48 protein-coding genes (1 of these 48 running past the window's edge) are annotated in these 57,671 nt (G+C 63.9%); 20 read left to right on the top strand and 28 right to left on the bottom strand.

What is annotated here, in order from left to right; genetic code table 11:
* Both coaA and DOM54_RS18555 read left to right on the top strand, forming a co-directional pair.
* Positions 1-756, top strand: partial view of a type I pantothenate kinase gene (gene coaA / locus DOM54_RS18560; protein ID WP_162619928.1) — the 3' portion only. The gene continues 201 nt to the left of window position 1, outside the view; 756 of the gene's 957 nt are visible here — the last part of the coding sequence; its start codon lies beyond the left edge, outside the window; its stop codon occupies positions 754-756.
* A gap of 163 nt (positions 757-919) precedes the next feature.
* Positions 920-1,945, top strand: coding sequence for an acyltransferase family protein (locus DOM54_RS18555; protein ID WP_110717750.1), 1,026 nt, complete (start codon positions 920-922; stop codon positions 1,943-1,945).
* A 65-nt stretch (positions 1,946-2,010) separates the two neighbouring features.
* Here the strand turns inward: DOM54_RS18555 and pnp are convergent, their stop codons facing one another.
* From pnp to DOM54_RS18530, 5 genes are all read right to left on the bottom strand, one after another.
* Positions 2,011-4,140, bottom strand: coding sequence for a polyribonucleotide nucleotidyltransferase (gene pnp, locus DOM54_RS18550; protein ID WP_162619927.1), 2,130 nt, complete (start codon positions 4,138-4,140; stop codon positions 2,011-2,013).
* Positions 4,141-4,357: 217 nt separating this feature from the next.
* Positions 4,358-5,935, bottom strand: coding sequence for an aldehyde dehydrogenase (NADP(+)) (locus DOM54_RS18545; RefSeq protein WP_110717748.1), 1,578 nt, complete (start codon positions 5,933-5,935; stop codon positions 4,358-4,360).
* A gap of 238 nt (positions 5,936-6,173) precedes the next feature.
* Positions 6,174-7,529 (bottom strand): enolase C-terminal domain-like protein, encoded by a 1,356-nt coding sequence (locus DOM54_RS18540; protein WP_110717747.1) that lies wholly within the window; start codon positions 7,527-7,529, stop codon positions 6,174-6,176.
* Positions 7,530-7,634: 105 nt separating this feature from the next.
* Complete coding sequence (kdgD, locus tag DOM54_RS18535) at positions 7,635-8,552, bottom strand: 5-dehydro-4-deoxyglucarate dehydratase (protein ID WP_110717746.1); 918 nt, start codon at positions 8,550-8,552, stop codon at positions 7,635-7,637.
* Positions 8,553-8,711: 159 nt separating this feature from the next.
* Positions 8,712-9,203, bottom strand: a complete 492-nt coding sequence (locus DOM54_RS18530; RefSeq protein WP_110717745.1) for an Lrp/AsnC family transcriptional regulator — start codon at positions 9,201-9,203, stop codon at positions 8,712-8,714.
* A 189-nt stretch (positions 9,204-9,392) separates the two neighbouring features.
* Between DOM54_RS18530 and DOM54_RS18525 the strand changes: the two genes are divergently transcribed.
* Positions 9,393-10,409 (top strand): 1-aminocyclopropane-1-carboxylate deaminase, encoded by a 1,017-nt coding sequence (locus tag DOM54_RS18525; protein ID WP_110601351.1) that lies wholly within the window; start codon positions 9,393-9,395, stop codon positions 10,407-10,409.
* A 127-nt stretch (positions 10,410-10,536) separates the two neighbouring features.
* A complete protein-coding gene (locus tag DOM54_RS18520; protein WP_110717744.1) occupies positions 10,537-12,033 on the top strand; it encodes an amidase in 1,497 nt (498 codons plus the stop codon).
* Here the strand turns inward: DOM54_RS18520 and DOM54_RS18515 are convergent.
* The 3 genes from DOM54_RS18515 to DOM54_RS18505 all read right to left on the bottom strand — a co-directional run bounded on the left by DOM54_RS18515 (position 12,030) and on the right by DOM54_RS18505 (position 16,124).
* Complete coding sequence (locus DOM54_RS18515; protein ID WP_206019150.1) at positions 12,030-13,799, bottom strand: M14 family metallopeptidase; 1,770 nt, start codon at positions 13,797-13,799, stop codon at positions 12,030-12,032. The genes DOM54_RS18520 and DOM54_RS18515 overlap by 4 nt on opposite strands.
* A 120-nt stretch (positions 13,800-13,919) precedes the next feature.
* Positions 13,920-15,221: an SLC13 family permease gene (locus DOM54_RS18510; protein WP_110717743.1), complete on the bottom strand. Its 1,302-nt coding sequence runs from the start codon at positions 15,219-15,221 to the stop codon at positions 13,920-13,922.
* Positions 15,222-15,290: 69 nt separating this feature from the next.
* The gene (locus DOM54_RS18505; RefSeq protein WP_110717742.1) at positions 15,291-16,124 is read right to left on the bottom strand and encodes an amidohydrolase family protein; all 834 of its coding nucleotides are present in this window, start codon (positions 16,122-16,124) and stop codon (positions 15,291-15,293) included.
* 207 nt (positions 16,125-16,331) lie between these two features.
* On the opposite strand from DOM54_RS18505, the gene DOM54_RS18500 reads away from it, so the two are divergent.
* Together DOM54_RS18500 and sbmA are read left to right on the top strand one after the other, a co-directional pair.
* On the top strand, positions 16,332-17,051 hold the full coding sequence (locus DOM54_RS18500; protein WP_110717769.1) for a GntR family transcriptional regulator: 720 nt from the start codon (positions 16,332-16,334) through the stop codon (positions 17,049-17,051).
* Between the two features lie 126 nt (positions 17,052-17,177).
* Positions 17,178-18,416 (top strand): peptide antibiotic transporter SbmA, encoded by a 1,239-nt coding sequence (gene sbmA / locus DOM54_RS18495; RefSeq protein WP_110717741.1) that lies wholly within the window; start codon positions 17,178-17,180, stop codon positions 18,414-18,416.
* Between the two features lie 10 nt (positions 18,417-18,426).
* On the opposite strand, the gene DOM54_RS18490 is transcribed toward sbmA, so the two are convergent.
* The 7 genes from DOM54_RS18490 to DOM54_RS18460 all read right to left on the bottom strand — a co-directional run bounded on the left by DOM54_RS18490 (position 18,427) and on the right by DOM54_RS18460 (position 25,245).
* Positions 18,427-18,873, bottom strand: coding sequence for a universal stress protein (locus DOM54_RS18490; protein WP_162619926.1), 447 nt, complete (start codon positions 18,871-18,873; stop codon positions 18,427-18,429).
* 185 nt (positions 18,874-19,058) lie between these two features.
* Entirely contained in the window at positions 19,059-20,063 is a 1,005-nt protein-coding gene (locus DOM54_RS18485) for a dipeptide ABC transporter ATP-binding protein (RefSeq protein ID WP_110601369.1), read from the bottom strand.
* Positions 20,060-21,100 carry an ABC transporter ATP-binding protein gene (locus DOM54_RS18480; RefSeq protein ID WP_110717739.1) on the bottom strand — a complete coding sequence of 347 codons (1,041 nt, stop codon included), beginning with the start codon at positions 21,098-21,100 and terminating at the stop codon, positions 20,060-20,062. Before DOM54_RS18480 ends, DOM54_RS18485 begins: the two co-directional genes overlap by 4 nt.
* A 63-nt stretch (positions 21,101-21,163) precedes the next feature.
* Entirely contained in the window at positions 21,164-22,063 is a 900-nt protein-coding gene (locus DOM54_RS18475) for an ABC transporter permease subunit (protein WP_110717738.1), read from the bottom strand.
* 15 nt (positions 22,064-22,078) lie between these two features.
* Entirely contained in the window at positions 22,079-23,083 is a 1,005-nt protein-coding gene (locus DOM54_RS18470; protein ID WP_110601374.1) for an ABC transporter permease subunit, read from the bottom strand.
* A 76-nt stretch (positions 23,084-23,159) separates the two neighbouring features.
* Positions 23,160-24,746: an ABC transporter substrate-binding protein gene (locus tag DOM54_RS18465; RefSeq protein ID WP_110717737.1), complete on the bottom strand. Its 1,587-nt coding sequence runs from the start codon at positions 24,744-24,746 to the stop codon at positions 23,160-23,162.
* A 220-nt stretch (positions 24,747-24,966) separates the two neighbouring features.
* Entirely contained in the window at positions 24,967-25,245 is a 279-nt protein-coding gene (locus DOM54_RS18460) for a type 2 periplasmic-binding domain-containing protein (RefSeq protein ID WP_240613965.1), read from the bottom strand.
* A 174-nt stretch (positions 25,246-25,419) separates the two neighbouring features.
* Between DOM54_RS18460 and glpD the strand changes: the two genes are divergently transcribed.
* The 4 genes from glpD to DOM54_RS18440 all read left to right on the top strand — a co-directional run bounded on the left by glpD (position 25,420) and on the right by DOM54_RS18440 (position 31,844).
* A complete protein-coding gene (gene glpD / locus DOM54_RS18455) occupies positions 25,420-26,934 on the top strand; it encodes a glycerol-3-phosphate dehydrogenase (RefSeq protein ID WP_110717736.1) in 1,515 nt (504 codons plus the stop codon).
* A gap of 100 nt (positions 26,935-27,034) precedes the next feature.
* On the top strand, positions 27,035-27,763 hold the full coding sequence (locus tag DOM54_RS18450) for an MIP/aquaporin family protein (protein WP_206019148.1): 729 nt from the start codon (positions 27,035-27,037) through the stop codon (positions 27,761-27,763).
* Between the two features lie 71 nt (positions 27,764-27,834).
* Entirely contained in the window at positions 27,835-29,343 is a 1,509-nt protein-coding gene (gene glpK / locus DOM54_RS18445; protein WP_110717735.1) for a glycerol kinase GlpK, read from the top strand.
* Positions 29,344-29,648: 305 nt separating this feature from the next.
* Entirely contained in the window at positions 29,649-31,844 is a 2,196-nt protein-coding gene (locus tag DOM54_RS18440; protein WP_110717734.1) for an OsmC domain/YcaO domain-containing protein, read from the top strand.
* A gap of 18 nt (positions 31,845-31,862) precedes the next feature.
* On the opposite strand, the gene DOM54_RS18435 is transcribed toward DOM54_RS18440, so the two are convergent.
* Positions 31,863-32,261 (bottom strand): GFA family protein, encoded by a 399-nt coding sequence (locus tag DOM54_RS18435; protein ID WP_110717733.1) that lies wholly within the window; start codon positions 32,259-32,261, stop codon positions 31,863-31,865.
* Positions 32,262-32,445: 184 nt separating this feature from the next.
* On the opposite strand from DOM54_RS18435, the gene DOM54_RS18430 reads away from it, so the two are divergent.
* A complete protein-coding gene (locus tag DOM54_RS18430) occupies positions 32,446-34,029 on the top strand; it encodes an alkaline phosphatase D family protein (RefSeq protein WP_110717732.1) in 1,584 nt (527 codons plus the stop codon).
* A gap of 119 nt (positions 34,030-34,148) precedes the next feature.
* Positions 34,149-35,411: an MFS transporter gene (locus DOM54_RS18425; RefSeq protein WP_110717731.1), complete on the top strand. Its 1,263-nt coding sequence runs from the start codon at positions 34,149-34,151 to the stop codon at positions 35,409-35,411.
* Positions 35,412-35,720: 309 nt separating this feature from the next.
* On the opposite strand, the gene DOM54_RS18420 is transcribed toward DOM54_RS18425, so the two are convergent.
* Positions 35,721-36,344, bottom strand: a complete 624-nt coding sequence (locus tag DOM54_RS18420; protein WP_110717730.1) for an NAD(P)H-dependent oxidoreductase — start codon at positions 36,342-36,344, stop codon at positions 35,721-35,723.
* 156 nt (positions 36,345-36,500) lie between these two features.
* On the opposite strand from DOM54_RS18420, the gene DOM54_RS18415 reads away from it, so the two are divergent.
* From DOM54_RS18415 to DOM54_RS18385, 7 genes are all read left to right on the top strand, one after another.
* On the top strand, positions 36,501-37,406 hold the full coding sequence (locus DOM54_RS18415; protein ID WP_338067028.1) for a LysR substrate-binding domain-containing protein: 906 nt from the start codon (positions 36,501-36,503) through the stop codon (positions 37,404-37,406).
* A 111-nt stretch (positions 37,407-37,517) separates the two neighbouring features.
* A complete protein-coding gene (locus tag DOM54_RS18410) occupies positions 37,518-38,522 on the top strand; it encodes a LacI family DNA-binding transcriptional regulator (protein WP_110717729.1) in 1,005 nt (334 codons plus the stop codon).
* A 68-nt stretch (positions 38,523-38,590) separates the two neighbouring features.
* Entirely contained in the window at positions 38,591-39,610 is a 1,020-nt protein-coding gene (locus DOM54_RS18405; protein ID WP_162619925.1) for an ABC transporter substrate-binding protein, read from the top strand.
* Between the two features lie 4 nt (positions 39,611-39,614).
* A complete protein-coding gene (locus DOM54_RS18400) occupies positions 39,615-40,436 on the top strand; it encodes an ABC transporter permease (RefSeq protein WP_110601398.1) in 822 nt (273 codons plus the stop codon).
* Positions 40,437-40,457: 21 nt separating this feature from the next.
* Positions 40,458-41,273, top strand: a complete 816-nt coding sequence (locus DOM54_RS18395) for an ABC transporter permease (RefSeq protein ID WP_110717728.1) — start codon at positions 40,458-40,460, stop codon at positions 41,271-41,273.
* Between the two features lie 30 nt (positions 41,274-41,303).
* The gene (locus tag DOM54_RS18390; protein WP_110717727.1) at positions 41,304-42,287 is read left to right on the top strand and encodes an ABC transporter ATP-binding protein; all 984 of its coding nucleotides are present in this window, start codon (positions 41,304-41,306) and stop codon (positions 42,285-42,287) included.
* A 24-nt stretch (positions 42,288-42,311) separates the two neighbouring features.
* Positions 42,312-43,127, top strand: coding sequence for a phosphodiesterase (locus tag DOM54_RS18385; protein ID WP_110717726.1), 816 nt, complete (start codon positions 42,312-42,314; stop codon positions 43,125-43,127).
* A gap of 199 nt (positions 43,128-43,326) precedes the next feature.
* Here DOM54_RS18385 and DOM54_RS20125 read toward each other — a convergent pair whose 3' ends face one another.
* The 7 genes from DOM54_RS20125 to DOM54_RS18355 form a co-directional block, all read right to left on the bottom strand.
* Positions 43,327-43,482: an Ldh family oxidoreductase gene (locus DOM54_RS20125; protein WP_162619924.1), complete on the bottom strand. Its 156-nt coding sequence runs from the start codon at positions 43,480-43,482 to the stop codon at positions 43,327-43,329.
* Positions 43,479-44,414: a hydroxyacid dehydrogenase gene (locus DOM54_RS18380; RefSeq protein ID WP_110717725.1), complete on the bottom strand. Its 936-nt coding sequence runs from the start codon at positions 44,412-44,414 to the stop codon at positions 43,479-43,481. Before DOM54_RS18380 ends, DOM54_RS20125 begins: the two co-directional genes overlap by 4 nt.
* Positions 44,415-45,060: 646 nt before the next feature.
* The gene (locus DOM54_RS18375) at positions 45,061-46,866 is read right to left on the bottom strand and encodes an alkaline phosphatase family protein (protein WP_110717724.1); all 1,806 of its coding nucleotides are present in this window, start codon (positions 46,864-46,866) and stop codon (positions 45,061-45,063) included.
* Between the two features lie 21 nt (positions 46,867-46,887).
* Positions 46,888-48,036, bottom strand: a complete 1,149-nt coding sequence (locus DOM54_RS18370; protein ID WP_110717723.1) for a mandelate racemase/muconate lactonizing enzyme family protein — start codon at positions 48,034-48,036, stop codon at positions 46,888-46,890.
* A gap of 10 nt (positions 48,037-48,046) precedes the next feature.
* Complete coding sequence (locus tag DOM54_RS18365; RefSeq protein ID WP_110717722.1) at positions 48,047-49,573, bottom strand: tripartite tricarboxylate transporter permease; 1,527 nt, start codon at positions 49,571-49,573, stop codon at positions 48,047-48,049.
* 16 nt (positions 49,574-49,589) lie between these two features.
* Complete coding sequence (locus DOM54_RS18360; protein ID WP_110717721.1) at positions 49,590-50,042, bottom strand: tripartite tricarboxylate transporter TctB family protein; 453 nt, start codon at positions 50,040-50,042, stop codon at positions 49,590-49,592.
* A 31-nt stretch (positions 50,043-50,073) separates the two neighbouring features.
* Entirely contained in the window at positions 50,074-51,003 is a 930-nt protein-coding gene (locus tag DOM54_RS18355) for a Bug family tripartite tricarboxylate transporter substrate binding protein (protein ID WP_162619923.1), read from the bottom strand.
* Positions 51,004-51,466: 463 nt separating this feature from the next.
* Between DOM54_RS18355 and DOM54_RS18350 the strand changes: the two genes are divergently transcribed.
* Positions 51,467-52,489 carry a LacI family DNA-binding transcriptional regulator gene (locus DOM54_RS18350; protein ID WP_162619922.1) on the top strand — a complete coding sequence of 341 codons (1,023 nt, stop codon included), beginning with the start codon at positions 51,467-51,469 and terminating at the stop codon, positions 52,487-52,489.
* 15 nt (positions 52,490-52,504) lie between these two features.
* Here the strand turns inward: DOM54_RS18350 and DOM54_RS20120 are convergent, their stop codons facing one another.
* From DOM54_RS20120 to DOM54_RS18335, 4 genes are all read right to left on the bottom strand, one after another.
* Positions 52,505-52,672 carry a hypothetical protein gene (locus DOM54_RS20120; RefSeq protein ID WP_162619921.1) on the bottom strand — a complete coding sequence of 56 codons (168 nt, stop codon included), beginning with the start codon at positions 52,670-52,672 and terminating at the stop codon, positions 52,505-52,507.
* Between the two features lie 188 nt (positions 52,673-52,860).
* On the bottom strand, positions 52,861-53,907 hold the full coding sequence (locus tag DOM54_RS20115; RefSeq protein ID WP_162619920.1) for a DUF6708 domain-containing protein: 1,047 nt from the start codon (positions 53,905-53,907) through the stop codon (positions 52,861-52,863).
* Positions 53,908-53,910: 3 nt separating this feature from the next.
* Entirely contained in the window at positions 53,911-56,625 is a 2,715-nt protein-coding gene (locus tag DOM54_RS18340) for a T6SS effector BTH_I2691 family protein (protein ID WP_110717717.1), read from the bottom strand.
* On the bottom strand, positions 56,622-57,536 hold the full coding sequence (locus DOM54_RS18335) for a DUF4123 domain-containing protein (RefSeq protein ID WP_110717716.1): 915 nt from the start codon (positions 57,534-57,536) through the stop codon (positions 56,622-56,624). The genes DOM54_RS18340 and DOM54_RS18335 overlap by 4 nt, the downstream gene beginning before the upstream one ends.
* Between the last annotated feature and the right edge of the window lie 135 nt (positions 57,537-57,671).

Raw genomic sequence — 57,671 nt, 5'->3', positions numbered from 1 at the left:
GCCAGCCAGCGGCTTTACGCCCAGCGCAAACGCTTCCTGGACATCGACGACACCCAGAAGACACCGTTCATCATCGGCATCGCGGGCTCCGTCGCGGTGGGCAAATCGACCACCTCGCGCATCCTCAAGGAGCTGCTGGCGCGCTGGCCATCGAGCCCCAAGGTCGACCTGGTCACCACCGACGGCTTCCTCTATCCCAACGCCACGCTGCGCGACAAGGCGCTGATGGCCCGCAAGGGCTTCCCGGAGAGTTACGATATCGGTGCCCTGCTGCGCTTCCTGTCGTGGATCAAGGCCGGCGCACGCAACGTGCGGGCACCGCTCTACTCGCACCTGACCTACGACGTGCGCGATAGCGAATACCAGATCGTCGACCGCCCCGACATCCTGATCGTCGAAGGCATCAACGTGCTGCAGGTCCGCGACCTGCCGGAAGACGGCAAGATGGTGCCGTTCGTCTCCGACTTCTTCGATTTCTCGATCTATATCGACGCCGAGGAAGCCCATATCCACGACTGGTATCTGGAACGGTTCAAGCTGCTGCGACAGACTGCCTTCCAGAACGCCGATTCGTTCTTCCACCGCTATGCCCAGATCGACGAGGCAGCGGCGCTCGAGATCGCCGAGGGGCTGTGGCGTGACATCAATCGCCGCAACCTGCGCGAGAACATACTGCCCACGCGCCCCCGCGCCGATCTCATCCTGCGCAAGGGCCGCGATCATCTGGTGGAGCAGGTGGCATTGCGGAAGCTGTGAATCATGATCGCACCACGTGTGCCGGCGGTGACGCGCCACGATTCCCGCGCGACACACCGCAGATAAAAACAGCGTTTTGTAATTTTGGGTAATAGCGTCGAACTTTTCCGGCATCCATCCTTCTCAAGAAGCGTCTTAGACTTCCGGGCAAGGACTCCGAGGGATGCTCATTTCTGTACAGGCGTTACGCGCCCTGGCGGCATGGATCGTCGTCTTCCACCATTTCATGCAGGTCTTCTTCAGCTTCGAGGCGGATAACTGGGTCGAGTACCTTTTCTCCACTCGCGGCCAGGTGGGTGTGGATATCTTCTTCGTCATCAGTGGCTTCATCATCTACGTCTCCAGCCGTGGCAAGCGGCTGACGATGCCGCAATTCCTGTTGCACCGGCTGGTCCGGATCGTCCCCGCCTACTGGCTCTATACGCTGGTCACCGCCGCGATCATCTACTTCACCAGCAATGTCATGCCTGAGTACGGCCTGAGTCTCAAGGGCCTGATCATGTCGCTGTTTTTCCTGCCCACGGAGAATCCCGCCGGCTATGGCTACTATCCGATCCTGCCGGTGGGCTGGACGCTGAACTTCGAGATGCTGTTCTACGTGGTCTTCGCTGCCTCGCTGATGCTCAAGCGCGAATGGCGGCTGTGGAGCGTGGTGCTGGCGATCGTGATCATCAACACGCTGTTTGCCCACCAGCCGTTCATCAGCAACTTCTACACCGACCCGATCATCTTCGAATTCCTGCTGGGCATGGGCATCGGCGCTCTCTACAGACGCTACGGCATGCCCGAGGGACGCTGGTGGCCAATCGCGCTGGCGCTGGCCAGCAGCGCCACGATCCTCCATTTCAACGACCCGTCCGGGGCGCTGCGATTCCTCGCCTGGGGACTACCGAGCGCGCTGCTGGTGGTCGCTTTCATCGGGATGGAAACCCGTATCGGCAACAACCGGGTGTTCAAGGCGATGGGAGACTGGTCCTACTCCACCTATCTGTTGCATGTGATCGTGCTGTGGTCGGGCAACTACGTGCTGACCGAGCAGTTCGGCCTGCCCCCCTACCTGGCGCTGGCGATCTGCCTGCCCGTCATCGCGCTCTGTTCCTGGCTCAGCTACGAGCTCGTGGAGAAGAAGCTCTCCCGTCAGCTCAAGCGACACCTGCCGGCACCACGCCCCCTGGCCGCCGCGGCATGAGCCGCCCATGAAAAACGCCCGGCCTGCATGGCGCAGACCGGGCGTTGGCGGTTACCGCCGACGGATCACTCTTCGGTAACGAGAGATGCCTCGAAGGCAGCCTTCTCTTCCGGGGTGATCTCCTTGATCGACAGCTTCACGCGATTGCGGTTGTCGATGTCGAGCACCTTGACCGTCACTTCCTGGCCTTCGCTCAGGTACTCCTTCACGTCGTTGACGCGCTCCGGCACGATCTGGGAGATGTGCACCAGGCCGTCGGTACCCGGCATGAAGTTGACGAAGGCCCCGAAGTCGGCCAGACGCACCACCTTGCCGCGATAGAGCTTGCCGATCTCGGCTTCGGCGGTGATGCCGAGCACGGTGTCGATGGCGCGCTTGGCCGCGGCACGATCCTCGGCATAGATGCGAACGGTGCCGTCATCGTCGATGTCGATCGACGCGCCGGTCTCCTCGCAGATGCCGCGAATCGTCGCGCCGCCCTTGCCGATGACGTCGCGGATCTTGTCCGGAGAGATCTTGATCGTCTGCATCGCCGGGGCGTGATCGGAAACCTCGTTGCGGCTCTCGGCAATCACGGCGTTCATCTTGTCGAGAATCTCGATACGCGCCTGGTGCGCCTGCTGCAGCGCCGTCTCCATGATCTCCTCGTTGATGCCCTCGATCTTGATGTCCATCTGCAGTGCGGTCACGCCATTGGCGGAACCGGCCACCTTGAAGTCCATGTCGCCGAGGTGATCCTCGTCGCCCAGGATATCGGTCAGCACGGCAAAACCGTCGTCGTCCTTGACCAGGCCCATGGCGATACCGGCCACCGGCGCCTTGATCGGTACGCCGGCATCCATCAGCGCCAGCGAGGAGCCACAGACGGACGCCATCGAGCTGGAACCGTTGGACTCGGTGATCTCGGAGACCACGCGGATGGTGTAGGGGAAGGCATCTTCGCTGGGCAGCATCGCCTGGATACCACGTCGCGCGAGGCGGCCATGACCGATCTCGCGACGCTTGGGGCCGCCCATGAAACCGGCCTCGCCGACGCTGTACGGCGGGAAGTTGTAGTGCAGCAGGAAGCGGTCCTTGCGCTCGCCCTCCAGCGATTCGATCAACTGGGCATCGCGCAGCGTGCCCAGGGTGGCGATGACCACGGCCTGGGTTTCACCACGGGTGAACAGCGCCGAACCGTGGGTACGCGGCAGCACGCCGACCTTGATGTCCAGCGGGCGCACGGTTTTGTGATCGCGGCCATCGATACGCGGCTCGCCGGCGATGACACGACGCCGCACGGTGTGCTTCTCGAGGCTGGCCAGGGCGCCGCCGACTTCATCGGCGCTGAACTGCGGCGCGTCGCCGCCGGCCAGTTGCTCGATCGCCTTGGCGCGAATCTCGGCCAGCGCATCCTGGCGCGCCATCTTGTCGGTGATGCGATAGGCTTCACCCACGGCGGACTCGAAACTGCCGGCGACAGCTTCCTTGAGCGCGACGTTGGCGGCGGCCGGCTGCCAATCCCACTTCGGCTTGCCCGCTTCGCCGACCAGCGACTTGATCGCGTCGATCGCGACCTGCATCTCCTGGTGGGCGTAGAGCACGCCGCCCAGCATCTCGTCCTCGGTCAGCTCCTGGGCCTCGGACTCGACCATCAGCACGGCCTTGTCGGTACCCGCCACCACCATGTTGAGTTCGGAGGTGGCCAGCTCTTCCACCGTGGGGTTGAGGAAGTAGCCGCGCGATTCGGTGAAGCCGACGCGCGCCGCCCCGATAGGACCGCTGAACGGCAGGCCGGAGATCGCCAGCGCGGCGGAGGTACCGATCATCGCGGCGATATCGGGATCCTGGTTGCGGTCGGCGGAGAGCACGGTGCAGATGACCTGCACTTCGTTCATGAAACCTTTCGGAAACAGCGGACGGATCGGACGATCGATCAGACGCGACGTCAGCGTCTCCTTCTCGGTCGGACGGCCCTCACGCTTGAAGAAGCCACCCGGGATCTTGCCCACGGAGTAGGTCTTCTCCTGGTAGTGCACGGAGAGCGGGAAGAAGTCCTGGCCGGGCTTGAGATCCTTGCGTCCGACCACGGTACACAGCACCACGGTGTCGTCCATGGTAACCAGCACAGCGCCGGTGGCTTGGCGCGCAACGCGCCCGGTTTCTAGGGTGACGGTACTCGAACCGTACTGGAACGTGGTCTGAACCGGATTCACGGGCTTTCCTTTACTTGTCGAATTCATTGGGGTCGTTTGACTCGGCGCTCATTCTAGGCTTTCGAGCGGGATAGAGCTACCGGTGGGCGACCTTGGTCCCATCCTCCCCGGCACGAGGAGAGGCCGTCCGAAACGCAGGACCCCCGCTCGAGAGCAGGGGTCCTGGGATTGGCACTGCCGAGTCGCCGAGCGGTGACCCGGCCACGGCGATGGCGGCTTACGCTTCGCGCTTGCCGTCGACCAGGCGTCGCAGCTTCAGCGGATTGGCCTGCTTGACCGCTGCCGGCAGCAGCGCATCCGGCAGATCCTGGTAGCAGACCGGACGCAGGAAGCGGAAGATCGCCGCGGTGCCCACGGAGGTGGTGCGCGAGTCCGATGTCGCCGGGAACGGACCGCCGTGGACCATGGCATCGCACACTTCCACCCCGGTCGGCCAGCCGTTGACCATCACCCGGCCCGCCTTGCGCTCGAGGATCGGCAGCAGTGCGCGGGCGGCCTCCAGGTCGGCGTCGTCCATCTGCAGCGTCGCCGTCAGTTGGCCTTCCAGATGCTCGGCGACCCGCTCGAGCTCGGCGGCATCGGCGCACTCGACCACCAGCGACGTCGAGCCGAACACCTCCTGCTGCAGCGCGTCGCTGTCCAGGAAGTCCTGCGCCGAGGCCACGAACAGCCCGGTCTGGCACTGGTTGGGACCTTCACCCTTCTGACCGCGCGCCACTTCCTTCGCCTTGCCACTCCCCGCCAGGGTGCTGACGCCATTCTCGTAGGCCTCGAAGATGCCCGGCGTGAGCATGGTCTGGGCAGCGCTGTCCCGGACCGCTTCGCTGGCCGCTTCGACGAAGGCGTCCAGCTCCGGCCCCTTGAGCGCGATCACCAGCCCGGGATTGGTGCAGAACTGGCCGGCACCCATGTTGAGCGACCCGACGAACGCCTTGCCCATCTCCTTGCCCCGCGCTTTCAGCGCCGCAGGGAGCGGGAATACCGGGTTGATCGAGCTCATCTCGGCGTAGAACGGGATCGGCTCGGGACGCGACTGGGCCGCCTTCCAAAGTGCCAGGCCGCCGCTGCGCGAACCGGTGAAACCCGCCGCCTTGACGCGCGGATCGGTGACCAGCGCGGTACCGACTTCACGGCCGGAGCCGTACATCAGCGAGAAGACACCTTCCGGCAGGCTGCACTGCTTGACCGCGGCCTGGATGGCACGCCCCACCAGTTCGCTGGTGCCGGGGTGGGCGCCATGGGCCTTGACGATGACCGGGCAACCGGCGGCCAGGGCGGAAGCGGTATCACCGCCGGCCACGGAGAACGCCAGCGGAAAGTTGCTGGCGCCGAAGACGACGACCGGGCCCAGCGCGATGTGACGCTGGCGCAGGTCGACCCGCGGCAGCGGCTGGCGATCCGGCAGCGCCGGGTCGACACGCACGTCGAGCCACTCGCCGGCCCGCACGGTCTTGGCGAACAGACGAAGCTGGCCGCAGGTACGGCCGCGCTCGCCCTGGATGCGTGCCTGGGGCAGGCCGGACTCGGCCACGGCACGCTCGATCAGCGCGTCGCCGATCGCCTCGATCTCGTCGGCCACGGTTTCCAGGAACTTGGCCCGATCCTCGAGCGAGGTTTCGCGGTAGCTGTCGAAGGCGCTCCAGGCCAGCTCGCAGGCACGATCGACCTCGGTCTGAGTGCCACCGGGGTAACTCGGCTCGAGGCGCTCGTTGGTGGCCGGATTGATCGCCTGGATCGGATCGCGGCTACCCTTGACGGCCTGCTGGCCGATCAGCATTTCACCTGTCAGTTTCATGTTGCCTCCTGCGTGAGAATGGTCGTGCGTTCGCTGACGGCCGCGGCCGGATCAGCACACCAGGCCGCTTACGAAAACCGCCCTGATGGCGGCTTTTTCGTACGCACCCTGGCATCGAGGATCGCAACGGAACCTCGAGAGCCTAGCAGCACGGCTGCCGATAGAGTGGCGTTTGCGACTAAGGGCTAAGGACTAAAGGCTAAGCCTAGACCCCGGATTCGGGCGCAGTCACCTCGTCTCAGCGAACCAGCGCCGGCCGCTTGGGATCGAACTGCCAGCCCTCGATCAGGTACTGCATCGCCATGGCATCGTTGCGACCCCCGGCCGGCAGGCTGCGATAGAGCGCATTGGCCTGCTCGACCTCGGCCATGTCGATCTCGATACCCAGGCCGGGCGCATCGGTCACCGCGACCTTGCCATCGACGATCCGGGGCGGATTGCGGGTCAGCCGGGCATCGCCCTCCTGCCAGATCCAGTGCGTATCCAGCGCCGTGGTGCGGCCGACGGCCGCCGCCCCGACCTGGGCGAACATCGCCAGCGAAATATCGAAGTGATTGTTGGAGTGCGAACCCCAGGTCATGCCGTGGTCCTGGCACAGCTGGGAGACGCGCACCGCGCCGGACAGCGTCCAGAAGTGCGGATCGGCCAACGGGATATCCACCGAGCGCAACATCAGCGCATGGGCCATCTCGCGCCAGTTGGTGGCAACCATGTTGGTCGCCACCGGCAACCCGGTGGCATGGCGGAATTCGGCCAGGATCTCGCGCCCCGAGAAGCCCTGCTCCGCGCCACAGGGATCCTCGGCATAGGCGATGACCCCATGCAGGTCCTTGCACAGCCGGACCGCCTCGTCGAGGGACCAGGCGCCGTTGGGATCGATGGTGGTTCGCGCCTCGGGGAAGGCGTCGTGCAACGCGGTGACGGCCTCGATCTCCTGCTCGCCCGGCAGCGCACCGCCCTTGAGCTTGAAGTCGCGGAAGCCGTAGCGGTCCTGGGCGGCGCGAGCGAGCTCGACGACGCGCGCTGGCGTCATCGATGCCATGTCGCGCTGGCGATACCACTCGTGGCCGAGATCGCCGTTGTCACTGCCCTCGGTGCGCTCGCGATAACCGAGCGGTGTCTTCTGGCCGTCGCCGACGAAGAACAGATAGCCCAGGACCTCGACGCTGTCGCGCTGTCTGCCCTCACCCAGCAGATCGGCCACCGGTACATCGAGGAACTTGCCAAACAGGTCGAGCATTGCCGCCTCTAGTGCAGCCACCGCGTTGACGCGCAGTTCGAAGGTCCAGGAGCCCTGGCCGAAATCCTCGAAATCGGCACCGCGACCAGCGGAGTGCAGCGATGCCACCATCGATCGCAGCTTGCCGATGGGCTGCCCCACGACCAGCGGTCGCGCCTGCTCCAGGGATTGCTGGATGGTATCGCCGCCAGGCGCCTCGCCCACGCCGACATGCCCGGCGCTATCCTCGAGGATGACCAGGTTGCGGGTGAACCAAGGCGAGTGGGCGCCACCGATATTGAGCAGCATGCTGTCCCGGCCGGCGACCGGAATCACCTTCATGTTCGTGATGGTTGGCGTGCCGTGGCTCGGCATAGGAAGTCTCCGTCGAGGCGATGAACACAGGGGAACCAGGCTGGCGGCGCCGAGTCGGCCACAGGCCGCTCTCGGCTCGATGAAAGGTCCACAGGAGTGTGTCGCTCAGAGCGTGCGCGCTTTCTCGATCAGTTGCTTGAGCGTGGCTCGCTCCTGCTCGCTGGGCATGGTCAGCGGTGCACGCACGTTGCCGCCCGGGTAACCGACCAGGTCGGCGCCCGCCTTGATGAGACTTACGGCATAGCCTTTCTGGGTGTCGCGCAGGGTGACGAACGGAATGAAGAACTCACGTGTCGCCTGGCGTACGAAATCGCGGTTGCCCTGGCGCAGCTCACGGTAGAACTTGACCGCCATCTCCGGCACGAAGTTGAAGACCGCCGACGAATAGGTGCTGACGCCGATGGCGAGGTAGGCTTCGGCGATGATCTCGGCCGTCGGTACGCCGCCGACGTAGGCCAGGCGATCGCCCAGTGTCTTGATGATGATGTTGAGCGCCTGCATGTCGCCCTTGCCATCCTTGAGACCGACCAGGTTCGGACAGCGGTCGGCCAGCGCCTGGACACCATCGACCGTGAGATAGCCGTTGGCGCGGTTGTAGTAGATCACGCTGAGGTCGGTGGATTCACAGACGCTGGCGGCATACTCGACGATGCCGGACTGCGGGCACTCGGTAAGGTACGGCGGCATCAGCAGAATACCGTCGGCACCCGCTTCCTGGGCGGCCTTGCAGTGCGCCTTAGCGAGTTCGGCGCTCTGCCCGGCACTGGCGATGATCGGCACGTGTCCGCCGATGGTCTCCACCGCGATCGTGACGATCTCGCGATACTCCTCGATCGTCATGTTGAAGAATTCACCGGTACCGCCAGCCACGAACAGGGCGGAGACCTCGTACTCCTTCAACCACAGCAGGCGACGGCGGTAGCTGTCGGCGTCGAATTTGCCATTGGCATCGAAATCGGTCATCGGGAAGGACAGCAGGCCATCCTTGATAGAGGCAACAACCGCTTCTTTGGAAAAATTCACCTTGGCTCCCCTCATCGTGGGTTAACGTAAATCGGTCACTCAGTCGTCCAGCCGCTGTGCCTCGATCGAGGAAACATGGGCTACGAAATGGTGATTCCGATATTGTCATACATCATACTACAATGCCGTTAGACCTTAGATGAACGTCATTGCCTCGCTTCATTTCGCGAACGGCAACTGCGTCGTCGACAGTACCTCGCGCAGGCCCATGAAAGATCGGATCTGACGCACCCCAGGCAGATAGATGAGCTGCTCGGCATGCAGTCGATTGAAGCTCTGGTTGTCACGCGTGCGGATCAGCAGAAAATAGTCGAACTCGCCGGTTACGACGTGGCACTCCATACACCCCGAAATGTGCTGCGCGGCCGCTTCGAAATCGGCAAACGACTGGGGGGTCGAGCGATCCAGCACGACGCCGATCAGCACCACCATGCCAACGTTGAGCTTGCCGGTATCGAGCAACGCCACCGTCCCCTTGATGATCCCCTGCTGCTTGAGCCTCTCGACCCGTCGCAAGCAGGCAGGCGGACTGAGACTGACACGCTCCGCCAAGGCAACGTTGGAGATCGAGGCATCGCGCTGAAGCTGTTCGAGGATCTGGCGATCGATTCGATCCAGTGATACGCCCGCATCACCGCTGATCTGGGCCATGGCTTGGACCTACCTCTTGTTAATTTAATTTCTCTTTTTTCCATACACTCGAAATTTAACCCTTTACTTCCCCGGTATCGATGACTTTTTAACCGTTTACCCATTCTACTTTGCAACGCGCTGCAAGACGTTTCGCTCTAGGATAGATCGAGTCCTCTCCACGATCCCACAACAACAGCCGGAGCTCCCATGAAACTCGACAAGTTCGCTCGCTATCCGCTGACATTCGGCCCCTCTCCCATCACCCCGCTCAAGCGCTTGAGCGAGCATCTCGGCGGCGAGGTCGAGCTTTACGCCAAGCGCGAGGACTGCAACAGCGGACTCGCCTTCGGCGGCAACAAGACCCGCAAGCTCGAATACCTGATTCCGGAAGTGCTCGAGGGCGGCTATGACACCCTGGTTTCGATCGGCGGCATCCAATCCAACCAGACCCGTCAGGTCGCCGCCGTGGCTGCCCACCTGGGGCTCGACTGCGTGCTGGTGCAGGAGAACTGGGTCAACTATCACGATGCCAGCTACGACAAGGTCGGCAACATCGAACTGTCGCGGATCATGGGCGCCGACGTGCGCCTCGATCCGGCCGGCTTCGATATCGGCATCCGCGAAAGCTGGGAGCGCGCGATGGAGAGCGTTCGGGCCAAGGGCGGCAAGCCGTTTCCGATTCCCGCCGGCTGTTCGGAGCATCCCTATGGCGGGCTCGGCTTCGTCGGCTTCGCCGAGGAAGTGCGCCAGCAGGAGCGCGAGCTGGGCTTCACCTTCGACTACATCGTGGTCTGCTCGGTCACCGGCAGCACCCAGGCCGGCATGGTGGTCGGCTTTGCCGCCGACGGTCGAGCCCGCCAGGTGATCGGCATCGATGCCTCCGCCAAACCGGAGCAGACCCATGCCCAGATTGTGCGCATCGCCCAGCACACCGCCGAGCTGGTGGAGCTCGGCCAGCCGATCACCGCCGACGACGTGGTGCTCGATACGCGGTTCGGCTATCCGGAATACGGCCTGCCCAACGACGGCACGCTGGAAGCGATTCGGCTCTGCGGGCGGCTCGAGGGCGTACTGACCGACCCGGTCTACGAAGGCAAGTCGATGCACGGCATGATCGAGAAAGTTCGTCTGGGCGAATTCCCCGCCGGCGCCAAGGTCCTCTATGCTCACCTGGGTGGCGCGCCGGCATTGAGCGCCTACAGTGAGTGGTTCTCTCGCGGCTGAACATGACGCCGGTGGAATCGGGAACCCGGCGGCGTGATCCGTCGCCGGATTCCCGCTTGGTATCGGCGATGATTCAGTGCCCCATTGCGCTATGCTGGAGTCTCCTCCAACGACAAGCTCTCCCCTCATGACACCGCTTTCCGATTCGAATCGCCCCGTGCCGGCGTCCGCCCCGAGCGAGATCGTGACTTGGGATGCGACCACGCTGTCGCGCCACCTTCACGATCGCGTCGTCTCCTGCCGGGAGGTGATGAACGCCTATCTCGACCATGTCGACGCTGCCAATCCGCTGGTCAACGCCATCGTTTCCCGCCGTGAGCGGTCAGCGCTGGTCGCCGAGGCCGACACCGCCGACAGGGAACTGACGGGCGGGCGCTCGCGGGGCTGGATGCACGGCTTCCCGCAGGCGATCAAGGACCTCTCCGATGCCAGGGGACTACCGACCACCCAGGGCTCGCCGCTGCTCGCCGGGCAGGTAGCCGCCGCGGATAGCCTGATGGTGGCGCGCATGCGCGCCGCCGGTGCCATTGTCATCGGCAAGACCAATACGCCGGAATTCGGGCTCGGCTCGCAATCCTACAATCCGGTCTTCGGCGCGACCCGGAACGCCTTCGATCACACCCGCACCGCCGGCGGTTCCAGCGGCGGTGCGGCGGCGGCACTCGCCATGCGGATGCTGCCGGTTGCCGACGGTAGCGACATGATGGGCTCGTTGCGCAATCCTGCCGCGTTCAATGACGTGATCGGCTTTCGCCCCTCGTTCGGACGGGTGCCGGGGCTGGCCGCCGACCCGTTCGGTCAGCAGCTCGCCACCAATGGCCCGATGGGCAGAACGATCGCCGATGTCGCCCGACTGCTGGAAATTCAGTCCGGCTTCGATCGTCGCGCCCCGCTCTCTCTGGGTGAACCGTTACGGCGCGGAACCGACACCGTCGACATCGCGCTGGAACGTGACGTTCGTGGTCTCAGGATCGGCTGGCTGGGCGACTGGGGTGGGCATCTGGCGATGGAATCCGGCGTCCTCGCACTGTGCGAAGCGGCCCTGGACCGCTTCGTCGCATGCGGCGCCGAACTCGCCGCCTGCGACCTTCCCTTCGATCCGGACACGCTGTGGCAAAGCTGGACCACACTGCGCCACTGGGCCGTCGCCGGCAACCTTCGCGGGTACTACACCGACCCTGCGACCTGCGAGCGGTTAAAGCCCGAAGCGCAGTGGGAAGTCGAACGCGGCCTGCAGCTCTCGGCACAGGACATCTACGCCGCCAACGTCCAGCGCGGCGACGCCTATTACGCTTGGAACGCGCTGTTCGAACGGTTCGACTACTTGGCCATGCCTAGCGCGCAATTGTTTCCATTCGACGTCGACACCCACTGGCCCAGCGAGATCGCCGGGTGGCCGATGGACACCTATCATCGCTGGATGGAGGTCGTCGTACCCGCCTCGATGCTCGGCGCGCCGGTCATCAGCCTGCCGGCCGGGTTGAGCGAAGAGGGCCTGCCGATGGGCTTCCAGTTGATCGGCCGGCCCCGGGATGACTGGGGCGTGCTGCAGTTGGCCCGCGCCTACGAAAAGGCCAACGGCGGACTCGCCCGCCTGCCTCCCGCCCTGCAGCCGGCGCGCTAGCCGGCCGCCGGGCGACCCGCGCTCGCGTCGCTGCCGCACGAATCGGCGAACAAGTGCCCGGGCATCCGCTGGTACGCCTCGTAGGCTGCCAGCACGGTCGCCCGCTGCGCCGTCGCGGCAGCGGCGAACGCATCGCCGTAGACGGTCTCGTCGGGATACTCGGTAATCAGGGTCAGCGGTATGCGGTGGCGGTCATCCTCGGCGACGAGGCAGGGAAAGCCGTTGATCATCTCTAATCCGGTCTCACCGGCGTGGGTCTCGAACAGTGCGATCTGGCGATCGTTGAAGGCACGCAGTCCCGGCACTTCGCCGAGCGCCAGCGTGACCGCCTCGATCAGCCAGCGCGAGGCGTCGGCCCAACCGGGCTCATGGCGCAGGATCAGAAAGAACCCCTTGGGCAGCGTCCACATCTCGAAACCGCGCGGCACATAGCCCGACAGCGGCCGGGTCCATTCATGTGCCGGATAGCCGTGGAGGTTGAGATGCAGCCTGGCCCCGGTCAGCCGCTCCGCTTCGAGACGAATGGCCGTTTCGTGCTCGCCCGCTTCGCGGTATTCCAGGTCATCGCCCAGTGCCGTGTAACGGGCAGCGTGATGCATATGGCACGGGTTGTCCGCCACCAGCCGTTGGTGCAATGCATAACCATCCGGATTTTCCAACGGGCAGAGCGAGAAGTGCGCACCCTCGCGCTGCGCCAGGAGGCCGGCCGCCTGGAGCGTGCCGGCCGGCGAGGAGGTCTCGTTGGCGTGCTGGCCGGCGGAGATGATCACGCCTCGGTCGCTCCCGGCCACGTAGCGACCCTCGACTCGCCGCCCCGCGACCGAGGTGGCATAAAACGGCGTCCCACCGAGCGACTCCAACTCCTCAGCGATCTGTCGTGGCGCCAATGGCCGGGTCACGGCGTCGAGCGATTCACGGGGAGCGGCTATCGACTCACGGTGGTAGCCACGCGTCGTCACCGTCACCCCGTAGCCGTTGCCGAGCCGGATCTCCGGCACGATCTGCCCCGGCTGCAGATGGCGATCGCCCAGCGGCCTTCCCGAACGCCGCTGGAAGACCTCCAGCAGCGAGAAGTAGAACTCCTCGTGCAGGGCTTCCCGTAGCGACAGCACCTCGTCGGCGTAGCCAAGCGCCTCGTCGGCGATCGGCAGCGTCGCGGTGATGTTGAGCTCCTCGAAATAGGGTTCCTGGTCTCTGTCCTGCGTGCTCCATGCGGCCCCGCGAATGGCCGTCATCGCCTCGACAAAGAGCTGCTCGTAGGCGGTCGTCAAGGCGCCGCCTGCGCCATCGACGATCTGCCAGCCGCAGGGAGATAGCGCCGGTTCATCCGCGAAGTCGACATGCCGACGATTGGGCGCCAAGACGTCCATAGGCTCGTCTCGCCCATCGGCGTAACGCAATCGCAGGCGGTAGACCGGCAGTTCGTCACACATTTCGCCCGCCGCGAACTGGAAGCCGACGCCGGGATAGAGCGCCGCCAGCGGATAGCTCTCCAGCAGGAAGCGCGACGCCGGGGCGTCTGGATGCCGAGGGTAGTTGACCTCGACACGCGTCAGACCCTCGGTCGTGATCTCCTCGCGGAAGGCGCAGACCAGCGGCTTGTAGGCCGAGCGGCAGCGTGCGGTGATGCCGCGGCTTGCCAGCGCCTCCTCGGCCCGGTGGCGCGTGGCCCGGTCGTCGAACGTCCAGGTTTCCAAGGTGGCAGCCGTGGACGCCTCGACAAGCGTGTCGAGCGTGGCGGGATAACGCTTGTCGAACAGGATCACGGCGATGCTCCTCTCATGACAGGGCCGAAGGGTCGTTTCGAACGAGAAGCGGCGCCCTTGTCAGCAAGAGCGCCGCCGTTCGTCACGCTACGATGACGATGGTCGATTGTCACCCCACGTTCAGAACACGAATGTCAGCAGCAGGTTGAACACCAGCGCGGCGACGAAGCCGAGCGGGGCGGCACGGAACAGCAGCTTGGGCAGCAGTCCCGAGCGCGCTTCGTCCGTCGGACAAGAGCCGAGGATCAGGCTGCCGCCGGAGGAGAACGGAGAGATCGAGGTGGCTTGCGCGCCGACCACGATGGCGATGAAGATGATCATCGGGTCGATCGAGAGCGTACCGGCCAGCGCCGGCACCAGCGGGAACAGCGCCGGCGTGACCACACCCAGCGTACTCGCGAACAGCGACATGAACGCGGCAACGACACCGAACGCGACCGGAATCAGCACCGGCGGAATGTTGGTGCCGATCCAGGAGCCGAGCAGATCGATGGTACCCGCCTTGATCGCCACCGAGATCAGCATGCCGACGCCGCAGATCATGATGATCGTACCCCACGGTAGCGAGGCGATCGCCTTGCGCTCGTCACCCAGCTTCATCAGTAGCGCGATGACCGAGAACACGCTGGCGATCAAGCCGATGTCCACCTTGGAATTGACGAACGTCACGGCGTCGTTGCCGGGCAGGATCAGGCTGGCGATGGGCGGCAGCAGTACGCTGGCCATCATCACTAGGGTCAGGACCAGGGTGGCGCGCTGGTCACGGTCGAGCGGGCTGGGACGCTCGACGTGCTCCAGCGACGCCATCGCGGTGCCGCGCTTGCGGCCGAACAGGATCAGTCCGGACAACACCACGATCGGCACGATCATGGTGCTGGCGAAGATGCCGAAACTGTTGATGAAAGCCTGGTTGTCTGAGATGCCCGAATTGGTCATCAGGGTACGGAAGATGATGCCACTCTGGCTGGAAACGAAATTGGCACCCGCCAGCGCCCCGTAGTTGACCGCCATGGCACCGACGATCAGGTTCAGCCCGGTGCGGCTGCACAGCAGCAGCGTGATCGGCGCCATGAACGCCAGCACGGTGTAGTAACCCGCACCCAATGCCGAGATCACCACCGCCGCCAGAAAGATGGCGAACGGTAGCAGATGCGGAAAGTGCCGGCAGCGATACATCAGGTGCTCGGCCAGTTTCTCCAGCGTGCCGTTGACGATCGCGAAGCTATAGAACAGACAGACCGAAAAGATGATGAAGAAGATCTTCAGCGGCCACATGGCGATCACTTCCGAGGGCTTCAGACCCAACCCGAAGCAGCCGATCAGATAGGCGAAAGCGATCGCGAACAGCCCGATATTGATCTTGGTGCGGTATCCCAGAATGATCGAGACGACGATCGCCCCTACCACTAGTAGACTCATCATAAGTCGGTTCCCCTCTCGTACCTGTCGTGCGCACTCATGGTGCGTGTTCGTTATTTCGCCTGGTGGCCTTCAGCGCGTGAGATCGATCTTGAACAGCCTGGCCGGGTTGGTGATCATGACCTGATGGCGCTCGTCGACGTTCGGCAGCAGCATCTGCATCATCGCGAATTGTGCGGCGTAATCGGTCTGGCTCTCGAACCGTGTGTGCGGCCAGTCACTGCCCCACAGCAGGCGCTCGCTATGGCCGTAGGCGTCGCGCAGGCGATCGATCGATGCCAGTGCCTGGGCGTGATTGGACCTGCTGCGGTAGGTCGCCGACAGCTTGACCCAGATATCCTCGCTCGAAAGCAGAGACAACAGGGCCCGATGGTGGGAGTTGACCGGATCGATCTCGCCGGAGGGCAATCCGAAGTGGTCGATCACCACCGGCACGTCAGCCGCCAGAATCTGCGGCAGGATTGTGTCCAGGTCTTCCATCCCCCGTTGGATCTCCACCGACCAGCCAAGCTTCGCTACTCTGGCGAATAGCGCACGCCACGGCGGACGACGATAATCCTCAAGCGACTGCCCGATCAGGTTGAGCCGGATGCCGACAACCCCCGATTCCGCCAATTCATCGAGCTCGTCGTCGGAGACATCTGGCGCCACCACCGCCGTACCGCGCAGGCGCTGCGGAAACCGGCGTAATGCCGCAACCATGTGGCTGTTGTCGGTCCCGAGAAAGCTGGGCTGTATCAGCACGCCGTGGGAGAGGCCGCAATGATCGAGATGCGCCAGGTATTGCTCGATGGTCGCGTCGTAATCCGGGCTATAGCGACGACCATTCGCCAGTTGCAGGTCCTGCCGGAAGATATGCGCGTGGGTATCGACGCCGGTCAGCGCGACGGTAGCGGGTTGCGTCATGAGTGGCCCTTGGTGAATGGCGTGAACACTGGACGGCGAACGAATGGTTCGGTCTCTATACGTCTATTCAACTATATGAATAACTCCGATGAGAGCATACACCCAATTAGTCGCAGTCCGCAGGGTCTAAGACTAAAGACGGCAACAAAGTGATACATTTGTTTGAAACAGAGCGGAAGGAAACCATTCATGAAGGGAACGAGCTCGATGACAGACGAACGCCTGCCGCTCTATCAACGTCTCCGTGACGACATGCTGGCCAGGATCGCTGCAGGAGAGTGGACGCCCGGTGTCGCGATACCGACCGAGGCGGAGCTGACCAGGCACTACGGCGTCGCCGTCGGCACGCTGCGAAAGGCCGTGGACACCTTGGTTCAGGATGGCCTGATGAAGCGAAGCCAAGGACGCGGCACTTTCATCCTCCGTCCCAACTTCGAGGGGTCGCTGTTCCGCTTCTTCCGCCAGGTAGACGCTCGCGGCGATCGCCGGATACCCAAGAGCCGCATACTTTCGCGCCATCTGGAACCCGCCGCCCAGGATATCGCGGAGGCGCTGGAACTGGCGGTGGCCGAAGAGACCATCCGCCTGGAGAGAATCCGGCAGCTCGACGGAGCGACGCTGCTGCACGAGGATATCTGGCTGCCGGCCGCCCGTTTCGATGCCCTGATGCACATCGATATCGCGGACTTCGGCAACCTGCTCTACCCCTTCTATGAATCGCACTGTGGCCAGTTGATCGGTTCGGCGCGGGAGACGCTCACCGTCGAGACTGCCGAGGCAACACTCGCCGACGTCCTCGGTATCGGCACCGGGGAACCGGTCGTCATGGTGGAGCGACTGGCGCTCGGCTACGATCGCACGCCACTGGAGTACCGGCGTTCGCGTGGCGCTGCCAGCACGTTCCGCTATCAGGTCGACATTTCCTGAGGCGAATGACCAGGGCTACCGACGCCCGTAAGGGAACGTAACAACCGGTTCGAGGTCGATGAGTGACCGGCGCCGCGCCGTCATGGTGCTGCGTCGCCGTTCATCGCCAATAGCAGGGCCGTCACCGTGTTCCGATCGTTCTTTCCCAAGCCATCGATTGTCTTCGTCACCGCCCTGGGATGGGCGCTGTTCGCCATCGTCCTGTGGGAGTCCACCGCCAGCGGTTGGGGTGCCGCCATCGGGCTGCCGCCGGCGGACGAGGCCTCCCTGCCGATCGGCGTCTCGCGATTCTGGTCGGCATCGTTTCTCTGGTTTTATCTCTACTACGCGCTCTGCGTCGGGCTGTTCGGCGCCGCGTGGTTTTGTTTCGCCCCGCACCGGTGGCAGTACTGGTCGATCCTGGGCAGCGCATTGATCGTGTTCCTGACCTACTTCTCGGTGCAGACCAGCGTCGCGGTCAACGCCTGGTACGGCCCGTTCTGGGACATGGTGCAGCGAGCGCTCGCCGGGGGTAGCGACGTGACCGCACAGGATCTCTACCGGGAAATGCTCACTTTCGCCGGGATCGCTTTCGTCGCGGTGACGGTGGGCGTATTCAACCTGTTCTTTGTCAGCCACTACATCTTTCGCTGGCGCACGGCGATGAACGACTACTACATGGCGCATTGGTCGCAGCTTCGACACGTGGAGGGAGCCGCCCAGCGCGTGCAGGAGGACACCATGCGCTTCTCGACCACACTGGAAGGTCTGGGCGTCAATTTGCTCAAGGCAGTGCTGACGCTGATCGCCTTTCTACCGCTGCTGGTGGCAATGTCGAAGAACATCACCGAACTGCCGCTGATCGGTCATGTCTCCGATGCGCTGGTATGGGCGGCGCTCGTCTGGTCCGTGTTCGGCACCCTGTTCCTGGCACTGGTAGGGGTCAAGCTCCCCGGGCTCGAGTTTCGCAACCAGCGAGTGGAAGCGGCCTACCGCAAGGAGCTGGTCTACGGCGAGGACGATGCCTCGCGCGCCAAGCCGGTCACGGTGGCCGAGCTCTTTTCCCGCGTGCGTCACAACTACTTCCGGCTCTACTGGCATTACGCCTACTTCAACGTCGCCCGCATCTTCTACCTGCAGGCGGACACGATCTTCGCCTTCGTGGTGCTGACGCCATCGATCGTCGCCGGCAAGCTGACCCTTGGCCTGCTCCAGCAGGTGCTCAACGTGTTTGGCCAGGTACGCGAATCGTTTCAGTACCTGGTCAACTCCTGGTCGACGATCATCGAGCTGCTCTCGATCGTCAAACGCCTGCGCACCTTCGAGCGGGTGATCGAAGGCCACGCTACGCCGCCAGCGCGCCAGGGTCCGGCAACGGACACCTGACCGGCAGCAACTAGTCCGGCACGTGCAGTGTGATCACCGGGCAGGGCGCGATGTGCGACACCTTGTGCGATACGCTGCCGACCACCAGACTCTTGAGGTCGCTGAGGCCACGGCTGCCCATGATGATCATGTCGACGCCGAGATCGGTCGCCTGCTGGACGATCGTCTGGGCCGGTCGCCCTTCCACCACGTGGTAGGTCACTTCGCCAGCATCCCCGGCTACTGCCTGCCACGCTTCCTTCAGCAGATGTTCCCCCTCGAGATGCCCTTTCTCCGGCGTGTAGTCGACTGGCGAGGCACCGACCATCGCGCCAAGCGAATCCTTGGCAACCGGCACCTCGGGAACGTGCAACAGGTGAATGCCGGCCTGGGTCGCGCGTTGGATGAGGCATGCGTGCTCCAGCGCCTTGCGTGCGCTGGCCGAACCATCGATGGGTACCAGTATCTGCTGAGACATGATCACTTCCCCCTCGAGATGATGACTGACGCGATTCGGCTACCCTGCTCGCCGCGACGAATACCGGGTAGCTTACCTATCCTTAGCGTAGCCAATTCTCACTCGGCGGTAGCCGCCCCGCCAGACGACGAACGCCGAATGCCCGCAGGCATTCGGCGCTGACGTCACTCGGCAACGATATCGCCTCAACCGGCTCGAGCGTACCGGGCCATCGCTTGATCGACATGAATACAGGCCACCTCGACCCGGTCGTCGACGCGCTCCAGCGGCGGATCGTCCTGGGTGCAGGCATCGGTCGCCAGGTGGCAGCGCGGGGCGAACGGGCAGCCCGGCGGCGGTGCCAGCGGCGACGGCGGTTCGCCCTTGAGGTGGACGCGTTCGCGCCGGCGGTTGGGATCCGCTACCGGCGTGGCCGAGAACAGCGCCTGGGTGTAGGGATGGCGCGGCGTGGTGAACACCTCTTCCGCCGGCCCCGTCTCCACCGGCTGGCCGAAGTACATCACGATCACGTCATCGGCGATGCGTCGCACCACCGACAGATCATGCGAGATGAACACGTAGGCCAACCCGAACTCCTCCTGCAGGTCCGCCAGCAGATTGAGCACCTGGGCCTGGATCGAGAGATCCAGCGCCGAGACCGGCTCGTCGAGCACCAGGATCTTGGGGTTGAGCATCAGCGCGCGGGCGATGGCGATACGCTGACGCTGGCCGCCGGAGAACATGTGCGGATAGCGATCGGCGTGCTCCGGTCGCAGGCCCACCTTGGCGATCATCTCCAGCGCCGCCTCGCGCCGCGCCGCCGCGCTCATCTCCTTGCGATTGAGCTTCAGCGGCTCTTCCAGCATGGTCGCCACGGTCTTGCGCGGATTGAGCGACCCGTAGGGATTCTGAAAGATGATCTGGACCTCGCGGCGCAGCGCCGCCGGCGGGCGCTGCCCCTCCTTGAGCGACACCTCGTGCCCGCTGATGGTCAGCTTGCCACTGGTGGGCGGCTCGATCATCGTCAATACCCGGGCCAGGGTCGACTTGCCGCAGCCGGACTCGCCGACCACCGCCAGGGTCTGGCCGGGATAGAGCTCGAAGGTCGCCTCGTTGAGCGCCTTCACCGTCGCCGGCCTGGAGAACGGGCCACCCTTGATCTGATAGTGACGGGTGAGATTGACGGCGCTCAATACGGCATCGCGGCTCATGGGCGCACCTCTCTATGCGGGCTGGATTGCGGGTTGTCTCGCGCCACACCTGCCGCAGCCGGCGATGGCGAAATCCCATCTTCCAGTGGATAGTGACACAGCGTTCGGGCGGGGTCGCCCGCAGCCGGTACCGGCTCCACCTCGCGACAGTGTTCGGTGGCGTAGCGACAACGCGGATTGAACAGACACCCGCTCGGCCGATCGTGCTGGCCGGGGACAACGCCAGGAATGGTCGGCAGCCGATCCTGATCGCCAGCCCGCTCCGGCAGCGCCGACAGCAGCGCCTCGGTATACGGGTGACGTGGGTTGGCGAACAGCGACTTCACATCCTGTTTCTCGACCTGACGCCCGGCATACTGCACCACCACGTGCTTGGCGGTCTCCGCCACCACGCCCATGTCGTGGGTGATCAGGATCAGCGCCATGCCGGTATCTTCCTGCAGCCGCAGCAGCAGCTCGAGGATCTGCGCCTGGATGGTGACGTCGAGCGCCGTGGTCGGCTCGTCGGCGATCAGCAGCCGCGGATTGCAGGAGATCGCCATGGCGATCATCACCCGCTGGCTCATGCCGCCGGACATCTGGTGCGGATAGGCCTTGATCCGGCGTGCCGGATCGGGAATCCCGACCTGCGCCAACAGATCCAGCGCGCGCTCGTGGCGCTCGCGGCGGGTACCGCCCAGGTGCTGCTTGATCATTTCGTCGATCTGGGTACCGACGGTGAAGCAGGGGTTGAGGCTGCTCATCGGCTCCTGGAAGATCATCGACATTTCGCCGCCGACGATCCGTCGGCGCTGACGCGAACTCAACTGCTGCAGGTCCTGGCCGTCGAACGCCATCTTGTCGGCGGTGACCTGCGCCGTCCACGGCAGCAGGCCCATGGTGGCGAGCATCGACACCGACTTGCCCGAGCCGGATTCGCCGACGATCGACCACACCTCGCCACGGTCGACGTTGATGTCGACCCCTTCCACGGCCGCGAACAGGCCACTGCTGGTCTTGAAGCGAACACTAAGGCCTTCAATATCTAGTAATGCCATGACAACTCCTCATCGCGTCGCCGCACCCGCCCCGGACGTCAGGCGCCAGGGCGGGCGAAGCGCTCACGATCTCTTCATCTTCGGGTCCAGCGCGTCGCGCAGGCCGTCGCCCATCAGGTTGATCATCAGCACGGTCAGCAGGATGATCAGCCCCGGAAATGTCACCGCCCAGTAGGCGCTGCCCATGAACTCGCGGGCGTTGGCCAGCATCGCGCCCCACTCCGGCGTCGGCGGCTGCACGCCCATGCCGAGGAAACCCAGCGCCGCGATATCGAGAATTGCGGTGGAGAACGACAGCGTCGCCTGCACGATCAGCGGCGCCATGCAGTTGGGCAGCAAGGTGTTGAACATCAGGCGCAGGTGCCCAGCACCGGAAAGCCGGCTGGCGATGACATACTCGCGATTCTTCTCGCCGATCACCGCAGCCCGCGTCAGGCGCACGAAATAAGGCAGCTGGACCAGCGCGATGGCGATCATGGCGCTGGTCAGGCCAGGGCTGAGGATGGCGACCAGGCCCAGCGCCAGCAGCAGGCTGGGGAACGCCAGCACCACGTCCATCACACGGGTGATGACGGTCTCGATCCAGCCGCGGAAATACCCGGCCAGGAGGCCGAGGAAAATCCCCACGCCCATCGAGATCACCACCACCATGGCGCTAATCGAGAGCGAATAGCGGGCACCGAAGATCAACCGCGAGAGGATGTCGCGACCTACCGCGTCGGTGCCGAGGATGTAGTTCCAGCTCCCTCCGGCATGCCATACCGGCGGCACCAGCAGCGCGGAACGATCCTGCATCGCCGGGTCGTGCGGCGCGACCCAGGGGGCGAACAGCGCGACGAGCAGGATGAAGACGATGAAGATCAGGCCGACCAGCGCACCACGACTGGCGCTGAAGTCGCTCCAGAAGGACGCCAGTTGGTAGCGGAACGAGCCGGGTGCGGCGGGGGTAGAAATGGTACTCATGATGAAAGCCCCCTGTTAATGGCGGATGCGCGGGTTGATGACGCCATAGGCGAGATCGACCAGCAGGTTGACGATCATCACGATGAACGCGATCAGGACCAGACCACCCTGCACCGAGGGATAGTCGCGTCGCGAGATCGCATCGATCATCCACTTGCCGATGCCGGGCCACGAGAAGATCGTTTCGGTCAGGATCGCTCCCGCCAACAGCAGGCCCACCTGGAGACCGATCACCGTCACCACCGAAATCAGCGCGTTGCGCAGGGTATGCACCATGATCACGCGGAAATTGGACAGTCCCTTGGCGCGTGCGGTGCGTACGTAATCCTCGCCCAGCACCTCGAGCATCGAGGAGCGGGTCTGCCGGGCGATGACCGCCAGCGGGATCGTCCCCAGCACGATCGACGGCAGGATCAGGTAGTGCAGCGCGGAGAGAAACGCGCCCCAGTCGCCGGCGATCAGGCTGTCGATGGTCATGAAGCCGGTGACCGGTTCGATGAAGTACATGTACGAGATGCGCCCCGAGACCGGGGTCCAGCCCAGGGTGCTCGAGAACAGCATGATCAGCAGCAGGCCCCACCAGAAGATCGGCATCGAATAGCCGGTCAGGCTGACCCCCATGATGGTGTGATCGAGCGTCTTGCCACGCTTGACCGCGGCCAGCACGCCGGCCGGCAGGCCGATGATGACGGCGAACGCCAGGGCAAAGAGCGAGAGCTCGAGCGTCGCCGGGAAGCGGCTCATGAACTCGTCCATGACCGGGGCGTGGGTCACCAGGGAATTACCGAGATCGCCGTGCAGCAATCCCTTCAGGAAATCGAGGTATTGGACGACCAGGGAGCGGTCGAAACCCATTTGGGACTCGAGCTGGGCGTAACGTTCGGCGGAAATGCCGCGCTCCCCCGCCATCAGCAGAATCGGATCGCCCGGCAACAGGCGAATGAAAGCGAACGCAACGATGGTGACGCCAATGAACGTCGGGACCAGCTGCGCCAGCTTGATCAGAAAGAATTTGAACATTTTGGAGGTCTGGCTAGTCACGCGATAAGACGCGGGGCGGCTGTCAGGGCCGCCCCGCGTCTTCGCTAGGAGAGAATCACTCGATGTCGACGCCTTCGAAGCTATGGCCGCCGAGCGGATCGATCTTGTAGCCGGTCACTTCCTTGCGAAGCGGCATGAAGACCGTGGAGTGGGCCAGGGTATCCCACGGCGCCTGCTCCTTGAAGATCTCCTGGGCCTGCTCGTAGAGCTTGGCGCGCTCTTCCTGGCTATCCAGGGTGCGAGCTTTCTGGATCAGCTCATCGAACGGCTGATAGCACCACTGGGAACGGTTGGCACCGCCGACACCGTCACAGCCGAGCAGCACGCCCAGGAAGTTGTCCGGGTCGCCATTGTCGCCCGTCCAGCCGAGGATGACTGCACCGTCGCGGTTGACGTCAGAGGAGCGCTTCAGGTACTCGCCCCATTCGTAGGTGACGATCTGCGCATCGACGCCGACTTTCGACAGGTCCGACTGCATCAGCTCGGCGGTCCGTCGCGCGTTGGGCATGTACGGACGCTGAACCGGCATCGCCCAGATGTTCATCTTCAGGTTCTCGACCCCCGCATCCTTCAACATCTGCTCGGCTTTCTCGGGGTCGTACGGATCATCCTGGATGGCGTCGTTGTAGCCCCACATGGACGGCGGGATCGGGTTCTTGGCCACCTGGCCGGCGCCCTGGAACACCGCATCGATGATCGCCTGCTTGTTGATCGCCATGTTCAGCGCCTTGCGCACTTCCGGCTTGTCGAACGGCGCCATCTGGGTGTTGTAGGCCAGATACGCCACGTTGAGACCGGCTTCCTCGAGCACGTTGATGTCGGCGTTCTGCTGCATCGCCTCGACATCGGACGGGTTCGGGAACGGCATCACCTGGCACTCGCCGGCCATCAGCTTCTGGTAACGCACCTGGGCATCGGAGGTGATCGCGAAGACCAGGTTGTCGATCGGCTGCTTGCCGCGGAAATAGTCCGGATTGGCCTGGTAGCGGATCGCTGCGTCTTCACGATAGTTGACGAACTGGAACGGACCGGTACCGATCGGCTGCTGGTTGGCCAGCTCCGGCTTGCCCTCGTCGAGCAGCTGCTGCTCGTACTCCTTGGAGTGGATCGAGGCGAAGTCCATCGCCAGGTTGGCCACGAACGGTGCGTTGGGCTCGGTCAGCACGAACTTCACGGTGTGGTCGTCGACCTTGTCGATCGACTCGATCAGATCACCCATCGACATCGCGTTGAAGTACTCGAAACTGCCGTTGGCCAGCTTGTAATACGGGTTGTTCTCGTCCATCTGACGCTCGAACGTCCAGATCACGTCATCCGCGTCGAGCGCGCGGCTCGGCGTGAAATAGTCGGTGGTCTGGAACTTGACGTCGTCGCGCAGGTGGAAGGTCACCTCCAGGCCGTCGTCCGACACATCCCAGCTCTCGGCAATGGCCGGTTCGACTTCGGTGGTACCCGGCTTGAACTGCACCAGGCGGTTGTAGATCGTCTTGCTCGACGCGTCGAAGGTGGTGCCAGCCGTGTAGAGCGAGGGATCGAACCCCTCCGGCGATCCCTCGGAGCAGTAGACCAGCGTCTTGGCCATGACCGGGGTCGCGCCCGTCATCATGGCGGCAATGCCAGCCGCAAGCAGCGTCTTCTTCATTATCCATCTCCTGCACAGCTATCGCTGTTCTTGTGATATCGGCTTGTGGCCGCTTGTCGTTGTAATGCCGGCCTGTCAGACAGCCGGCAATCGGCACAGACTAGAGCGTGAAGTAGCGTTTAATCAATTGTCCAATAGCGTGAGAAGAGGTGGTTGCAGCGAGGGGGCATTCAGTCTAAGCGACCCCATCGGACATCGCCGGGAGCGTGTGGCCGAAAGCCTAAGGCTGAATTCGCTCGCCAGCGGCCAGCCATTCATCGACCTGGTCCCGGTTCTCTTCGAGCCAGGTCCGTGCTCCAGCCACCGGGTCACCTCGAAATTCGATCTCCGACATCAGCGTGCCGAGGCTTTGGTCGCTCATGTGCCAGGCATCGAGCACCGCGGTCAGCCAGGGGTCGTCCTCGGCGAAGCTCCTCGCTCCGCTGCCGACCGTCCCCCCCATCCTGATAGCCATGTTCCGATACGAAACGAAAATATTCGTAAACAGCGTTTCGAGCATTCACTGACGAACATTTCTACTCACGGCGATAACAGACACATTCGGTTGATTTATCTTTATATTTTCAGATCAGCGTCCAAGGACGGCGGACCACCTACGACTTTCTGCCTAGTTCATAATGTTCGATTTCGCGCCACAATGATCTAAACCGAACACTTATGAGCAGATCCGAACATGGCCCACGAAAGCTACGATCTGATTGTCATCGGCGGCGGCATCAATGGCGCCGGCATTGCCCGCGACGCGGTGGGTCGAGGGCTGTCGGTGCTGCTGGTCGAGGCCGACGATCTCGCCAGCCATACCTCCTCGGCTTCCACCAAGCTGATTCACGGCGGCCTGCGCTATCTGGAGCAGTACGAGTTCAAGCTCGTGGCCAAGGCGCTCTCCGAGCGGGAAGTCCTGCTCAAGATGGCGCCCCATATCATCTGGCCGATGCGCTTCGTGCTTCCCCACCAGAAGCACCTGCGCCCGGCCTGGATGATCCGTATCGGCCTGTTTCTCTATGACCACCTCGGCGGGAAGCAGACGCTGGCAAACTCGCACGGGGTCAAATTCGCCGACCATCCGGCCGGTGTGCCGTTGAAAGCGGAGTTCACCAAGGGTTTCGCCTATTCGGATGCCTGGGTCCAGGATGCCCGCCTGGTGGTGCTCAACTGCATGGACGCGGCGGCTCGCGGCGCGCGGATCATGACCCGCACCCGGGCCGAAACGGCGATACGCAGCGCCGATGGTTGGCGGGTGACGCTCAAGACGAGCGATGGAGAGACCAGTGAGGTGCACGCACGCGGGCTGGTCAACGCGGCGGGCCCCTGGGCGGTGCGCTTCCTGGACGATATCGCTTCCCAGAACCACCCCTACTCGCTGCGCCTGATCAAGGGCAGCCACATCGTGGTCGAGCGCTTGTTCGACCATGACTACGCCTACATCTTTCAGCAGCCGGATGGCCGCATCGTCTTCGCCATTCCCTACGAACGCGACTTCACCCTGATCGGCACGACCGATGTCGAACACTCGGGGGCGCCGGGCAAGGTGACGATCGAACCGGACGAGATCGCCTACCTCTGCGAGGCCATCAACCGTTATTTCGAACGATCGATCCGTGCCGACGACGTGGTCTGGAGCTACTCGGGCGTGCGTCCGCTGCTCGATGATCACGAGGACAACGCCAGCGAGATCACCCGCGACTACCGCATCCAGCTCGACACGGTCGGGGGCGCGCCACTGCTCAACATCTTTGGCGGCAAGCTGACGACCTATCGTCGGCTTGCCGAGGATGCCGTCGACCAACTGGCGCCGACGCTCGGCCAGCGCGAGAAGTCCTGGACCCAAAACGGCCATCCACTGCCTGGCGGCGATGACGCCAATCCCCAGCAGCTCGTCGCGTCGTTGCAGAGCCGCTACCCCTTCGTGCCATCGGCGATGGTGACGCGGCTGGTGTTCAACTACGGCACCCGAGCGCTAACGATCCTGGGCAATGCCGAGCGGCTGGCCGATCTCGGCGAACACTTCGGCGCCGATCTCTACGCCGCCGAGGTCGAGTACCTGCGCGAACACGAATGGGCCCGGACCGCGGAAGACATCCTCTGGCGCCGCTCCAAGCTCGGCCTGCGCCTCGACGAACGCGAGCAGCGCCGGCTCGCCGATTACCTGGGCTGCCCGTCTCAGGCAGCGACGGCAGGAGAAACATAGCCGACGAACGCGCCACGCCTCGACAGCCGATCGAGCCCTCAGCGTGACGCAGGCCACCGAGGCCATGCCGGCCGGAACATCACTGACAGTAAGGAAGACCATGGGTGTCATAGAAACGATAGTGCTGCATGAGATTGCCGGTACGGCCTGCATGACGCTGCTCGGCTGCGGCGTGGTGGCCAACGTGCTGCTCAAGAAGACCGGCGGTCACAATGGCGGCCCGCTGCTGATCTTCTTCGGCTGGGGACTCGCGGTCTACTGCGGCGTGTGGATTGCGTTCGATACCGGTGCCCATCTCAATCCGGCCATCACGCTCGCGCTGTGGCTGGGCCCGGCCACCGAGTACGCCCAAGGCATTCCCATCACCCTGGACAATACGCTGGCCTACTTCACTGGCGAGTTCGTGGGTGCCTGGCTGGGTGCCGTGCTCTGCTACCTTTGTTACAAGAAGCAGTACGACGATACCGAGGACGCCACCACCATCCTGGCCACCTTTTCGACCATACCCACGATCCGGTCGCGTTTCTGGAACTGCGTGACCGAAGCCATCGGGACGTTCGTGCTGGTGTTCGTCATCATCATGTTCGGCCATACGCCCAACGGCCTGGGGCCGCTGGCCGTGGCACTGCTGGTGGTCGCCATCGGCGCCTCGCTGGGCGGACCCACGGGCTACGCGATCAACCCCGCCCGCGACATGGGGCCGCGTCTGGCGCATGCCATGCTGCCGATCCGGAGCAAGGGTTCCAACGACTGGGGTTACGCCTGGGTGCCCTTCGTCGGCCCGATCATCGGCAGCAGCCTCGCGGCACTCGCCGCAACGGTCTATTGAGCGGCAACGGGCGATTCAGAGACACGTCGACTCCTCATTCAGGACTCACCATTCAGAAGGACAGGTTTCTCATGAGTGACAAGAAGAAGTATGTTCTGGCCATCGATCAAGGCACCACCAGCTCGCGAGCCATGCTGTTCGACCACGACGGCAAGATCGCCGGTGTCGCCCAGCGGGAGTTCGAGCAGATCTTTCCGCGTCCGGGCTGGGTCGAGCACAACCCCCGCGACATCATGACCAGCGTGCTGACCACGCTGACCGAAGTGATCAACAACACCCAGGTGGACGTCGAGGAGATCGCCGGCATCGGCATTACCAATCAGCGTGAAACCACGGTGATCTGGGACAAGCACACCGGCCAGCCGGTCTACAACGCCATCGTCTGGCAATCGCGGCACTCGGCCGAGATCTGCGACGAGCTGCGTAACGCCGGTCATGCCGACAGGGTCCGCGACAAGACCGGCCTGGTGATCGATGCCTACTTCTCGGGCACCAAGATCAAGTGGATCTTCGATAACGTCGACGGCGTCAAGGAGAAGGCCGAAAAGGGCGATCTGCTGTTCGGCACCATGGACTCCTGGCTGATCTGGAACCTGACCGGCGGCGCCGAACACGTCACCGATGTGACCAACGCCTCGCGCACGCTGATGTTCAACATCCGCGAGCGCCGATGGGACCCGGAACTGCTCGAGCTGTTCGAGGTGCCGGAATCGATGCTGCCCGAGGTCAAGTCCTCCAGCGAAGTCTACGGCCACGTGCTGCCGAAATTCTTCTTCGGCACGAAGCTACCGATCGCAGGCATCGCCGGCGACCAGCAGGCCGCCCTCTTTGGCCAGGCCTGCTTCAAGCCCGGCATGGCCAAGAACACCTACGGCACCGGCTGCTTCACGCTCATGAACACCGGCAACGAGGCCACGCAATCGGACAACGGGCTGTTGACGACCATCGCCTGGGAGATCGACGGCAAGGTCGAATATGCCCTCGAAGGGTCGATATTCGTGGCCGGCTCGGTGGTCCAATGGCTGCGTGACGGGCTGCGCATGCTGGGCAAGTCATCGGATTCCGAAGCCTACGCCGAGCGCGCCGGCAGCAACGACGGCGTCTATCTGGTACCGGCCTTCACCGGCCTCGGTGCGCCCTACTGGAACTCCAATGTGCGAGGGGCGATGTTCGGCCTGTCGCGCGGTACCAGCAAGGAGCAGTTCATCCGCGCCGCTATCGAATCGATGGCCTACCAGACCGCCGACGTGCTCACGGCGATGCAGGCCGACGCGAATATCGACCTGACCGAACTGCGCGCCGACGGTGGCGCCATCGCCAACAACTTCCTGGCCCAGTTCCAGGCCGACATCCTCGGTGTCGACGTACTGCGCAGCGAGATCAGCGAAACCACCGCACTCGGCGCGGCCTATCTTGCCGGGCTTGCCCTCGGTTTCTGGGAGTCCCGCGAGCAGATCTCCGAGCAGTGGGCGATCGAACGTCGCTTCGAACCCGTGATGGGTAAAGATCGACGCGACGAACTGTACGACGGCTGGAAGCGGGCGGTGCAGGCCACCATGGCGTTCCAGGTCGCCTCCTAAGAGCGCATTTCCCCACTTGGTGGTGGGCGCCGGATAGGCCCACGCCATCCACCGGTTGTGACAGGCGTTCTACAAGCGCCGCGTCGGAAACGCTCGCAGTATAAAAGACAAGGCCCGAGTCCTCCCCGCCTGGGAGCTCGGGCCGTTGTCGTCACACCGGCCGGACACGCGCCCAACCCCACCAGCCTCAAGGCACACCCGCTTCCACGCCCCCCAAGACGAAGCGCCCTCGAATCCGGATAATGGCCGCCATCCACCTCCCGTCAGCCACGGAGGTCAGCCACTTACCAACGCGGTCTCTCCCCATGGAAATCAAGGTCAACTATCTCGACAACCTGCGCCAGGAAGCCAAGTTCGACGACTTCACGGTGATCACCGACCAGCCGATCCGCTACAAGGGCGACGGCTCGGCGCCGGGGCCGTTCGACTACTTCCTCGCCTCCACGGTGCTCTGCGCGGCCTATTTCGTGCGGGTCTACTGCAACGCCCGCGAGATCCCCACCGAGAACATCCGGCTGTCCCAGAACAACATCGTCGACCCGGAGAACCGCTACAACCAGATCTTCCGTATCCAGATCGAACTACCCGCGGACATCTCCGACAAGGACCGCACCGGCATTCTGCGCTCGATCGAGCGCTGCTCGGTCAAGCGGGTGATCCAGAACAATCCCGAGTTCCAGATCGAAGCGGTGGAGAACATCGACGAGAACGCCCAGGCGCTGCTGATGGGCGGCTCGCTCGACAAGGACGGCGAGAGCCAGGAGACCTGGATCGAAGGCAAGGACCTGCCGCTGGAGCAGACCATCGCCAACATGACGGGCATCCTCGAGCGTCTCGGCATGAAGATCGAGATCGCCTCCTGGCGCAATATCGTGCCCCACGTCTGGTCGCTGCACATTCGCGATGCCGCCTCGCCGATGTGCTTCACCAACGGCAAGGGGGCGACCAAGGAAGCCGCGCTGTGCTCGGCGCTGGGCGAGTTCATCGAGCGCCTGTCGTGCAACTTCTTCTACAACGATCAGTTCTTCGGCAACGAGATCGCTGCCAGCGAGTTCGTCCACTACCCGAACGAGCGCTGGTTCCAGCCGGGGCCGGACGGCGCGCTGCCCAGCGAGATTCTCGACGACCACTGCCGCGCGATCTTCGACCCGGACGGCGAGCTCCGAGGCTCGCATCTGTATGACACCAACGCCGGGCGCACCGACCGCGGTATCGTCTCGCTGCCGTTCAAGCGCCACTCGGACGGCGAGACGGTATGGTTCCCCTCCAACCTGATCGAGAACCTCTATCTCAGCAATGGCATGAGCGCCGGCAACACCCTCGCCGAAGCGCAGGTGCAGTGTCTCTCCGAGATCTTCGAGCGGGCGGTGAAGCGTCAGATCATCGAGCAGGAGATCGCGCTACCGGACGTCCCCGAGGCGGTACTGGCGCAGTACCCGACGATTGTCGAAGGCGTGCAGGCGCTGGAGGCCCAGGGCTTCCCGGTGCTGGTCAAGGATGCCTCCCTCGGCGGGCGCTTCCCGGTGGCGTGCGTGACGCTGATGAACCCGCGCACCGGCGGCGTGTTCGCCTCCTTCGGCGCGCATCCCAGCCTGTCGGTCGCCATCGAACGCAGCCTCACCGAGCTGCTGCAGGGGCGCAGCTTCGAGGGCATGAACGACCTGCCGCCGCCCACCTTCAACGCCCAGGCGGTGAGTGAACCGAACAACTTCGTCGAGCACTTCATCGACTCTTCCGGCGTGGTGTCGTGGCGTTTCTTCAGCGCCACGGCGGACGTCGACTTCGTCGAGTGGGACTTCTCCGGCACCAACGACGAGGAGGCCGAGCGCCTGTTCGCGATTCTCGACGACGAGGGGCTGGAAGCCTATGTCGCCACCTTCGAGGATCTCGGCGCTCCGGTGTGCCGCATCCTGGTGCCCGGCTACTCCGAGGTCTATCCGGTCGAGGATCTGGTGTGGGACAACACCAACATGGCGCTGGCCTTCCGCGAGGATATCCTCGCCCTGCACCGCCTCGATGAGGCGCAGCTGACCGACCTGCTCGAACGCCTGGAAGAGAGCGAGCTCGACGAGCAGATGAAGATCGTCACCCTGATCGGGATCGAGTTCGACGACAACACCGTGTGGTCGGAGCTGACCATCGCCGAGCTGAAGCTGCTGATCCAGCTGGCGCTGGGGCGCCTGGAAGACGCCCTGGACGGCGCGCAGATGTTCTTGCAGTTCAACGACAACACCGTCGACCGCGGGCTCTTCTATCAGGCGCTCACCGCGGTACTCGAGATCGCCCTGGACGACGATCTCGAGCTCGACGACTACCGCCACAACCTGACCCGCATGTTCGGCGAGGCGAAGATGGCAGACGCCATCGGCGCGGTGGAGGGCTCGGTGCGCTTCCCCGGGCTGACGCCGACCAGCCTCGCGCTCGAAGGCATCGAGCGCCACCAGCGCCTGCTCGAGAGCTATCACAAGCTGCACGCCTGGCGCGCGGCCAACGCGCGCTGAGCGGCACCACCCCGACCGTCACCGGTCGGCCGGGTGATTCACGCCATCACCGACCGGGATCGGCCCGGGCAGGTCGAAGGGATCGACCCCTTCCAGACAGGCGATGTTGTAGCCGTACTGGTCCGGGTTGGAACGTCGCTGATGGTGAGTGTAGATGCCGCAGTTGCCGCAGAAATAGTGCTGTGCGGTCATGGTGTTGAACTGGTAGCGGCGTAGGGTTCCCTCTCCGCTGACGATGCGCAGTGCCGCCAGCGGCACGCTCGCCACGATCGCGCCGCGGCGTCGACACATCGAGCAGTTGCAGCGGCGCGGGTCGACCACGCCGTCGGGTAGCTCGAGTTCGAGCACCACCGCGCCGCAGTGACAGACTGCACGGTGGCGTGGCTGAATATCGGTATTGCCGATGCGCTTGATCATCTGGCCCCTCCTCCGCGCTCCCGCTTTCCGTCGCCGCCCTTTGCAGCATAGCGCCACGACGCCAATCTTCACCATCGTCAAACGATTACGTCTCTTCACATATCTCTGCCTCCGCTTCATACAAGCGTCACGGGACGGCGCTAGCCTGCCGCTCATCGACGACCATTCTTCGAGGAGACGAGATATGCCGACACAACGAAAGCCCTTCACGAGACGCGACTTCCTGGCCGCCAGCGGCCACGTAGGGCTCGGTGTGGCGGGAATCGGGCTCCTCGGCGCACCGGCGATCGTACTGGCCGAGGGGCGACGCCCGACGGTGGAAGGCGGCGTGATGAGCGGCGACGTGCTGCCGGACCGCGCCATGCTGTGGGGAAGAGCGAGCATGCCGTCGCGGATGCTGGTCGAGGTCGCCGACAACCCGGAGTTCCGTGGTGCGCGCCAGTTGCCCTGGATCGATGTGCTGCCCGGCACCGACCTGACCGGCAAGATCGACGCGACCGGCCTGCAGGGCATGAACACCGTTCACTACCGGGTGCGATTCGCCGCGCTGGGCGATTCACGGGCGGCGAGCGAGCCGGTGGTCGGACGGCTGCAACTGCCGCCATCCCAACCGAGAGACATTCGCTTTGTCTGGTCCGGTGACGTGGTCGGCCAGGGCTGGGGCATCGATGAATCCCGCGGTGGCATGCGCACCTGGGAGACGATGCGCCAGGTTCGGCCGGATTTCTTCATCCACTCCGGCGATACGGTCTACGCCGACGGGCCGCTGGAAGCGCAGACCGAGCTTCCCGATGGCGGCGTGTGGCGCAACATCGTCACGCCGGCCAAGCAGAAGGTCGCCGAGACGCTGGACGAATATCGCGGCCAGCACGCCTACAACCACCTCGACGCCAACTTCCGCCGCTTCGCCGCCGAAGTGCCGATGCTGGCCCAGTGGGACGATCACGAAACGACCAACAACTGGTATCCGCAGGAGATCCTCGACAACGATCTATACACGGAAAAGAACGTCGCGCTGCTCGCCGCCCGCGGCCGTCAGGCGTTTCTCGAGTACATGCCGATCCGGATGTCCACTTCCGCCCCGCAGCGGATCTATCGCCGTTTCTCCTACGGGCCGGGGATGGAGGTCTTCATGCTGGACATGCGCAGCTATCGCGGCCCCAACAGCACCAACCTGCAAGGCGAGGAGTCCTCGGCCACCGCGTTCCTGGGCGAAAACCAGTTCCGCTGGCTGCGGCAGGCGCTGAACGACTCCACCGCGACCTGGAAGGTCATCGCCGCCGACATGCCGATCGGCATGGTGGTCCCGGATGGCGATCAGTTCGAAGCGATCGCCAACCGTGACCCCGGCCAGCCCCTTGGCCGCGAGCTGGAGATCGCCAGGTTGCTCCAGGCCATTCGTGACGACGACATTGCCAACGTCGTCTGGTTCACTGCCGACGTGCACTACACTGCCGCTCATCATTACGCCCCGGAGCGCGCCAGCTTCAAGGCATTCAAGCCGTTCTGGGAGTTTGTCAGCGGCCCGCTCCACGCCGGCACCTTCGGACCCAGCGAGATGGACGCGACCTTCGGCCCACAGGTGACCTTCTTCAAGGCCCCGCCGGAGGGCGAGTCCAACCTGCCGCCCTCGGCGGGCTACCAGTTCTTCGGCCAGGCCGATCTGGACGCCGAGAGCGAGACGCTGACCGTCCGGCTGAAAGACAGCGACGGCAGGACGCTGCACACCCAGGTACTGGAGCCCGAGCCCCGTTCTGCCAACGCCTGAGGCCGGCTGGCGGCCGGCGCCGAGGTCACATCAGCTTGCCCGGATTCATGATGCGGGCAATATTCTGGAGGTGCGCGATATCCGTTAAGCTGGCTGACGGCCTCTCGAGATTGAAAATCATGGCAAAGACAACCGCGCACCAACCCACGGCGCGTAGCCGAATCGGGCTGGATAGTCTGAACTTCTTCCTGGCCGACGTTCGCGATGGTGTGGGGCCGTTTCTCGGCATCTATCTGTTGACTCGTCACGAGTGGAGCGCCGGGCAGATCGGCGTGGCGATGTCCGCGATGACCTTCGCGACGATGCTCGCACAGAGCCCGGCGGGCATGTTGCTGGACATCACGCGCTTCAAGCGGGTGCTGGTGGCTGTGGCGACACTCGTCGTCGCCGTCTGCAGCGTACTGATGACCCAGCCGGCTTTCGTCAATTTGCCGGCCATCGTGTTATTTCAGGCGCTGATGGGGGTGAGTGCGGCTTTCCTGCTGCCCGCGGTGGCGGCAATAACGCTGGGAATGGTCGGTAATCGACGCTTCCCGCACCGCCAGGGTCGCAACGAAGTGTTCAACCATGCCGGCAATGTGGTTTCGGCATTGCTGGCGGGCGCGCTGGCTCACTTCCTGAGTATCGAGTGGCTGTTCTATGCGCTGGTGATCTTCGCGCTCGGTAGCCTGGTCAGCGTACTCGTGATCCGGGAGGCGGACATCGACCACGACGTCGCGCGCGGCAAAACCGAGGATAACCCGTTGACCGGCGACAGCATTGTCGAGGTGCTGAGGCAGCGCCGTATCGTGATGCTCGGCCTGACCCTGGTGCTCTTTCATTTTGCCAACGCCGCGATGCTGCCGCTGGTAGGTCAGTATCTGACCATCGGCGATCGCGACGCCGCCTCGCTGTACATGTCCGCCTGCATCGTGATCGCGCAGCTGGTGATGATCCCTGTGGCATGGTGGGCGGGCCGACGGGCAATGAGCTGGGGCCGCCTGCCGGTTTTCATGATCGGACTCCTGGCCCTGCCACTGCGTGGCGCGCTCTATGCCGTCAGCAACGACCCGCTATGGCTTTTGATGGTGCAGGCGCTGGACGGCATCGGCGCCGGCGTCTTCGGTGTACTGTGGCTGATCGTGGCCGCCGATCTCACCCACGGAACGGGACGTTACAACGTCACGGTAGGTGTACTCGGCACCCTGTTCGCTCTGGGAGCGGCAAGTTCGAACCTGGTCGCGGGTTATGTGGTGGAAGCCAGCGACTACGCCGGTGGCTTCCTGTTCCTGGCCGCCTTCGGTGTGCTCGCACCGATTGTCTACTGGCTGGGCGTCGGCGAAACGCGCCCCGTGGAGCCCGCAGCGACAGCGCATCCGACGAAGATTCCCTCTACCCCTTGAACCCTCCAGGCGATCGACCTGGCCTCGAGCCATGAAAGTCGACGATCGACGATGGGGACAACGCCGCTGGGCGAAGTGCGAGCGACAAGGATGTCGAGCACCAAAAGAGGACCGGACTGACTTGCCTGTCACCGAGCCCAGTGCTCACTTGACTCGTCCCGCTCGCTCTCGGGTCCTCCGCCGGCTGTTCCGAACGGAAGGTCGGTGAGCCGATCTTCGACGCCGTATGCCGAAAACGCCGCCCGCCCTCGCCCATAGCCTAGGCCTTGGAGGAAAGCTGCCCTCCCCCGCCGACCGTTCAGGCAAACCCTAGGCAGTGGTGGAAGACATCTCTTCCCGGGACTGCGTCGGGGCCTTTCCGAACACCTGCTCCAGATGTTCACGGTACTCCGCAGTGTGTCGCTCGACGTCCGGCATCTTCATGACGTCATTGGCGATGAATGTCGGTAGTCCTTCCAGCCCGACGAAGGCTTGCGACTTGTGGAATGCGAAATAGACACCGTCGACGCCCTTGCCGTCGAAGAAGTTGCCCGGCTCGTCGAAGGCTTCCCGCGGCGCGTTCCAGGTCAACGACAACAGGTAACGCCGGCCCTGGAGCAGGCCGCCGCTGCCGTACTGCTTGGTGGGGTCCTGCCGCGAACGGCCGTCATTGGCATAGAGCGAGCCGTGGCCGGCGGTGAAAACTTCATCGAGGTAGCGCTTCACACTCCAGGGCGTACCCATCCACCAACCCGGCATCTGGTAGACGATGACATCCGCCCACAGGTAGTTCTGCACTTCGGCGTCGATGTCGTAGCCTTGCTCGATCACTGTCTCACGGAGTTCGTGGCCCAGCTCGGTCAGTCGGGCGACGGCGACCGCATGGAAGGTATTGTTGAGCTCACCGCCGGAATGGGCGAACGGCTTGCCGCCGTTGATCAACAGGATCTTCATCTCGAATGGTTCTCCATCAATACTGTTTAGGCGGCACTCGGGAACTACCGAGCCCGGAGGAATGCCAGCCATTGTGAAGAGAAATCGCCTCGGATAAACCACCCGGCCGGCAAGTCACTTTTGATTTAAAATCAACAAAACCCTCAACGCGGCAACATGATGAAGAGCACCCTGGAAGAGCAGCAAGCTTTTGTCGCCGTGGTCGACAACGGCTCCATCACCGCCGCCGCCGAACGGCTCGGCCTGACCGTCTCCGGCGTCAGCCGTGCACTCAACCGGTTGGAGCGGAAGCTCGAGACGACGCTGCTGAGACGGACGACGCGGCGCCTGGAACTGACCGAGGAGGGGGAGACGTTCCTAGGGCACGCCCGTTCGATTCTTGCCGCCGTCGACAATGCCGAGGAGGCGATCGCCAACCGCCATGACCGTCCCCGCGGCCGCTTGCGCATCAATGCAGCGCCGAGCTTCATGCAGTTCGTGATCGTCCCGGTGGTCGGCGAATTCCGCGACCGCTATCCGGGAATCACCCTCGAGCTCGACACCCATGACCGCTTCATCGACCTGCTGGAACAGCGCGTCGATCTCGCCATCCGTATTGGCGAGCTCGAGGACTCCTCGCTGCATGCCAGGCCGCTGGGCCACAGTCCCCTGCGTCTTCTGGCCAGCCCGGATTATCTCAAGCGTCACGGCGCGCCCCTCGGCGTCGGCGACCTCGCGCAGCATAGTCTGCTCGGCTTCAGCCAGCTCGACCATCTCAACGACTGGCCGCTACTCGACGCCCACGGCGAGCCATTTCACGTGAAACCCTCACTCTCGGCATCCAGCGGCCCCACGCTGCTGGAGCTCGTCCTCGCGGGCGAGGGGATCGCCTGTCTCGCCGACTACATGACCCTCGCCCCACGCCAGAGCGGCGCTCTCGTCGACGTGCTGCCGGAGCAAACCCAGTTCCGGACCCAGCGCATCAATGTCGTCTACTATCGCCAGAGCGCGCTGTCGCAGCGCGCGCGGCTATTCATGGAGTTCCTCGCCGAGCGGCTGCCGGGGAACTACCTGCGCGCCTAGAGATCGTCCCTCTTCCCCGGTATCACCCAAACGTCATCCCGGCGTCACGGTAACGTCACATGCCGGGAACAGACTGCAAACGTTTTCATCGTTGCAGGCAAAGTCGCTGTCATGCCGTCACGTCCCTCATTGGTCCAGATCGCCGAACGGGTCGGGGTTTCCCCGGCCACGGTGTCGCGCGCCTTCAACCGGCCGGAGCTGCTCAACGACGCCACTCGCGAGCGGATACTCGCTACCGCCAGGCAGCTCGGTTTCCGGCCCAGCAAGGTGGGCAGTAGCCTGCGCTCGGGCAGCACCCGGACACTGGGACTACTGCTGCCGACAATGTCCAATCCGGTTTTTGCCGCCTGCTTCGAGGGGGCCGAGGAGCGTGCGCTGAAGGCAGGCTACAGCGTGATGCTGGCGACCACGGGATACGACGCGCGACGCGAGCGCGAAGCCGCACGCAGCCTGCTCGACCACCGTGTCGAAGGCATGATCCTGACCGTTGCCGACCCGGCACGCAGCGCCACGCTGGCCGAGCTCGCCGCCAGCGGCGTGCCGTTCGTGCTTGCCTATAACGAGAGCGATCGGCATCCGTTCGTCAGCGTCGACAATTTCGCCGCCGCCGGCGACATGGTCGAGCAACTGGTCGCCAGCGGTCACCGCCGGCTCGCCATGATCAGTGGGCCGCTGGACGCTTCGGACCGGGCGTCGAAGCGTCTCGACGGCGTTCTGGATCGCGCGGCCCGCCTGGATCTGCCCGCCCCCACCCATGTCTCGATGCCCCGGCATACCGCGGCGGATCGCGATCGCCTGAGGAGCCTGCTCTCCTCGCCCAGGCCGCCCAGCGCCCTGTTCTGCTCCAACGATCTGCTGGCCGCCTCGGTGATCGCGGAGTTGGCGACCCTGGGTCTGCGCGTGCCGGACGACCTTTCCGTCTGCGGCTTCGACGGCATGGCCTTCGGCGCGCTGATGGTGCCGTCGCTGGCCAGCGTCCACCAACCCAGCAGCGAGATCGGCAGCCAGGCCTGCCATGAACTGCTCAAAGCCCTCGCCGGTGGAAGCAGCCGCTCCGTGCGCCTGCCACATCGCCTGAGCGGAGGTGGCACCGTCGCCCGCCTGGCGGTCGATTAGCACCGTCGAACCACCCCAACGTCGCACCACCCAACCACCGCATCGCCAACCCAGAGGATCGGATCACCATGTGGAAACAGACGCTTCGCACCGCCGTCATGGCACTGGGATGCACCGCCGCTGCCCTCGGATCGCTAGCGGCCCAGGCCACCGACAACGCCATCTGCTACAACTGCCCGCCGGAGTGGGCCGACTGGGGCACCCAGTTGAAGGCCATCGAGGCGGATACCGGCATCCACGTGCCGCAGGACAACAAGAATTCCGGCCAGTCGCTGGCCTCGATCACCGCCGAGAAGAGCAACCCGGTCGCCGATGTCGTCTATTACGGCGTCACCTTCGGCATCCAGGCCGCCGAGCAGGGGCTGGTACAGGGCTACAAGCCGGCCCACTGGGACGAGATACCCGACGGTCTGAAAGACCCCGACGGCAGGTGGTTCGCCATCCACTCGGGCACCCTGGGTTTCATGGTCAACGTCGATGCGCTCAACGGCGCGCCGGTACCGCAGTCGTGGAGCGACCTGCTCAAGCCCGAGTATCGCGGCATGGTCGGCTATCTCGACCCGTCGTCGGCGTTCGTCGGCTATGTCGGCGCGGTCGCGGTCAACGGGGCGCTGGGCGGCTCGCTGGACGATTTCACCCCGGCGATCGAGTGGTTCCGCAAGCTGCAGGCCAACGATCCCATCGTGCCCAAGCAGACCGCCTACGCCCGCATGCTCTCCGGCGAGATTCCGATCCTGCTCGACTACGACTTCAACGCCTACCGGGCGCGCTACGACGACAAGGTCAACGTGCAGTTCGTGATCCCCCAGGAGGGCACCGTCACCGTGCCCTACGTGATGAGCCTGGTCGCCAACGACCCGCACCCGGAAGCCGGCAAGAAGGTGCTCGACTACGTGCTCTCCGACAAGGGCCAGGCGATCTGGGCCAACGCCTACCTGCGCCCGGTCCGTCCCGGCGCGGCGTCACCGGAAGCGCAGAAGAAGTTCCTGCCGGACAGCGACTACGCCCGCGCCGGAACCGTCGACTACGCCAGGATGGCCGCGGCGCAGCGGGCCTTCTCCCAGCGCTATGCCAACGAGGTGGATTGACGCCATGGGTCGACGACGAGCCTGGTTGGTGATCGCCGCACCCGCCGTGGTGCTGTTCCTCGCCTTCTGGCTGCTGCCGATGGCCAAGCTGGCCGGGATCGGTGCCGCCACGCCACAGGGCATGGACGCTTCCGCCTACTGGCTGGTGGTGACCCAGCCGCGCTACTGGCAGAGTCTGATCAATACCGTGGCGCTGTCACTGGGGGCAACGCTGGCCACGCTCGTCATCGCCCTGCCCGTCAGCCGTTTCCTGGCCCGCCACCCCGACTTTCCCGGGCGGCGGGTGCTGATGTCGCTGCTGCTCTTTCCGCTCGCCTTTCCCGGTGTGGTGGTGGGTTTCCTGGTGATTCTCGCCACCGGCCGCCAGGGCGTGCTCAACACACTCTCGAAGGCGCTTTCCGGTGACCCGATGGTACTGGCCTACGGCATGGCAGGGCTCTTCATCGGCTATCTCTACTTTCTGCTGCCGCGCACCATCGGCGTGCTGATGACGGCGGTGGAGGGGATCGACAAGCACTGGCTGGAAGCGGCGCAGACACTGGGCGCAAGCCCCTGGCGCCGGTTTGTCGATATCGAGCTGCCGGCGCTGACCGGCGCGCTGACCGCGGCCGGGGCGATGTGCTTCGCCACCGCCATGGGCGCCTTCGGCACCGTGTTCACCCTCGGTACCCGGATCGACGTGCTGCCGATCACCATCTACGACGAGTTCACCAACTACGCCAACCTCCCGGTCGCCGCGGCGCTCTCGGTGGTACTGGGGCTGGCCACCTGGGCGGTGCTCTACGTCGCCAACAGCCTGGCCGCCCGTACGGCAAGGGGAAACTGAGATGACCGCAGGCGTTCCCGCATGAGGCATTCCCGCTTCGACACCCGGCTCGGCCTGACCGCCACGCTCGCCGTCGTCGCCTTCCTGATCGGCCCGGTGCTGCTGTCGGTGACCGCCGGGGTGACGAGGAACTATTTCGTCGGCCTCTCTAGCGGGCTGACGCTGGACTGGATCGTTCAGGTCTGGGATCTCTACGCCGACACGATCTGGCGCTCCTACGCCGTGGCACTGGCCACCCTTGCGATCACCACCATCATCGGCGTGCCTGCCGCCTGGGTGCTGACGCTGTTTCCCGGCCGGCTCTCACGCCTGCTGGAGGAGCTGCTGACCCTGCCGGTGGCCGTTCCCGGGCTCGCCACCGCGCTGGCCCTGATCGTCTCCTGGGGCAGCGTCGGCTGGTTGCGCAGCAGCGTGGCGTTCATCGTCATCGGCCATGTGCTGTTCACGCTGCCGTTCATGGTGCGCGCCGTGCGCGCCGGTATGCAGGGGGCCGACCTGATGGTGCTGGACGAAGCTGCCGCGACCCTCGGTGCCAGTCGCCGCCGGCGCTTCTTCGACATCATCGTGCCCGCCGCTAGCAGCGGCATCGTCACCGGCGCGCTGACCGTGGTGACGCTCTCCATCGGCGAGTTCAACCTGACCTGGCTGCTGCATACGCCGCTGACCAAGACGCTGCCGGTGGGGCTGGCCGACAGCTACGCCTCGATGCGACTCGAGGTGGCCTCCGCCTACACCCTCGTCTTCCTGCTGATGCTGCTGCCGCTGATGGTCGGGCTGCAATGGATCGCCGCCCGCTCGACGCGCCACGGCGGCCTCGGTCTTGGCGCATCGACATGACTTCATCACGTACATGAGCGACTCAACGACATGACACACCCGCTGACCATCAGGCTCGACAACTGCGCCAAGACCTGGCCCGACGGCACCCGCGCCCTGGCGCCGCTGAACCTGTCGATCGACGCCGGCGAGACGCTGGCGCTGCTCGGTCCCTCGGGCTGCGGCAAGACCACCCTGCTGCGCATGATCTGCGGACTGGAAAGCGCCGACGAGGGTGGCCGGATTCGCTTCGGCGACGACGACGTCACCCAGGTAGCGCCGGAAGCGCGCGGCGTGGGGGTGGTATTCCAGGGCTACGCGCTGTTCCCCAACATGAATGTCGCCGGCAATGTCGGCTACGGTCTGAAGATTCGTGGCGTGGATGCCGCCAGCCGGCGCCGACGCGTGGCGGAAATGCTCGAACTGGTCGAGCTGGAAGCGCTGGCGGAGCGGCGTATCGATCAGCTCTCCGGGGGGCAGCGTCAGCGCGTGGCGCTGGCCCGGGCGATCGCCATCGAACCCCGCGTGCTACTGCTCGACGAACCGTTGACCGCACTCGATGCCCGCCTGCGCCAGCAGCTGCGGGTGGATCTCGCCAAGCTGCTCAAGACACTCGGCATCACTTGCGTCATCGTCACCCACGACCAGGAGGAGGCGATGATGCTGGGCGACCGGGTCGCGGTGATGTCCGCCGGCCGACTGGAGCAGTTGGGCGCGCCGGAGACCCTCTACCGCGATCCCGCCTCGCCCTTCGTCGCCGATTTCCTCGGCACCCTGTGCCGGCTGGAGGGCGGCGAGGTGGCCACCCGCCATGGCGTCGCGGCGCTGACCTTCCGTCCGCACGAGGTCGAACTCGCGCCCCCCGGCCAGGGGTTGCCCGCCCGCGTCCAGGCACGCTTCTTCCTCGGCAGCCATATCCGCTTCGAACTGGCGCTCGCCGACGGCCAGCGCTTCACTGCCCTGGCCGCACCCGACGCCATCTGGCAACCGGGCGATACCGTCTCCGCCCTCATCGAGCAGGCCCGCGTGGCCTGAATCCGGAAAACCTGGAACCTCTGCATGCTGATCGCACAACTCACCGACCTGCACATTCGTCGTCCCGGCCAGAAGGCCTACCGGGTGGTCGAAACCGACCGCTATCTCCCCCCGGCGGTGGCAACGCTCAACGCGCTCGCCCCCCGGCCCGACGTGGTACTGATTACCGGCGATGCCACCGATTTCGGCCGCCCGGAGGAGTACGCCACGCTGACTGAGCTGCTCCAGCCGCTGGAGATCCCGTGGTACCTGATTCCCGGTAACCACGACGACCGTCAGGCGATGCGCGACGCCTTTCCCGACCACGACTATCTCGGCGACGACCCGTTCATTCAGTACAGTATCGAACGCTTCCCGCTCAGGCTGCTGGCACTGGACACCCTGGTGCCGGGCGAGAGTCGCGGCGAGCTCTGCGCCGAGCGGCTCGGCTGGCTCGCCGCGCGGCTGGCCGAACAGCCCGAGCGCCCGACCCTGATCTTCATGCATCATCCGCCATTCGCCACCGGCATCGCGCACATGGACGCCATCGGCCTGGCCGGCGCTGCCGAGATGGCCGCGATCGTGGCCGATTACCCCAATGTGGAGCGCATTATCTGCGGGCATGTGCATCGCACCATCTTCCAGCGCTTCGCCGGCACCCTCGCCAGTTGCTGCCCCAGCACCGCCCACCAGGTCGCCCTCGATCTGCGCGAGGACGGCCCTTCCGCCTTCGTCATGGAGCCGCCGGGCTACCAGCTTCACCTCTGGCGCACCAATGAACTGATCACCCACCACGGCGTGATCGGCGACTACGCCGGCCCCTATCCGTTTCACGAGGAAGGCGGCCTGATCGACGAGTGAGCACACGTGGTGCAGACATTCTCACACCGTAGGCGCCACCGGCTGTCGTCACCGGCACGCTACGTTCGACCTCCGCCGCGATGGCCGGAAACGCCAGACCGAGCCCGGCGTCGACGAGAACCTCGCTACCGCCGAACCGGACCTTGGGGAGGGCTTTACCCACGACCGTACCGCCCGGGACCTTGTCGAAATATCACCGCTATCGAGCCAGGCCATGGGAGGAGAAACCGCCGCATTCGGCGACGACCTGCGCCCGGCCGGTGATATCGGCCTCGCGGACTCCCACACCCACACCTTTTAGGGATTGCGTTGCCAGTTCACGGACCTGGGAAATCGACAGTCGCCGATGGCTCATGCGTTGCCCTCCAGTACCCGGCTCACGTCGCGGGCGGTCATGGCGCTGATATTGACGTTCGACTCGTGGGTCACGCCGGCAACATGGGGCGTCAGCACTAGGTTGCAGGCACTGGCGCGCGTCAAGTCGCTGTCGGCAGGCAGGGGTTCGCATTCGAACACATCGAGCAGGGCGCCACCGATCCGCCCTTCGCACAAGGCATCGGCGAGTGCCGACTCGTCGACGATTCCGCCGCGGGCAGTGTTGATCAGGACGCTGCCTGGGCGCATGGAAGCGATCGCCTCGGTGTCGATGAGATGGCGCGTCTGCTCGGTCAGCGGCACATGGAGGCTCACGCCGTCGCTGCGGGCCAGCAGGGACTCGATCGTCTCGATGTGCTCCGCCATCTGCCAGGCCGGATCACTCGGATCGGCGAAGGGGTCGAACGCGATCACGCTCATGCCCAGCGCCTGGGCGCGCCTTGCTACTTCCCGGGCGATCCCGCCGAAGCCAACCAGTCCGAGCACGCATCCCTGGCTCTCGTGACCGACCAGCGCCTGTCGTGGCCAGTCGCCATCGAGCACCGCGGCTGTCGAGTGGTAGGCGCCGCGGCGCAGCATCAGCAGGCCCGTGATGACGTACTCGGCCACGGCCGAGGCATTGCCGCCGGTGGCGGGAAGCACGGCGATGCCACGCTCCTGGCAACGCGCCACGTCGATGTTGTCCAGGCCGACGCCGAGTCGGCCCACGGCCTCGAGATCGGGAAAACGGGCAAGCAGCGCCTCGTCGACCCGGGTTCGGTTGCGTACGATGAGCGCACGAACGCCCCTCCCCATCGATAGCAACCGTTCCCGATCCTCGACCAGCGCGGCATCGAAGTGGACCGCATAACGCTGCGTCAGTGTCTCGACGGCAGCGGCATCCATGAACTCGCTGATCACCACGTCAACCATGTAGAGACTCCCTCCATCGGTAAGCATCATCATCGTGCCGCCAAGGCTATGTTCGAAAAGGCGGCGAGCGATGACTAAACAAGACAATAATCGGTCAAAAATGCCCGGGCTGGCGCTCCAGTCTACGGGCGTAAATCCGCATCTGACTCGCTTCGATCGCCTCCGGGCGTTCTGAACGGAAGTTCAGTGAGCTGATGGTTAACGCCGACTGGCCGAGCATGCGCCGTTTTCGCACCAAGCCGGCGTCAGCTCCAGCATCGGGCTTGAGGCGACACCACGTCCGGCCATCCCGCCAGCCATCCATGAAAACCGGCGAAGATCGACAGCGGCACGCTGGCCAGCCCCTTCGAAGCCAGCAAACCGAACACCTGCGCGTCAGGCCCCTTGCGGGCAACGCGGACGCCGGGCCAGGACAACCGACACGCCGGGCGTATCCCGGTGAACCCACAAGCCGAATGTTTGTGCGTTACCACCCCATGTGTGCGTTTTCGACGCGCACCAGAGTGGATCAAGCGCGAACCGTAAGGTCAGCGTGATGATGCGGAGAGAGCGTGCAGGGCCGTGGCCACCCAGAACACGGACCGGGTGTTTCCTTATCACACAGCGAGCACCGAAGTACGATCCACTACTGCTACATCGCGCGGGTTTAACCCCGATTGCGTCGCGCGGGCTCGAGCATGCCCTCCAGCACCTTCCCCTCCAGCGAATCGGTGGAGAGTCCCAGCAGTCGGGCGAACGTCGCCCCGGCGCTGTCCATGCGCTGGATGCCGCGGGCGGTATCGAACGCCAGTTCGACGCCGGGCCGAATGCCGGCACCGTGGAAGAACGCCACGCCGTGGTTGGAGGCGAATCCGGTGCTGGCGGTGGGCACCTGCGGGCCGTGGTTGGCCCCCGGGGTGACGAGTTCGGCGACGGTATCGCCACGCAGGTTGGTGCCCCAGACAAAACCGGGGGCGTAGGCGAAGAGCACGTCACCCATCCGCTCGCCCCAGTAGCCCAGCGGGCTGGCATCCTGCTTCTTGAGTGCCAGCGCGACCACGTTGCGCTCGCCGTCCGGCGTGTCGACATACCAGGTGGTCAGCGCCTTGAGGATGCGCGTCTGCACGCGATCGATCTCGGCTGCCGGCACGAGGTCGCGATTGACGAAGATCTCCAGCCCGCCGCGCTCGTCCTTGAGGAAGGCCTGACTCGTGGCCACATCGGGCTTGCCCTCGCCATCGATCGTGCACAGGTCGAATTCCGCCAACCGCCTGTGGATATCACAGAGGTGGGAGTTGGGGACGTCACCGTGATCGGAGGCGAGCACCAGCGTGGTGTCGTCATCGCAGCCGGCCAGCGCCCGGCCCACGGCGGCGTCGAGAATGCGGTACGAGTGCCGGATCACCTCGAGATAACGCGCGTGATCGCTGGCGGTGTAGAACTTGGATTCGGGATCGCACTGGGCGAGACAGGTGTGATGGGTCTCGTCGTTGAGCCGGAACACCGTGGCGAAGAGTGAAAACCCCTCGTCGCCCAGCAGTGTCAGCGCGCTGTCGACCAGCCATTCGAGCTGGTAGCGCCCCTCCTCGAAGCTGGTCTCGAAGTAGCGGGTATCGGGATCGGCGGAGACCGCCCACTTGGAGATGAACGGGCCGTGGCGCTCGACTAGTCGGCGCGCCAGTCCCGGTCTGCCGCTGCTGCCTTCCGGTGCGGTGATCTGGGACTGCAGCAGATCGATCTTGCCGTTGGCGACATCGAGATCGAGCAGCTTGAAGCGCACCGCCGCCGGCTTGCCTTCGAGGGCATGCTCGTCCGCCAGCGGGAGCCAGTCGCTCCATTCACCGATGCCCAGGCTCGCTTCGGCCCGCGCCAACTGGAGCCGAAGCCGCTCGCCGTCGAGGCGCAACGTTACCGGCACCGGCTTGCCACGATGGGCAGGGATCAAGGCGACGAAACCATCATCCGTGCGCTCGATGGCGAAGCGATTGTGCTTCTGGTGATGGGCCAGCGTGCCGGTGGGCGGCCAACCCAGCGCCTCGCTCGACGGCGTCGAGGTCCACCGGTCGAGATCGGTGCTGTGCAGGCACGCCGGCGCCAGCTCCATCGGCGCGGGGCCACTGCCGCTCCAGAACGGGGCGAAGCAGAGATCGCGCTCGCCCGCGGGCACCAGGCTTTCGGGAAAATGGACCAGCGCGGCACGCTGGCCGGCGGCGCGCATCAGTTCCAGCAGATGCCCGGTGCCGCGGGGCGGCAGGCGCTGGCCGACCCAGCTGGTGCCGGGCGCCTGGCCGGTGAGAAAGCTGACGAAGTTGGTGTCGCCCCAGGTCGAGATATAGGGCAGCAGCCGCGTCGAGCCCCCTTCGTCGCGCAGGCGCTGAATATTCGGCAGCACGCCCTCGGCGCAGAAGCGCTCGACCAGCTCGGGGATCAACCCGTCGACGCCCAGCAGCAAGATTTTACGATTCCGACTCATGAGGCTCTCCTGGGGCACGACTCAGCGAATGGTGTAGTGATCGATGACCGCGCGATCGATCTCGATCCCGAGACCAGGCTTGTCGAGCACCTCGACGCAGCCGCTGGCGTTGAGCTGGAACTCGCCGCCAATCAGCTCCTGACGGAACGGATGCGCCGATTGATCGTACTCGAGCATCGGTTCGTCGGGGGTGAGCGAGAGCGGCTGCGGCGGCAAGGTGGCGATCAGTTGAACAGCCGCCGCCAGACCGATACCGGTGCCCCAGACGTGCGGCATCACCGGCACGTGAAAGGCCTGGGCCAAGGCGGCGATCTTGCGGCACTCGGTCAGCCCACCGGCGGCGCCGATATCGGGCTGAATTGCATCCAGCGCGCCTTCGCTGATCCAGTCCCGGTAGCCGATCTTGGAGTACTCGTTCTCGCCGGCGGCGATCCAGGTACGCGAAACGCCCTTGAGCTCGCGATAGCCGTGGCGGTTCTCCGGACTCAGCGGCTCCTCGAACAGGTGAACCCGGGTCTCCTCCAACTCCATCAAGATGCGCCGTGCCGCCGGCACGCTGTAGGCGCAGTTGGCATCCATCATCAGCGCGATCTCATCGCCCACGGCCTCGCGCACCGCGCGCATGTCGCGCAGGTCCGCCTCGATGCCGAAGCCGGTCTTGATCTTCATCGCGCGGTAGCCGTTGGCCTGATGACGCAGCGCCTCCTCGACCACTTCCTCGGGATAGTTGCCGCCTTCGCGACGATAGAAGCCGGTGGCGTAGGGGCGTATCTGATGGCGGAACGCGCCACCCATCAAGCGATGGATCGGCTGGCCCAGCGCCTTGCCGGCCAGATCCCACAGCGCGGTGTCGATGGCGGCGATGCCGAACAGCGCCACGCCCTTCTGACCGTAGGGGCGGGAGTGGTTGTACATCGTCTCCCACAACACTTCGCGCTCGAAAACCGAGCGTCCGATCACCAGCGGCTTGAGCGCGTACTCGACCATCGCCTGGGCGACCTGCGGCGGCTGCAGGCCGTGGTTGACGCATTCGCCCCAGCCGACCAGGCCATCCTCGGTGTGAACCTCCACCAGCATGGCGGTGCGGCTTCGCACCCAGCCCTGGGAGAACGAGAACGGCTGATCCAGCGGCGCGGCGAGAACGTGAGTCTTGATATCGGTGATCTTCATGCAGGATCCCTTATTCGGAAACGGGTTGAGCGGAGGCAGCCTTGCGGCGAGTCGCGACTCTCGCCCGCCACTCGAGCACGCCCGCCGTCACCGTCCAGATCAGAAATAGCCCGATCAGCACGAACAGCGTGGTGGCGATACCGCTATGGGTGAAGAACGACAGGAAGTCGCCCCGCGAGATCAACAGCCCCCGGCGCAGCGAACTCTCCAGCGCCGGCCCCAGTACCATGCCGATCACCAGCGGTGCCAGCGGATAGCCGCCGCGGCGCAGCACATAGGCGAGAATGCCGGTCAGCGCCGCGACCACCAGGTCCAGCGGATTGCCGCGTACCGACACGGCACCGATGAAGCTGAACATCACGATGCCGCCCATGACGAAGCCCAGCGGCAGCTTGAACAGATAGCGGAACAGGCCGATGGAGGGCTTGCTCAGAACCAGCATGGCGACGTTGACGATGATCAGCACCACGAACAGCGCGTAGACCGTCTGCGCCTGGTCCTGCATCAACCGTACCCCCGGGGTGATGCCGTGGATCACCATGGCACCCATCATCATCGCCGTGACCACATCGCCGGGGATGCCCAGCGCCAGGGTGGGAATGAAGGCGCTGCCGGTCACCGCATTGTTGGAGGACTCCGAGGCGATGATGCCGTCCGGCTCGCCCTTGCCCAGATTGGCCCGCCGCGGCGACAGTTTCTGGGCCGCGGCATAGCTGATGAAGGCCGCAGCGGCCGCGCCGGTACCCGGCAAGGCACCGACGAAACTGCCGATGAAAGAGCCGCGCACCAGTTCGATCAGGCGTCGGCCGATATCGCGCAGGCCGGGAAAGCGCAGCCGTGCCTCCGGAATGGTGGTGGCCTCCTCGTCCCGTGAGGAGAAACGCACGAAAACTTCCGACAGCGCGAAGGCACCCACCACCACCGGAATCAGATCCAGCCCGGAGCTGAGCGCATAGGTGCCGAAGGTGAAGCGGTCGGCGCCGGTGATGGGATCGCTGCCGACCGTCGAGAAGAAGAAGCCCATCATCCCGCAGACGAGGCCCTTGAGCAGACTGCCGCGGGAGATCCCGACGATGCAGAGCATCGCCAGGCAGACCAGCGCGAAGACCTCGATCGAACCGAAGTTGACCGCGAACTTGGCCAGCTGCGGGGCGCAGAAGATCAGCAGCACGCAGGAGAGCACGCCGCCGAAGAACGAGGCGAAGGTCGCCCAGCCGAGTGCTTCGTCGACCCGGCCCTGCTGGGTCATCGGGTAGCCGTCGAACGTCGTTGCCGCCGACTGCGGCGTACCGGGTGTGTTGATCAGGATCGCAGTGATCGACCCGCCATAGACCGAGCCGCAGTAGACACCGATCAACAGCGCCATGCTGGTGATGACATCCATGCCGAAGGTGAACGGCAGAAAGATCGTCAAGCCCACCACCGAGCCCAGCCCGGGCAGCCCGCCGATGATGATGCCCGCCCAGGTGCCGATCACGATGGCGAGCAGCGCCTGCCAGGTGAAGGCGTCGCCGACCGCCGCCAGAATCACGTCCATCTCAGATTCCCCTTCATCAAACCAGACCACTCGTCAACAGCGCCGGCAGGCGGATCATCAGCACGTGATGGAACAGGAACCACAGCCCGCCGCCAATCACGATCGTTCCCAGCACCAGTGGCAGCGGCCGCCGGATTCGAAACAGCCATAGCGTCAGCGCCACCAGCGGCAGCACCGGGATCAGGAAACCGAGGCTCGCCGTGGCCACCGCGGCGACCAGCACCGCCGCCATCAAAAGCGGCAGCGGCGAGCGCGTCCTTGGCGCCTTCGTCGTGCGTTGCCTCGGTGCTTGGCGGATCAGCTCGCCGACCAATATCGCCAGGGCCATCACACACCAGATCGTGAGCACGATACGCGGCACCAGCATGGCGCTCTCGGGCCCCTGCCAGGCCGTGATCGAGAGCCCTGCGCCGGCCACCAGCAGCGCCAGTGCAGTCAGGACCCGAGGATGTATCAAGGTTGCCAACATGGATCGCGACTCCTGATGAGCGGTGGACGGATTACTGTGTCAGCCCCGCATCCTCGAGCACCTGCTTGTTGGCCTCGAAGCGCTTCTGAACGAACGCCTTGAAGTCATCCGGCCCGAGATAGGCGATGTTCGCCTTTGCCTTATCGGCAAAGGTCTTGAACTTGTCCGATTCGACGGTCGCCTTGCACGCCTCGGCGTACTGCTTGGCACGCTCGTCCGAGATCCCCTTGGGCGCGACGACGCCCTGCCAGACCGCGAAATCCAGCGCCGGCAGGCCGAGCTCCTCGATCGTCGGCACGTCGTCATAACCCTCGACGCGGTGATCGGCGAATACCGCCAGCGGGCGCAGATCGTAGTTCTCGAGGATGGTTTCGGTGTCCGCCATGATCTGGATCTCGTTGCCGGCCAGCGCGTTCATCGCCGGGCCCGAGCCGCTGTAGGGCACGTGTTCGGCCTTGAGATCACTGTTGACCACGGTCGCCGCCATGGCGAGATGCGGCAGCGTCCCCGGACCGGAGGAGCCATAGAGGAACGGCTGATCCTGGGACTCCTCCACCAGCTGCTGGAACGAGGTGATATCGGAGGACTTCGAGACCATCAGGAACATCGGGTTGGAAACGGTGCGGCAGATGTAAGTGAAGCTGTCCGGACCATAGGGCAACTTCTTCAGCGAGGGCTGGATCGACAACGCCCCGGCAGGCTCGTAGCCGATGATGTTGGGGTTGCCCTCACTGTTGGCGACCTCCGCCGTGCCCACCGTGGCGCTGGCACCGGCGACATTGCGCACCACCGACGTGACACCCAGCTGTTGCGAAAAGGTCGGCTCGAAGCTGCGGGCGACGATATCGGTCGCACCACCTGCCGCGAACGGCACGATGATCTCCAGATTGTCGGCCGCCATAGCCGCATGAGTAGTGGCGATCAGGGCCAGGGCGGCCAGGGAATAGCGCAGTGACTTCATGGTTGGCTCCATTTCGTAGCGCTGCGAAAAAAACCGAAACCAGCGCTGCCGTTAGATAATTGGTCTCATTCAAGACCATTCAGGAGAATTCGTTCTCGACATGGCTTAAAATCGTAGCGCTACGAATGAACGCTAACAATGCGTCGACATCGTCCATTCGTCGTAGACCCCGATCCAGGTCGCGGTCCGAGCGCGGCGCTTCTCCCCTTACGAAACGCCCCGCCAGGCCCGTTACACTAGCGGGCGGGCCCTACGCTTTGTCTGAAAAATGCTGCGCTCGCCCATACGGCGTTAAAAATTGACTCAAGATGCTCATTTACACCTCGTAAACTCCGCTCTTTCGTCAATTTTTGCCTTGTCTGGTCATCGCTCACCGGTTTTTCAGACAGAGCTTAGAGGGGGACGAAAAAATTCATCTGCTTATCCGGTCCGAGCGTGGGGTCGGAGACGAGGTAACGGAATCTTGGCCAAACGACGACGACGCGGTTCGCAGCGCGTCACCATGGGGGAAGTCGCCAGACTGGCAGACGTGTCACCAAGCACGGTGTCACTCTATCTACGTCGGCCGGACGAGGTCTCCCCTGGGCGCGCCGAGAAGATCCAGGCGGCCATCGACCGGCTGGGCTACCTGCCCAACACCATGGCCGGCGGGCTGGCATCCTCGCGCTCCAACGTGATCGGCGTGCTGGTGCCCACCATCACCAACTCGTTCTTCTCGGAGACGCTGGAAACCCTCGAGCGCCATCTGCGAAGCGCCGGTTATCAACTGCTGATCGGCAACACCGAGTTCGACGATGCGCGGGAAGAGGAGCTGATTCGCTCGATTCTGAGCTGGAACCCCGCCGGCCTGGTGCTGACCGGCTTCCTGCACACCCGCAAGTCGCTATCGGTGCTGGCCAACAACGATACGCCCATCGTCGAGATGTGGGACTACGGCCAACCGGGGCTGGACATGGTGGTGGGATTCTCTCACCACACCTGTGGCCGCCTGGTGGCCGAGCACATGCTGCGGCAGGGACGCCGACGGATGGCGTTCGTCAGCACCAACTTCGAGCGCGACGTGCGCGCGCGGGATCGCTACCACGGCTTTCGAGAGACAGTGGAAGCCGCCGGCGGGACGGTCGAGCTGCGGGAGCTGAGCGGACGCAGCCACGCCGAGGAGACCGGGCAACTGACTCAAGCGCTGATGCAGGATCATCCGGAGATCGAAGCCATTGCCTGTTCCAACGACATGGTGGCGCTCGGCGTGCTGTGCGAGTGCCAGCGACAGGAGTGGGACATTCCCGGGCGCATCGCCCTTGCCGGCTTCGGTAACCTGGACTTCACCACCAGCACCGTCCCCCCGCTCACCACCATCGAACCGCCACGCCGGGAGATCGGCCAGCACACCGCCCGGCTACTGCTGGCCAGTCTCGCCAGCGAACTCCCGGAGGCGGAGAAACGTCTGGACCTGGGGGTGAGGCTGGTGGAACGGGAGAGCGTTTGAGGACACCGCTAGCGCTCAGGATACGACTCGCGCCAGAGGTGGAGTGGCGTCGCCGACGATCCCTTCGCGGTACTCGAAGAATAGACCATGGCGGTGCCAGTTGGGGGACGGCTCGTCGTTATAGACCCGGCCGGTGAACGCAGCTTCGTTGCGATAGACCGTCCACGAATAATCAGCAATCATCCTTCCCAGGATAAGGTAGCGGGGATCTTGCCCCGCCCGTTGAAGTTGCCATCACTAGCCGCCATACCGCTCTGCTCGGCTGGATATATCAAAGATAGGCCTTGAGGCAGGACCCTCTAACAAGGGCGGTCTAGGCCCTGAACCACGACCAATCAATGAGTGATTCTGCTAGCAGAGAAGTCTGGCCACTAGCGCCATAAACCGGAGACGATCCAGCCAAGAGCACCGACGAAAGCCCCCACGCCAATCACAGTACACAGCAGGGGCCAGTAAAGCTCCCACCAGCCCAGCGGGCCATTATCGCGCCAGGTCAGTCGGTAAGGGTCGTCCGGCTGCTCTGGGTTGGCTCGTTCCACCTCTTCCGGCCATTGCGGTATTTTGCTGGTGCTCATTGCCAGCATACGACCCACGGCATTCAAACCTAATGGAATACACAACAGGAGCATTGTCCATGGGTAGTGTAGACCTGGCGCAAAAGTCCGAAAAATACTCCATCGCCAGCCTTCTCTCCGTCCATCGACTGGCATCAAAAGGCTTTGCTTTAACTCCTGATGCGTGCGCTCTATGCCATCCTCAGCTTCCATATAGGGCTGCAAAAACGCCCAGAACTTATCCATGGACTCCATGTTTCCCGGAAAGGTATAACCCAGGGAAAAAGATTCGAGGACTGTCTCCCCATCTTCGCCGAGCACATGAGCACGTAAATCGTGGGTCGTTCCCACCAGCGGGCTTTTCGACTGCCCTAATGTCAGAAACAGAGTGTCCCATGGCACGGTCAATACCGTACCATTCTGGCGAAAAAAATGAACTTTTCGACTCTTGCGATCAAGGCGTATTGGGTAGTGTGTATATCGCCCACATTCAGTACGAATCAACCACCAACCTGCCCACGCCAGACAAAGAAACAGGGGGGTCAGGCCGACAACCCCCACCCAGTCCACAGCTTCCATCGGAGCAGTACGGCCAGAAAAAAACAGAGCCCCGTACATCGCAAAAATTAACCCAATAGAAGCCGTTAAAACACACGCCCCCAGCCAAGCATTAAAACCTTTTATAGGATACCAGCGATCGACCAGATCCATATAATTACTGTTAAACCTTACCACCGAAAAAAAATCCATCGGCTTAGCCCGGCCCCTCTGAGCTTGGTCGTAACGCGAGGCACGTTCAGTCTCTGCCAAGGCTCGGTTAACGGGAAAGCGAATATTTCGATAATCCAGCCCAGCATAATCCATTGCTTATCCTTCCATGCTACCAAGGGCAAATTGTAGCTCATCTAACTCGTGCGCAGAGTCTTGATATCGTTCTGAGACACCAAAACTCCCGAAGTAACAGCGCTCCATCCAATCCTGAATTTTGTTATCTTTAAAAACTTCAATAAGCACAGAAACCACAACCACTAGAACCACCAGTACGATACCAACGCCTGTCGCGGCAGCACCAAATACGAGAGGCCCAAGTGCTGAAAAAGCTACCGCTGCCGTCAACGACATTCCCGCGCTTAGAAAGTACAGCCATCCAACACCATTTCCCTCTCGAAGTTCTTGTACTCCCTTTACACCATCCCATGTAGCCATTACAACACCTGCGCCTACTCCTAGCACCCGCCCACCTGTTCTTAGCCAAAATCCAAGGGTGCTCTCTAGGCGTAATGCGTATCGACTACCCGTTTTCGCAGCACTCTCAGACCATTTACCAACCGTTTCCGCGACCGTCCCTATCAGCCCAGCCATACCCGTGCGAAAACGCCGTTGGTTCTCACCTCGCTCATGGGCCATGCTCGTATCCAGATCATCGGACAGTTTGACAAGCGCCATAACCTGCAGAATACCCGTGACCACGCCAAGCCCAGCCTCGGTGGGCAGCAGTTGACGCCACCTGAGCTGTGTCAACGCGCGCCGATCTGCCGGGGTCAGGATTGCCGATTCCGCCAGTTGCCTTGCACCACCTTGAGCGTTCAGGCCGGGGAAATCTTCGATGACTTTGGGATTGGCCAGGATCAAGTAGCGAAATCTTCCGGTCCCTTCGACCGGCACACCATAAATGCGTGCCTTGCGCATCTGGATGTCGATGGCACGATTCAGGTCTTCCAGATTGCCGATCTCGGGATTAATGGCCGCCATCTTTGCGACCAACTCGGCTATCGCTGCCTTCTTGCTCATCGTCACGTCAGCAAGGATGACCGGCGAACGTGCAATGACGCCCATACCGACTAGCGCAGGGCCGACAACACCATCGACCGCCTTGGCCGCTACCTTAGCGAAAGGCCCGCCCAAAGCGGCCGTCAGCCGGACTACGGCGTTCTGGCTACCGTCCTGAAGAGCCTTAAGTGCGTTTTCATAGCCACTGATCAAGCCATCCCATGGTAGACCGCGCAGGGAGTCAGGCTGTAAGCCGCCGCTGACGTGCCCTTCCCACCGCTCCAATATGATTTTCTGGTTGTAGCCCAGTGCACGCAGCGCCAGGTTACGGTGGTCAAGGTTCGACGCAGATAGCCAGCGGTGATAAAGGTCCGCGCAGGGTGAATACTGCTGGGTATCCTGAATGCATATAAGCATGGCATCCACGAATGCGGCGCCAGATTCGATATCTTGGTCGTCATGCACCGCATTCATCTGATGATAGAGTGGATCGCTCTGCATCCAACTGACATGAGCACGCGCCAGGGGCGCAATGCGATTCTTGTCGAAGTCGCGCATCTCACTCTGCCACGCCGCTTCCCAGGTCTGAAGCCGAGACATATCCAGCTTGTCGGTATAGTCGCTCCAGGCATCCTCCTTGGCGGCGACCAGTTGTGCTGGTGTGGGGTTGCGCCAACGCTCCAGCATCTCTTCCTGGCGCTCCTGAAAGCCATCGATAAGCAGGCCAGCCAACGCCCGGCCACCAGCGCCGGGGCCACCGTAGACCGTCTGATAAGCGTCACGCTCGGTACGGTAGATCTGGCGATTTTCAGCATCCTCGCGAATGCTTTGGCGGATGTTATTGATGGCAGAAGAGACCGCCAGAGGGCGGGCCTGTTCAGGGTCGGCCATCTTCTCCTTCAACCTTACGCCCATCAGGCTGGCGAGATCTGCCGAAATCCCCACCGGGTCTTCCAGCGCGACCAGCATGGGTGTCATATCCAGCGGTTCGGCCTGTTCTTCCGCCCACCGCTCAAGCCCCTCGACCTGCTCTTTCATGCCATGGAAGGGAAATGGGCTGAACTCGAAAGCGTTTCCTTCCTGACGCTCCCAGGTCCCCGAAGCGCCGGGTCGCCATGTGCTGGATGCACCATGTCTTTCGGGCGGCGTCCAGACACGTCCGGCCTCGGCGACGATGTCCCCCAGTTTTTCCAGCGACTCCGCGTAGGGCGCGCTACCACCACGCCATGCCCCGAGCGAGACCTGCCGCATGTTGTCACGCCGCTGGTTCGCATTCGTCGCGTGCTCTTTCCACACCCGCTTGGTCCAGGCGACATCGGAAAACGAGAGATAGACCTTATCGGCTTCGTCCGCGGCGGGAATCATCACGCAGCGCCCCGGATAGGCGTGCGAGGGGTTGGCGGCGCAGGCGAACTCCTGCTCGTCGGCAGGCGGCTGCAAGCGGCCATCGATGGGCTGCGGGCTATCGGGATCGATCGCCATCACTTCGTCGTGAGAGACGTCGACGTACTCGATCAGATAGCCCTTGTCGGTGACGACATGGCCGATCCAGCGGCCACGCGTCTCGTTGAACACGTAGAGAAACCCCGCGCGCAGCAGCCTGAGCGTATAGCGTTGCCCTTCAGGTAATGGCGTTGCCGTGAGGCTCTCATCGAGCAAAGCGCCACTAATCTCGGGGCCAGGAGGATGCCCGGCCTGATCGCCGCCATCGGTTCGCGTCACGGCATAGCGCAGCGGCAAGATCGGCAATCCGCTGCGCTGGCATACGCGACAGTTGGCGATCGCCTGTACGTCCTCGGATGCTTCACTCATGTAATGGTCTCCAGTTCCCGTGCCATGGCGAGTAACGACTGAGCTGAAAGGTCTTCACAGCGGCGCATGTAGCTACCTTGCGTCTCGAGCGACTGATCGAGGCGCCGTCGCATCTCGGGGTGATCGTGAATATGGGGGTGAAAACGCGCGGCTTGCTCGGCGTAGAGCTGGCAATCCTCGGCAGCGGCAAGGCCGATTTGCTGCGCCTGGACAAGCAGGCCGTCCAACGCCCGGTAAGCATCGAATGAGGCCACGGCCTCAGGCTTCAGCATGGCCAGCCGGTCGATGACGGCATTGAGCGAGGCCATACGATCGATGCATGACCACTGCGCAGCGGACAGCAGCGGTACACGAATCGCCAGGTCGGGCACCTCACTGCGCGCGAGCGTATGCCATTTGCCGTACTGATCCGGCCAACGCCAGCAAGTGATAGGGCCCATCAAGCGATCCATGCTCTCGGTCTCGAGCAGCCAGCAGAGATGGCGAAAGACTCGAGGATCATAGCAGCGCAGCCACCAGCGCCTTCGGCTGCCGGGGCGGGCCTGTTCGAGCGTAAACCGGAAGTGCTCGATCATCTCTTCGGTGTCCGCCTCACTCTGCAGCAAGGCAGACAGGAAAGCGCGACCGCGCTTGGCATACTGCTCGATCCGCTGGGCCAGATGTTCACGCTGCGTCAGCGAGAGCGCCTCCAGGCAGATCAACTGGGGCAGCAGCGGATCGCGCACCTTGACGCTCGGCGTTCGCAACGTCCGGCCATCCAGATCGTCACGATCGCTGGACGCGACATGTAGCGGGTTCAACAGTGCATAGCGATGCTTTCCCGGCTGTAGCCAGTCGAGATCGAACGGCTTGGACGCACCCACCCGGGCGGCTGGACGACACTGCGTTGAAGACGTTGTCTGACGCTCCATGATGTCGGTTCCTCCCGCTATAGTGCACTGGCACCGGCAGACGCCGAGTCATCCCCGGCGAACTGGGTCTCACAGGCCCCCTCCGGCAACTCGGGCATGGCCGCGTCCAGGCTCGCGGGCCCGCCAAAGCTGTGC

The organism is Salinicola acroporae (assembly GCF_003206615.1).
GTDB classification, from domain to species: domain Bacteria; phylum Pseudomonadota; class Gammaproteobacteria; order Pseudomonadales; family Halomonadaceae; genus Salinicola; species Salinicola acroporae.
Note: the sequence above shows the minus strand (reverse complement) of the source record. Positions and strands in the feature narration are given on the sequence as shown.

Bases quoted from the DNA above. Each gene is read 5' to 3' on its own strand.
- DOM54_RS18555 (WP_110717750.1), top strand. From the start codon at position 920: ATGCTCATTTCTGTACAGGCGTTACGCGCCCTGGCGGCATGGATCGTC.
- DOM54_RS18545 (WP_110717748.1), bottom strand. From the start codon at position 5,935: ATGAAACTGACAGGTGAAATGCTGATCGGCCAGCAGGCCGTCAAGGGT.
- DOM54_RS18540 (WP_110717747.1), bottom strand. From the start codon at position 7,529: ATGCCGAGCCACGGCACGCCAACCATCACGAACATGAAGGTGATTCCG.
- DOM54_RS18530 (WP_110717745.1), bottom strand. From the start codon at position 9,203: ATGGCCCAGATCAGCGGTGATGCGGGCGTATCACTGGATCGAATCGAT.
- DOM54_RS18525 (WP_110601351.1), top strand. From the start codon at position 9,393: ATGAAACTCGACAAGTTCGCTCGCTATCCGCTGACATTCGGCCCCTCT.
- DOM54_RS18520 (WP_110717744.1), top strand. From the start codon at position 10,537: ATGACACCGCTTTCCGATTCGAATCGCCCCGTGCCGGCGTCCGCCCCG.
- DOM54_RS18510 (WP_110717743.1), bottom strand. From the start codon at position 15,221: ATGATGAGTCTACTAGTGGTAGGGGCGATCGTCGTCTCGATCATTCTG.
- DOM54_RS18505 (WP_110717742.1), bottom strand. From the start codon at position 16,124: ATGACGCAACCCGCTACCGTCGCGCTGACCGGCGTCGATACCCACGCG.
- DOM54_RS18500 (WP_110717769.1), top strand. From the start codon at position 16,332: ATGACAGACGAACGCCTGCCGCTCTATCAACGTCTCCGTGACGACATG.
- DOM54_RS18490 (WP_162619926.1), bottom strand. From the start codon at position 18,873: ATGTCTCAGCAGATACTGGTACCCATCGATGGTTCGGCCAGCGCACGC.
- DOM54_RS18485 (WP_110601369.1), bottom strand. From the start codon at position 20,063: ATGAGCCGCGATGCCGTATTGAGCGCCGTCAATCTCACCCGTCACTAT.
- DOM54_RS18480 (WP_110717739.1), bottom strand. From the start codon at position 21,100: ATGGCATTACTAGATATTGAAGGCCTTAGTGTTCGCTTCAAGACCAGC.
- DOM54_RS18475 (WP_110717738.1), bottom strand. From the start codon at position 22,063: ATGAGTACCATTTCTACCCCCGCCGCACCCGGCTCGTTCCGCTACCAA.
- DOM54_RS18470 (WP_110601374.1), bottom strand. From the start codon at position 23,083: ATGTTCAAATTCTTTCTGATCAAGCTGGCGCAGCTGGTCCCGACGTTC.
- DOM54_RS18465 (WP_110717737.1), bottom strand. From the start codon at position 24,746: ATGAAGAAGACGCTGCTTGCGGCTGGCATTGCCGCCATGATGACGGGC.
- DOM54_RS18460 (WP_240613965.1), bottom strand. From the start codon at position 25,245: ATGCTCGAAACGCTGTTTACGAATATTTTCGTTTCGTATCGGAACATG.
- glpD (WP_110717736.1), top strand. From the start codon at position 25,420: ATGGCCCACGAAAGCTACGATCTGATTGTCATCGGCGGCGGCATCAAT.
- DOM54_RS18450 (WP_206019148.1), top strand. From the start codon at position 27,035: ATGGGTGTCATAGAAACGATAGTGCTGCATGAGATTGCCGGTACGGCC.
- glpK (WP_110717735.1), top strand. From the start codon at position 27,835: ATGAGTGACAAGAAGAAGTATGTTCTGGCCATCGATCAAGGCACCACC.
- DOM54_RS18440 (WP_110717734.1), top strand. From the start codon at position 29,649: ATGGAAATCAAGGTCAACTATCTCGACAACCTGCGCCAGGAAGCCAAG.
- DOM54_RS18435 (WP_110717733.1), bottom strand. From the start codon at position 32,261: ATGATCAAGCGCATCGGCAATACCGATATTCAGCCACGCCACCGTGCA.
- DOM54_RS18430 (WP_110717732.1), top strand. From the start codon at position 32,446: ATGCCGACACAACGAAAGCCCTTCACGAGACGCGACTTCCTGGCCGCC.
- DOM54_RS18425 (WP_110717731.1), top strand. From the start codon at position 34,149: ATGGCAAAGACAACCGCGCACCAACCCACGGCGCGTAGCCGAATCGGG.
- DOM54_RS18420 (WP_110717730.1), bottom strand. From the start codon at position 36,344: ATGAAGATCCTGTTGATCAACGGCGGCAAGCCGTTCGCCCATTCCGGC.
- DOM54_RS18415 (WP_338067028.1), top strand. From the start codon at position 36,501: ATGATGAAGAGCACCCTGGAAGAGCAGCAAGCTTTTGTCGCCGTGGTC.
- DOM54_RS18410 (WP_110717729.1), top strand. From the start codon at position 37,518: ATGCCGTCACGTCCCTCATTGGTCCAGATCGCCGAACGGGTCGGGGTT.
- DOM54_RS18405 (WP_162619925.1), top strand. From the start codon at position 38,591: ATGTGGAAACAGACGCTTCGCACCGCCGTCATGGCACTGGGATGCACC.
- DOM54_RS18400 (WP_110601398.1), top strand. From the start codon at position 39,615: ATGGGTCGACGACGAGCCTGGTTGGTGATCGCCGCACCCGCCGTGGTG.
- DOM54_RS18395 (WP_110717728.1), top strand. From the start codon at position 40,458: ATGAGGCATTCCCGCTTCGACACCCGGCTCGGCCTGACCGCCACGCTC.
- DOM54_RS18390 (WP_110717727.1), top strand. From the start codon at position 41,304: ATGACACACCCGCTGACCATCAGGCTCGACAACTGCGCCAAGACCTGG.
- DOM54_RS18385 (WP_110717726.1), top strand. From the start codon at position 42,312: ATGCTGATCGCACAACTCACCGACCTGCACATTCGTCGTCCCGGCCAG.
- DOM54_RS20125 (WP_162619924.1), bottom strand. From the start codon at position 43,482: ATGAGCCATCGGCGACTGTCGATTTCCCAGGTCCGTGAACTGGCAACG.
- DOM54_RS18380 (WP_110717725.1), bottom strand. From the start codon at position 44,414: ATGGTTGACGTGGTGATCAGCGAGTTCATGGATGCCGCTGCCGTCGAG.
- DOM54_RS18375 (WP_110717724.1), bottom strand. From the start codon at position 46,866: ATGAGTCGGAATCGTAAAATCTTGCTGCTGGGCGTCGACGGGTTGATC.
- DOM54_RS18370 (WP_110717723.1), bottom strand. From the start codon at position 48,036: ATGAAGATCACCGATATCAAGACTCACGTTCTCGCCGCGCCGCTGGAT.
- DOM54_RS18365 (WP_110717722.1), bottom strand. From the start codon at position 49,573: ATGGACGTGATTCTGGCGGCGGTCGGCGACGCCTTCACCTGGCAGGCG.
- DOM54_RS18360 (WP_110717721.1), bottom strand. From the start codon at position 50,042: ATGTTGGCAACCTTGATACATCCTCGGGTCCTGACTGCACTGGCGCTG.
- DOM54_RS18355 (WP_162619923.1), bottom strand. From the start codon at position 51,003: ATGAAGTCACTGCGCTATTCCCTGGCCGCCCTGGCCCTGATCGCCACT.
- DOM54_RS20120 (WP_162619921.1), bottom strand. From the start codon at position 52,672: ATGATTGCTGATTATTCGTGGACGGTCTATCGCAACGAAGCTGCGTTC.
- DOM54_RS20115 (WP_162619920.1), bottom strand. From the start codon at position 53,907: ATGGATTATGCTGGGCTGGATTATCGAAATATTCGCTTTCCCGTTAAC.
- DOM54_RS18340 (WP_110717717.1), bottom strand. From the start codon at position 56,625: ATGAGTGAAGCATCCGAGGACGTACAGGCGATCGCCAACTGTCGCGTA.
- DOM54_RS18335 (WP_110717716.1), bottom strand. From the start codon at position 57,536: ATGGAGCGTCAGACAACGTCTTCAACGCAGTGTCGTCCAGCCGCCCGG.